The sequence below is a fragment of the Xanthomonas sp. BRIP62418 genome (assembly GCF_003993495.1).
Lineage (GTDB): Bacteria > Pseudomonadota > Gammaproteobacteria > Xanthomonadales > Xanthomonadaceae > Xanthomonas > Xanthomonas euroxanthea.
The window spans coordinates 1-56,636 of record NZ_QEZG01000027.1 but is presented as its reverse complement, the minus strand read 5'-3'; the positions used below and the strand labels follow the sequence as shown (position 1 = coordinate 56,636).

53 protein-coding genes and 1 other RNA gene (1 of these 54 running past the window's edge) are annotated in these 56,636 nt (G+C 66.1%); 21 read left to right on the top strand and 33 right to left on the bottom strand.

Annotated elements, in window-relative coordinates:
• Positions 1-690: the start of a TonB-dependent receptor gene (locus EO174_RS04565; RefSeq protein WP_126942724.1), read on the bottom strand. 1,932 nt of this gene lie to the left of the window's left edge; only the first 690 of its 2,622 coding nucleotides appear in the window; its start codon is at positions 688-690; its stop codon lies off the left edge, out of view.
• Between the two features lie 287 nt (positions 691-977).
• On the opposite strand from EO174_RS04565, the gene queD reads away from it, so the two are divergent.
• Together queD and EO174_RS04555 are read left to right on the top strand one after the other, a co-directional pair.
• Complete coding sequence (gene queD, locus EO174_RS04560) at positions 978-1,331, top strand: 6-carboxytetrahydropterin synthase QueD (protein ID WP_126942595.1); 354 nt, start codon at positions 978-980, stop codon at positions 1,329-1,331.
• A 193-nt stretch (positions 1,332-1,524) separates the two neighbouring features.
• Complete coding sequence (locus EO174_RS04555) at positions 1,525-1,860, top strand: phasin family protein (RefSeq protein ID WP_104583276.1); 336 nt, start codon at positions 1,525-1,527, stop codon at positions 1,858-1,860.
• Between the two features lie 312 nt (positions 1,861-2,172).
• Here the strand turns inward: EO174_RS04555 and bioD are convergent, their stop codons facing one another.
• The gene (gene bioD, locus EO174_RS04550) at positions 2,173-2,847 is read right to left on the bottom strand and encodes a dethiobiotin synthase (RefSeq protein ID WP_126942592.1); all 675 of its coding nucleotides are present in this window, start codon (positions 2,845-2,847) and stop codon (positions 2,173-2,175) included.
• 117 nt (positions 2,848-2,964) lie between these two features.
• On the opposite strand from bioD, the gene EO174_RS04545 reads away from it, so the two are divergent.
• Both EO174_RS04545 and EO174_RS04540 read left to right on the top strand, forming a co-directional pair.
• Positions 2,965-3,447 (top strand): GAF domain-containing protein, encoded by a 483-nt coding sequence (locus tag EO174_RS04545; RefSeq protein ID WP_126942589.1) that lies wholly within the window; start codon positions 2,965-2,967, stop codon positions 3,445-3,447.
• The gene (locus EO174_RS04540; protein ID WP_104583274.1) at positions 3,444-3,836 is read left to right on the top strand and encodes a TfoX/Sxy family protein; all 393 of its coding nucleotides are present in this window, start codon (positions 3,444-3,446) and stop codon (positions 3,834-3,836) included. Before EO174_RS04545 ends, EO174_RS04540 begins: the two co-directional genes overlap by 4 nt.
• A 118-nt stretch (positions 3,837-3,954) precedes the next feature.
• Here the strand turns inward: EO174_RS04540 and EO174_RS04535 are convergent, their stop codons facing one another.
• The 4 genes from EO174_RS04535 to dinB all read right to left on the bottom strand — a co-directional run bounded on the left by EO174_RS04535 (position 3,955) and on the right by dinB (position 9,518).
• Positions 3,955-4,863, bottom strand: coding sequence for an alpha/beta hydrolase-fold protein (locus EO174_RS04535; RefSeq protein WP_126942721.1), 909 nt, complete (start codon positions 4,861-4,863; stop codon positions 3,955-3,957).
• Between the two features lie 97 nt (positions 4,864-4,960).
• Positions 4,961-7,204, bottom strand: a complete 2,244-nt coding sequence (locus tag EO174_RS04530; RefSeq protein WP_126942586.1) for a TonB-dependent siderophore receptor — start codon at positions 7,202-7,204, stop codon at positions 4,961-4,963.
• Positions 7,205-7,575: 371 nt separating this feature from the next.
• Positions 7,576-8,256 (bottom strand): phosphoglycolate phosphatase, encoded by a 681-nt coding sequence (locus EO174_RS04525; RefSeq protein WP_126942583.1) that lies wholly within the window; start codon positions 8,254-8,256, stop codon positions 7,576-7,578.
• 182 nt (positions 8,257-8,438) lie between these two features.
• Positions 8,439-9,518, bottom strand: a complete 1,080-nt coding sequence (gene dinB, locus EO174_RS04520) for a DNA polymerase IV (protein ID WP_126942580.1) — start codon at positions 9,516-9,518, stop codon at positions 8,439-8,441.
• Positions 9,519-9,859: 341 nt separating this feature from the next.
• Here dinB and fabA point away from each other — a divergent pair, with 341 nt between their 5' ends.
• The gene (gene fabA / locus EO174_RS04510) at positions 9,860-10,375 is read left to right on the top strand and encodes a 3-hydroxyacyl-[acyl-carrier-protein] dehydratase FabA (protein ID WP_104649437.1); all 516 of its coding nucleotides are present in this window, start codon (positions 9,860-9,862) and stop codon (positions 10,373-10,375) included.
• The gene (gene fabB, locus EO174_RS04505; protein ID WP_104649373.1) at positions 10,375-11,583 is read left to right on the top strand and encodes a beta-ketoacyl-ACP synthase I; all 1,209 of its coding nucleotides are present in this window, start codon (positions 10,375-10,377) and stop codon (positions 11,581-11,583) included. Before fabA ends, fabB begins: the two co-directional genes overlap by 1 nt.
• Before the next feature lie 97 nt (positions 11,584-11,680).
• Here fabB and EO174_RS04500 read toward each other — a convergent pair whose 3' ends face one another.
• Together EO174_RS04500 and EO174_RS04495 are read right to left on the bottom strand one after the other, a co-directional pair.
• Positions 11,681-13,705, bottom strand: a complete 2,025-nt coding sequence (locus EO174_RS04500) for a M3 family metallopeptidase (protein ID WP_126942574.1) — start codon at positions 13,703-13,705, stop codon at positions 11,681-11,683.
• A 99-nt stretch (positions 13,706-13,804) separates the two neighbouring features.
• Positions 13,805-14,908: a PLP-dependent cysteine synthase family protein gene (locus EO174_RS04495; protein WP_115677881.1), complete on the bottom strand. Its 1,104-nt coding sequence runs from the start codon at positions 14,906-14,908 to the stop codon at positions 13,805-13,807.
• A 132-nt stretch (positions 14,909-15,040) separates the two neighbouring features.
• Between EO174_RS04495 and EO174_RS04490 the strand changes: the two genes are divergently transcribed.
• From EO174_RS04490 to gloA, 4 genes are all read left to right on the top strand, one after another.
• Positions 15,041-15,442, top strand: a complete 402-nt coding sequence (locus tag EO174_RS04490) for a CopL family metal-binding regulatory protein (protein ID WP_126942571.1) — start codon at positions 15,041-15,043, stop codon at positions 15,440-15,442.
• Between the two features lie 80 nt (positions 15,443-15,522).
• The gene (locus EO174_RS04485) at positions 15,523-17,331 is read left to right on the top strand and encodes a copper resistance system multicopper oxidase (protein ID WP_206515040.1); all 1,809 of its coding nucleotides are present in this window, start codon (positions 15,523-15,525) and stop codon (positions 17,329-17,331) included.
• A gap of 218 nt (positions 17,332-17,549) precedes the next feature.
• Entirely contained in the window at positions 17,550-18,644 is a 1,095-nt protein-coding gene (locus EO174_RS04480) for a copper resistance protein B (RefSeq protein WP_241239970.1), read from the top strand.
• Between the two features lie 218 nt (positions 18,645-18,862).
• Positions 18,863-19,387 (top strand): lactoylglutathione lyase, encoded by a 525-nt coding sequence (gene gloA / locus EO174_RS04475; RefSeq protein ID WP_104583264.1) that lies wholly within the window; start codon positions 18,863-18,865, stop codon positions 19,385-19,387.
• Between the two features lie 481 nt (positions 19,388-19,868).
• Here the strand turns inward: gloA and EO174_RS04465 are convergent, their stop codons facing one another.
• The gene (locus EO174_RS04465; RefSeq protein WP_126942559.1) at positions 19,869-20,342 is read right to left on the bottom strand and encodes a hypothetical protein; all 474 of its coding nucleotides are present in this window, start codon (positions 20,340-20,342) and stop codon (positions 19,869-19,871) included.
• Between the two features lie 345 nt (positions 20,343-20,687).
• On the bottom strand, positions 20,688-22,517 hold the full coding sequence (gene glmS, locus EO174_RS04460) for a glutamine--fructose-6-phosphate transaminase (isomerizing) (RefSeq protein ID WP_126942718.1): 1,830 nt from the start codon (positions 22,515-22,517) through the stop codon (positions 20,688-20,690).
• A 204-nt stretch (positions 22,518-22,721) separates the two neighbouring features.
• Here glmS and EO174_RS04455 point away from each other — a divergent pair, with 204 nt between their 5' ends.
• From EO174_RS04455 to EO174_RS04420, 8 genes are all read left to right on the top strand, one after another.
• Entirely contained in the window at positions 22,722-23,993 is a 1,272-nt protein-coding gene (locus EO174_RS04455) for an efflux RND transporter periplasmic adaptor subunit (RefSeq protein WP_126942556.1), read from the top strand.
• A gap of 106 nt (positions 23,994-24,099) precedes the next feature.
• The gene (locus EO174_RS04450; protein ID WP_104583259.1) at positions 24,100-24,819 is read left to right on the top strand and encodes an ABC transporter ATP-binding protein; all 720 of its coding nucleotides are present in this window, start codon (positions 24,100-24,102) and stop codon (positions 24,817-24,819) included.
• A 12-nt stretch (positions 24,820-24,831) separates the two neighbouring features.
• Positions 24,832-26,133, top strand: coding sequence for an ABC transporter permease (locus EO174_RS04445; protein WP_126942553.1), 1,302 nt, complete (start codon positions 24,832-24,834; stop codon positions 26,131-26,133).
• A 55-nt stretch (positions 26,134-26,188) separates the two neighbouring features.
• Positions 26,189-27,421 carry an FtsX-like permease family protein gene (locus tag EO174_RS04440; protein ID WP_119128298.1) on the top strand — a complete coding sequence of 411 codons (1,233 nt, stop codon included), beginning with the start codon at positions 26,189-26,191 and terminating at the stop codon, positions 27,419-27,421.
• A gap of 42 nt (positions 27,422-27,463) precedes the next feature.
• The gene (locus tag EO174_RS04435; protein ID WP_126942550.1) at positions 27,464-28,792 is read left to right on the top strand and encodes an ABC transporter permease; all 1,329 of its coding nucleotides are present in this window, start codon (positions 27,464-27,466) and stop codon (positions 28,790-28,792) included.
• Position 28,793: 1 nt separating this feature from the next.
• The gene (locus EO174_RS04430; RefSeq protein WP_126942548.1) at positions 28,794-30,029 is read left to right on the top strand and encodes an FtsX-like permease family protein; all 1,236 of its coding nucleotides are present in this window, start codon (positions 28,794-28,796) and stop codon (positions 30,027-30,029) included.
• A 108-nt stretch (positions 30,030-30,137) separates the two neighbouring features.
• A complete protein-coding gene (locus tag EO174_RS04425) occupies positions 30,138-31,481 on the top strand; it encodes a sigma-54 dependent transcriptional regulator (RefSeq protein WP_115677870.1) in 1,344 nt (447 codons plus the stop codon).
• A gap of 8 nt (positions 31,482-31,489) precedes the next feature.
• The gene (locus EO174_RS04420) at positions 31,490-32,845 is read left to right on the top strand and encodes a HAMP domain-containing sensor histidine kinase (protein WP_104649359.1); all 1,356 of its coding nucleotides are present in this window, start codon (positions 31,490-31,492) and stop codon (positions 32,843-32,845) included.
• Between the two features lie 23 nt (positions 32,846-32,868).
• Here EO174_RS04420 and EO174_RS04415 read toward each other — a convergent pair whose 3' ends face one another.
• Together EO174_RS04415 and glmU are read right to left on the bottom strand one after the other, a co-directional pair.
• Positions 32,869-33,840, bottom strand: coding sequence for a NosD domain-containing protein (locus EO174_RS04415; protein ID WP_126942545.1), 972 nt, complete (start codon positions 33,838-33,840; stop codon positions 32,869-32,871).
• Positions 33,841-33,952: 112 nt separating this feature from the next.
• A complete protein-coding gene (gene glmU, locus EO174_RS04410; RefSeq protein WP_126942542.1) occupies positions 33,953-35,317 on the bottom strand; it encodes a bifunctional UDP-N-acetylglucosamine diphosphorylase/glucosamine-1-phosphate N-acetyltransferase GlmU in 1,365 nt (454 codons plus the stop codon).
• A 145-nt stretch (positions 35,318-35,462) separates the two neighbouring features.
• Between glmU and EO174_RS04405 the strand changes: the two genes are divergently transcribed.
• Positions 35,463-35,846 carry a GtrA family protein gene (locus EO174_RS04405; protein ID WP_104583250.1) on the top strand — a complete coding sequence of 128 codons (384 nt, stop codon included), beginning with the start codon at positions 35,463-35,465 and terminating at the stop codon, positions 35,844-35,846.
• Positions 35,847-35,978: 132 nt separating this feature from the next.
• On the opposite strand, the gene EO174_RS04400 is transcribed toward EO174_RS04405, so the two are convergent.
• From EO174_RS04400 to EO174_RS04355, 10 genes are all read right to left on the bottom strand, one after another.
• A complete protein-coding gene (locus tag EO174_RS04400; RefSeq protein WP_115677867.1) occupies positions 35,979-36,548 on the bottom strand; it encodes a chorismate mutase in 570 nt (189 codons plus the stop codon).
• 217 nt (positions 36,549-36,765) lie between these two features.
• Positions 36,766-37,188: a F0F1 ATP synthase subunit epsilon gene (locus tag EO174_RS04395; RefSeq protein WP_104583248.1), complete on the bottom strand. Its 423-nt coding sequence runs from the start codon at positions 37,186-37,188 to the stop codon at positions 36,766-36,768.
• 143 nt (positions 37,189-37,331) lie between these two features.
• A complete protein-coding gene (atpD, locus tag EO174_RS04390) occupies positions 37,332-38,738 on the bottom strand; it encodes a F0F1 ATP synthase subunit beta (RefSeq protein ID WP_104649355.1) in 1,407 nt (468 codons plus the stop codon).
• 144 nt (positions 38,739-38,882) lie between these two features.
• Positions 38,883-39,746, bottom strand: a complete 864-nt coding sequence (gene atpG / locus EO174_RS04385) for a F0F1 ATP synthase subunit gamma (protein WP_065032896.1) — start codon at positions 39,744-39,746, stop codon at positions 38,883-38,885.
• A gap of 192 nt (positions 39,747-39,938) precedes the next feature.
• A complete protein-coding gene (atpA, locus tag EO174_RS04380) occupies positions 39,939-41,486 on the bottom strand; it encodes a F0F1 ATP synthase subunit alpha (RefSeq protein WP_126942539.1) in 1,548 nt (515 codons plus the stop codon).
• A 47-nt stretch (positions 41,487-41,533) separates the two neighbouring features.
• Positions 41,534-42,061 carry a F0F1 ATP synthase subunit delta gene (locus tag EO174_RS04375; RefSeq protein ID WP_126942536.1) on the bottom strand — a complete coding sequence of 176 codons (528 nt, stop codon included), beginning with the start codon at positions 42,059-42,061 and terminating at the stop codon, positions 41,534-41,536.
• A gap of 3 nt (positions 42,062-42,064) precedes the next feature.
• Positions 42,065-42,535, bottom strand: coding sequence for a F0F1 ATP synthase subunit B (locus EO174_RS04370; protein ID WP_016901014.1), 471 nt, complete (start codon positions 42,533-42,535; stop codon positions 42,065-42,067).
• A 113-nt stretch (positions 42,536-42,648) separates the two neighbouring features.
• A complete protein-coding gene (atpE, locus tag EO174_RS04365) occupies positions 42,649-42,951 on the bottom strand; it encodes a F0F1 ATP synthase subunit C (protein WP_002814105.1) in 303 nt (100 codons plus the stop codon).
• A gap of 72 nt (positions 42,952-43,023) precedes the next feature.
• A complete protein-coding gene (gene atpB, locus EO174_RS04360) occupies positions 43,024-43,824 on the bottom strand; it encodes a F0F1 ATP synthase subunit A (RefSeq protein WP_039421795.1) in 801 nt (266 codons plus the stop codon).
• A gap of 25 nt (positions 43,825-43,849) precedes the next feature.
• The gene (locus EO174_RS04355) at positions 43,850-44,215 is read right to left on the bottom strand and encodes a hypothetical protein (RefSeq protein WP_016901016.1); all 366 of its coding nucleotides are present in this window, start codon (positions 44,213-44,215) and stop codon (positions 43,850-43,852) included.
• A 530-nt stretch (positions 44,216-44,745) separates the two neighbouring features.
• On the opposite strand from EO174_RS04355, the gene EO174_RS04350 reads away from it, so the two are divergent.
• Entirely contained in the window at positions 44,746-45,558 is an 813-nt protein-coding gene (locus EO174_RS04350; RefSeq protein WP_164740084.1) for a hypothetical protein, read from the top strand.
• A 138-nt stretch (positions 45,559-45,696) separates the two neighbouring features.
• Here EO174_RS04350 and EO174_RS04345 read toward each other — a convergent pair whose 3' ends face one another.
• The 6 genes from EO174_RS04345 to EO174_RS04320 all read right to left on the bottom strand — a co-directional run bounded on the left by EO174_RS04345 (position 45,697) and on the right by EO174_RS04320 (position 51,999).
• Positions 45,697-45,984, bottom strand: a complete 288-nt coding sequence (locus EO174_RS04345; RefSeq protein ID WP_126942533.1) for a hypothetical protein — start codon at positions 45,982-45,984, stop codon at positions 45,697-45,699.
• Between the two features lie 62 nt (positions 45,985-46,046).
• Positions 46,047-47,882 (bottom strand): dihydrolipoyl dehydrogenase, encoded by a 1,836-nt coding sequence (lpdA, locus tag EO174_RS04340; protein ID WP_126942530.1) that lies wholly within the window; start codon positions 47,880-47,882, stop codon positions 46,047-46,049.
• Positions 47,883-47,898: 16 nt separating this feature from the next.
• Positions 47,899-48,546, bottom strand: a complete 648-nt coding sequence (locus tag EO174_RS04335; RefSeq protein ID WP_126942527.1) for a hypothetical protein — start codon at positions 48,544-48,546, stop codon at positions 47,899-47,901.
• Positions 48,543-50,315, bottom strand: coding sequence for a dihydrolipoyllysine-residue acetyltransferase (locus tag EO174_RS04330; RefSeq protein WP_126942524.1), 1,773 nt, complete (start codon positions 50,313-50,315; stop codon positions 48,543-48,545). Before EO174_RS04330 ends, EO174_RS04335 begins: the two co-directional genes overlap by 4 nt.
• 128 nt (positions 50,316-50,443) lie before the next feature.
• Positions 50,444-51,247: a DUF2884 family protein gene (locus EO174_RS04325; RefSeq protein WP_126942521.1), complete on the bottom strand. Its 804-nt coding sequence runs from the start codon at positions 51,245-51,247 to the stop codon at positions 50,444-50,446.
• 233 nt (positions 51,248-51,480) lie between these two features.
• Complete coding sequence (locus EO174_RS04320) at positions 51,481-51,999, bottom strand: DNA-deoxyinosine glycosylase (RefSeq protein WP_126942518.1); 519 nt, start codon at positions 51,997-51,999, stop codon at positions 51,481-51,483.
• 184 nt (positions 52,000-52,183) lie between these two features.
• Between EO174_RS04320 and EO174_RS04315 the strand changes: the two genes are divergently transcribed.
• On the top strand, positions 52,184-52,855 hold the full coding sequence (locus EO174_RS04315) for an OmpW family outer membrane protein (protein WP_016901022.1): 672 nt from the start codon (positions 52,184-52,186) through the stop codon (positions 52,853-52,855).
• Between the two features lie 261 nt (positions 52,856-53,116).
• On the opposite strand, the gene EO174_RS04310 is transcribed toward EO174_RS04315, so the two are convergent.
• From EO174_RS04310 to EO174_RS04290, 5 genes are all read right to left on the bottom strand, one after another.
• On the bottom strand, positions 53,117-53,674 hold the full coding sequence (locus EO174_RS04310; protein WP_104583237.1) for a DUF1453 family protein: 558 nt from the start codon (positions 53,672-53,674) through the stop codon (positions 53,117-53,119).
• A gap of 25 nt (positions 53,675-53,699) precedes the next feature.
• Positions 53,700-53,776, bottom strand: a non-coding RNA gene (locus EO174_RS04305) — sX9 sRNA.
• 62 nt (positions 53,777-53,838) lie between these two features.
• Positions 53,839-54,642, bottom strand: coding sequence for a MetQ/NlpA family ABC transporter substrate-binding protein (locus EO174_RS04300; protein WP_024940265.1), 804 nt, complete (start codon positions 54,640-54,642; stop codon positions 53,839-53,841).
• A gap of 136 nt (positions 54,643-54,778) precedes the next feature.
• Complete coding sequence (locus EO174_RS04295) at positions 54,779-55,474, bottom strand: methionine ABC transporter permease (protein ID WP_104583236.1); 696 nt, start codon at positions 55,472-55,474, stop codon at positions 54,779-54,781.
• Entirely contained in the window at positions 55,471-56,478 is a 1,008-nt protein-coding gene (locus EO174_RS04290) for a methionine ABC transporter ATP-binding protein (RefSeq protein ID WP_104583235.1), read from the bottom strand. Before EO174_RS04290 ends, EO174_RS04295 begins: the two co-directional genes overlap by 4 nt.
• Positions 56,479-56,636: the final 158 nt, after the last annotated feature.

Sequence of the window (56,636 nt, the reverse complement as noted above, 5' to 3'; positions counted from 1 at the left end):
GGTCAGCGCGCGCTGGTCCTGATCCAGCCGGTCGCGGTTGTAGCCGTCGAAACTGAAAAGGATGTTGTAGCCGTCGCGGTCAAGATCGCCGATGCCGCCGATGAACTTGGCACGCTGGGTGTCCATGCCGCCCTGATCGGAGGCACCGCCACTCAAGCCCAGCTCGGCACCCTGGAAATCCTGCCGGGTGATGATGTTGACCACGCCGGCCACCGCATCGGAGCCGTATACGGCGGAGGCGCCGTCCTTGAGCACCTCGATGCGTTCCACCGCCACCAGCGGCAGCGCATTGAGGTTGACGAAGGTGTCGCCCAGGCCATTGGCAGGAAAGCCGTAGTTGGCCAGGCGGCGTCCGTTGAGCAGCACCAGCGTGTTCTTCTGCGACAGCCCGCGCAGGCCGATGCCCGCCGAGCCGGAGGCCCACCCGTTGTTGGTGGTTTCGTTGGTGGCGTTGCCGGTGTTGGCCGAGATCGCGCGCAGCGCGTCGGCGACGGTGACCTTGCCGGACTGCTCCAGCTGCTGGCGGTCGATCACCTGCACCGGGTTCGGGCCTTCGCTATCGGTGCGCTTGATGTTGGAGCCGGTGACGCTGACGGTGGCCAGGGTCTTGCCCGCGCCAGGTGTCGCGTCATCGGCATGGGCGAGGGGAATCAGCGCGGACAGAACGGCAGCGGACAGCAGATAAGGCATCGGGCGCTTCACGCACGGCCTCCATGAATGGGGGTGTTGCAGTGGGCCACGCGCAATCGATTAACAAAAATTACAGATCTGCATAGAGATATGACGCGCGGTGACACACGCCGGCGGTCCGAAACGGTAGGCGCGCCGGACCGCATGTGAGCGCATGGATCGGGCGTGGCGCTCAGGCGTGACGCGGCCAACGCCTGCTCTGGTTCACGCAAGGTCGATGCACCGTGGCGCTGTGTCGCCGCGACCGGAGCAGCCCGGCAGGCACCAGCGCACTTACAATGGCGCGCATGGATATCTTCAAAGTCTTCACGCTCGAGGCCGCGCATCGGCTTCCCAATGTGCCGCCCGGCCACAAGTGCGCCCGTTTGCACGGGCATTCGTTCCGGGTCGAGCTGCATGTCAGCGGCGAACCCGGTGCCGAGACCGGCTGGATCATGGATTTCGGCGACATCAAGGCCGCCTTCCAACCGATCTACGACCGCCTGGACCACAATTACCTCAACGACATCGAGGGGCTGGAAAACCCGACCAGCGAGCGGCTGGCGATCTGGATCTGGAACCAGCTCAAGCCGGCGCTGCCGCAGTTGAGCGAGATCGTGGTGCACGAAACCTGCACCTCCGGCTGCCGCTATCGCGGCTGATCACGTAGCGCAGTCTGTGACCCAAGGCCGCCTCCCCAGGCGGCCTTGCCATTTCTGCGGCACGGATAATTGATTGATTCCCCGCCATTTTCCAGGCGGTTTCGGAAATTTTCAGCAAACGTGTTGCATCGCAGCAATATCCGCGTATGCTGCAACGCAACAAACGGTCACGGCTTTCCCCGAGGGGTTCGCAATGTCGGCGCAGTTCGAAAACAGCTTCACCAGTCAGTTCGCCTCTGTCGCAGCACGTGCCAACCAGTTGGCATTGGACACGCTGGAGCAGAACGTCAACGCAACCACCACGTTTTTCGGTGAGTTTGCGCAGGCACGCGACCTGGGTGCCTACCAGACGCTCTGGCCAAAAGGCCTGCAGCTGGCCCGCGACAACCTGGAACGCCTGGCTTCGGCCAATCAGGAAGTGGTCGGGATGGGATTGAAGATGTCCAGCGAGCTTGGACAGTTTGCAAAGCAGCAGTTCGACACCGGCAGCGAACAGGCCGGCGCAACAGGCAAGAACCGGCGCAGGTAACGGCCGCCAACATTCAGCGTCTTTGCATGGGTCCCTCCCCCCATGCAATCCGGCCCGACAGATCCCTCCCTCTGTCGGGCTTTTTTATTGTTTTCTGTGCGGGCGTCTTCGATCCAGCACCGGCATGCGGGCTGCTGCAGTGAGCGTACGGAGCCGGGGGCACGGGAACGACGGCGCACCGCCCATTTGCCGGAAGTGCAGGCGCGGCGAGGTGAAGCACGGCCCTGATCTCTACGGCGACGCGCGCGGGCCGCAGCCCGGGCAGATGAAGAACCTGTCCGCAGCAGCAGAACACGCAATGAACCCCTCTAACTAGGCTGGCAGCTGCAGCCCTTGCGCCTGGCGGGCGGCGTCGGCACCGGGTGCCCAGCGGATCCGGCCCCAGCACGGCATCGCCAGGCGCTGGTGCAGCATGCCGATGTTCTCCTCGATGCGCTCCATCTGCGGGTCGATCTCGTTGGCGATCCAGCCGATGCAGTCCAGCCCGTCGGCGGCGATCGCCGCAGCGGTCAGGCGCGCGTGATTGATGCAGCCCAGCCGGATGCCGACCACCAGCACCACGGGCAGCGTGAGCGCGCACACCAGGTCGGCCTGGTCCAGGTCGGCGCTCAACGGCGCAGCCCAGCCGCCGACACCTTCCACCACCACCACCTCGGCCTGCGCGCGCAGTTGCGCGAAGGCCTGGGCGATCGGCTCCAGCGCCAGGGTCACACCGACATCGGCGGCAGCCAGTTCCGGTGCCAGCGGTGCCGGCAAGGCATAGGGATTGAGGGTGGCGTAGTCGGGTTGCGGGGCACTGGCGGCCTGCAGCGCCAGCGCGTCCTCGTTGCGCCAGCCCTGCGGCGTGTTCTCGCAACCGCTGGCCACCGGCTTCATGCCCACCGCCGTGCGGCCCTGCGCGCGCAGTGCGTGCAGCAGCGCGGTGCTGGCCATGGTCTTGCCGATGCCGGTGTCGGTGCCGGTGACATACAACGCCGGAAGCTGCATGCGTGTGTTCCTGCGGCCGCGCCGCGGTTGCCGTGGGGGCGCGCAGCATAGCGTGCGGATCCGAACGCGCGGCTGAGTCGCAATGCCGCTGCGGACGGCCGCTGCTAAACTTCGGCCATGTTCGCCACCTCTTCGCTGACCGGCAGCAAGCCGGAACAATACGCCCAGCTCACCGCCCAGGCCCAGGCACTGGTGCACGGCGAGCCGGATCGGATCGCCAATGCCGCCAACCTGGCTGCGCTGATCTTCAATTCGCTACCGTCGCTCAACTGGGCCGGCTTCTATTTCTACGACGGCCGCGAGCTGGTGGTGGGGCCGTTCCAGGGCTTGCCGGCCTGCGTGCGCATTCCGCTGGACAAGGGCGTGTGCGGCGCGGCCGCCAGCACCCGGCAGAGTCAGCGTATTGCCGACGTGGATGCCTTCCCCGGGCATATCGCCTGCGATTCGGCCTCGCGCTCGGAGCTGGTGATCCCGCTGGTCAAGGGCAATGCGCTGATCGGCGTGCTGGATCTGGACAGCCCGGAGCTGGATCGCTTCGACGCCGACGATCAGCGCGGCCTGGAAGCCATCGCGCAGGTCTTTGTCGGCGCGCTGACGTGACCACCGAACGGCTGCGCAACATCGGCCCGAAAAGTGCAGCGTGGCTGCGCCAGGTCGGCCTGCGCACGCAGCAGGATCTGCAGGCGGTAGGCGCGGTGGGCGCATTCGTCAAGGTGCGCCGCGCAGGCTTCAAGCCCAGCCTCAACCTGCTGTATTCGCTGGAAGGCGCGTTGACCGACTGCCATTGGCAGGACGTGCCGGAAGCGCGCCGGCATGCCTTGCTGGCCGAATACGAAGCGGCGAGCGCGCTGTTGCCGGTGCGCGGCCGCGCGGTCGCCGGACCGGTGGAAACCGTGCACTACGCACGTGCCGATAACGACGACACACATGGCGACCTGATCGAGGCTGCCGACGACGCTGCGGACCTGGGCCAGACGCACGACGACTGAGCGCCTGTGCCGGGTGGCCGCCGCCGCATGCGTGCGTCGCCAGCGCTGCGATCGGCGAGAGCGCACCTGTTGATGCCCAGCGCGGCGTCGCTTCGATCGCCTGCTTGATGGAGTGTCGTCAACGCGCCGCTGCATCGCGCAACGTCGGTGCCAGCGATGCACCCAGCGTCTGGCCATGGCTGAGGCCGGGCAGCGGTCGGTACTCGGCGGTGAGGCCCGGTAACGCCGACAGCAGCGCTACGAGGTGTTGTGCGGCACGTGGATCTGCACGCGGCCGCCCCGGACGATCCGGTCTTGCAGGGTTCGCCGGTGCTCCGCCCTCGCCTGCCAGCAGCGTCAGACGGCGCCTGGCTTGCTGTGTGTCTGCCGAAGCGTCCCGGGCTTGCTCGACCACTCGCTGCGCCTGCTGCACGACAAACCCATCGCCCCACCACAGCGACGGATCGACCGCGACGTAGTGCTGGAACAGCTGCGGCTGCGTCAGCACTACCTGCAGCACGAACAGCCCGCCATACGAATGGCCCCAGAGCGTCTGCCGCTGACGATCCACCGCCACGCGCGCTTCCACCTGCGGGCGAATACGTGTTGCGATCAGCTGCGTGAATGCCGCCGCACCGCCGGTCCTGCGCTGCGGATTCAGCGGATCGGTTTCCACCCGCCCGTCGCCGTAGCGCGCAGGCGTGTAGTCCAGGCTGCGCCCCAGCGCATCGATGCGCAACGCGCTGTCGTCGGCGATGAACACCAGCACCGGCGCATCGCCGTGGGTGGACAGGCTGTCGAGCAGGCGCTCATCCAGTTCCATCAATGCCGCATTGCCATCCAGCAGATACACCACCGGATATCCCGCCGCCGGCGGCGCCGCTTTGGGGGTGGCAATGCGCACGCGGTAATGGCGTTGGCCATCGGCCGAATCCAGGAGCAATGCGCTGAAGACATACGAGGCACTGGGGCGATCGGCGACAGTGCTGCCGATCGTGCGGCTCAGGTCCGGCTGTGAGAAAGCCGGCACCGTGCCGACGATCCACATCAGCACGCCGGCACAGGCAAGCCACCAGGAATCATGTCGCGTCACTGCATGCTCTCCTCGTCGTGTGCCCACGTTCGCGCGCGCTGCCGCATTGCTGTCAGAAACCGAAACTCAGGCTCGCCCAATATGCGCGCCCCGGTTCGTTGTAGGTGGCCGCCCCCGCCGCGCCGCCGGTGTTGTTGGTGCCTTCGCGGAACAGACGGGTGTCGAACAGGTTGTCCACACCGACGCCCACGCTGACCTTGCGGGTGATCCGGTAACGCGCGCTGACGCCCCACAGGTCGTAGGGGTCGCGCGAGTCGGGGGCGATGGCACCGCCGCTGGTGCTCGATTGCGTGGCCGACTCCTGCTTGCCGTAGAAGGTGCCGGTGAGTAGCAACGACAAGGCCTGGGTCGGTTGCCAATCCAGCGTGGTGTTGACCGTGTATTCCGGGATCACCGACAGCGGCTGATCGGTCGCGGTGTTCTTGTTCTCGATCATGTAGGTGACATTGGTGTTCCACTTCAGCTCGCGGCCCTGCTCTCCCAGCAGCGGCAACGTGAGATTGCCTTCCACCCCCTGCACGATCGCTTCCGATGCGTTGGTCCACTGGAACACCTGCCCGCGCCGGTCGACCGTAACCCCGACAGGCACCATCCCGGCGACGATCTTGTCGTCGTAGGCATTGTGGAAGTACGTCAGCGAGGCATGGTGACCGGTCTGCGGCGCCCACTCGACGCCGATTTCCTTGTTGATGCTGGTCTCCGGATCGAGATCGTCGTTGCCCTGGATATAGCAGCCCGAGCCGAGATTGGGGAACAGCACCGGGCAGCCATTGCCGCGCGTGTAATACAGATAATTGGCGTTGGACTGGTACAGGTTGGGCGCCTTGAAGGCGCGCGCGATGCCGCCCTTGAGCAACCAGTCTTCGCTGAGCTTGTACTGCACGTTGAGGCTGGGGCTGAGGTTGTTGCCGAACTGGCTGTGGTGATCCAGCCGCACACCCGGCGTCAGCGTCAGCCGCTCGCTCACGTAGATGTTGTCTTCCAGATATACCGCGCTGAGCGTGGCCTCGCTGCGCGGGCTGCGCGTCCCGTTGGGAAGGCCGGGGAAACCACCACCGGCACTCACCGTCTGCGACATCGAATACGCATCGCTGAGGCGGCTCTGGCGGCGCTCGAAGCCCAGCGTCAGCACCTGCTCGGCCCAGGCCTGCAGCGGCATGTTGAACTCGCCGTCGATGTTGAGATTGTCGAGGGTGGCGGTGGAGTTGAGCAGGCTGGCGGCAATGGAGCCTTCCGGCCCGCCGGCCAGGCCTTCGTTGAGGCGGGTATTGTCGGTGCCTTCATAGGCGGCCGTGAGGCGCGAGGTGCCGAGCGCCCAGGTGCCGCGATGGGTCAGCGAGGCGGTGCGGCGGATCATGGTGTTGGTTTCGCTGCCGAACAAGGCGCCCAGGTCGGCACCGGCTAGGCCATCGGCGCTGACCGCACGATCGCCGGCATACAGATTGCCCTGGCGACTGACGCCGGCATCGAGTTCGATCACCTGGCCTTCGACCGGATCCCAGCGCAGCAGGCCGTTGATGTCCTTGTTGCGCACGCCCTCGCGCCCGGCCGGCGGCACCGCAGCGGCGCTGCTGGCAAAGCGGCGATTGAGCTCCAGCGAATCCGGATCGGTCTTGTTGAGGTTTCCATACAGGCGGAAGGAGAACGTATCGCTCAGCGGTCCGCTGAGCTGGAAGCCGGCACGCTGGCCGCCGCCTTCGGCACTGTGCTGCGGCACCAGGCCGAACATGCTCATCGAGCCGGTCAGATCGCCGGTGGGCTTCTTGGTGATGATGTTGACCACGCCGCCGGAGGCACCGGAGCCATAACGTGCCGCCGCCGGGCCGCGCAGCACTTCGATACGCTCCACCGCTTCGGCCGGTACCCAGTTGGTGTCGCCGCGCGTATTGCGCTCGCCGCTGCGGCCCATGCGCACCGCATCGCGCGACCCCACCGGTTTGCCATCGACCAGAATCAGCGTGTTTTCCGGGCCCATGCCGCGCAGGTCGATCTGGCGATTGTTGCCGTACTGGCCGGAGGCACTGTTGCCGGTGAGGTTGACGCCCGGCATGGTGCGCAGCAACTGCGACAGATCGTTGACCGGCGGACGCCGTTCGATGTCCTCGGCGGTGATGACCGATGACCCCAGGGCCTGGCGGGCGATCTGCGCGGCGGTGACGTGCACGGTGTCCAGCGACTGCGGCTCGGCCGCGGCGTCTTCGGCCGATGCGCTGCAGATGCCGCTGCCACAGCCAAGCGCAATGGCCAGCACCAGCTGACGGTGGGACAACACGGGACGACGTGCAGACGCAGACATCCATGACCGGCGTGATGCGGACATTCTCAAACCTCTCGACAGGCGATGGACCTCTGGCGACGGCTTGAGGTGATACGTGGGGGGAAGCTGCGTGCAGCAGGCGCATGATGTGCTTGCCAGGCGCTGACGCAGTCAAAATTGTCCGGACATTCTACACGGATGCGATTCATTCTCAAATGGAACGAACGCGCTATCGGAGCGGCATGCGGCACTGGCGGAACCAGAGCAGCGCTTTGTCGCAAGGCGTTGCGCACCATTGCAGACAGGTGCGCATGCCAGCTGGCTTACGCTGCCGGTTTCATGCCTGCGACGTTGATCCAGGGCGGCAAGCCGTGCCTGGCATTGCTGCTGCAAGCCATGCTGGACGCTGCCTACACCCGGTGCCGATCCCCTTGCGCGTTCTGCTTCAAGGCAAGCAGCTCGCGCATGTCATCCATGATCGCCACCGCCCCGGCGCTGTGCACATCGAAGCCGCGCAGATAGCCGTAACGCACCATCGCCAGCGGCATCCCCGCAGCGTTTGCCGCCGCCGCATCGGTGGCCGAATCGCCGACCATCAGGCACTGCTGCGGGGTGAGCCGGAACTGGCTGGCCAGGTGCAGCAGCGGCGCCGCATCGGGTTTGCGCTGCGGCAGCGAATCGCCACCGAGCACGCTGCTGAAATGCGCAGCGATGCCAAGATGCTCCAGCAGCGGCGCGATGAAGCGCGCGGGCTTGTTGGTGCACAACGCCAGCGTGGCACCGGCCTGGCGCAGGCCAACCAATGCCTCGGCAACACCGGGATACAGCTGCGGGTTGTGCAGCAGGCTGGCCTGGTAGTGACGCATCATCACCGGCATCTCGGTATCGGCATCGTGCGTGCCGCCGGCTTCGCGCAAGGCGGTGGCGAGCAGCACGTGCACTCCTTCACCGATCCAGCTGCGGATCGTCGCCTCGCTGAACTGCTGCAGCCCGAGTTCCTGCAAGGTGGCATTGAGCGCTTCGGCGATATTGGGTGCGCTGTCCACCAGCGTGCCATCCAGGTCGAAGATCACCAGCGGATACGGAAACATGCGCACAGTCTCGTTGGGGGAGCGGCCTGCAGTGTACGAGCGACGGGATTCAGGGCGCGTCACCGTGGCGCGCCTCAGATGTTCGATGCAGGCGCCGATGCAGGTGCGCATGCGCGCGTGGCTGCCGTTATCGCTGCACGCTGCACGCCACGCCCGCAGCAACGTGGGTACGGCACGCGCACTCACTGTGCCTGCGGCATCTCGCCGAACAACTCGCCTTGTACCGCGCCCGCTTCCGCGTCGCTGAAACCGCTCAAGCCCACACCGACCAGGCGATAGCGCGTGTCGTCGGGCAACTCCACGCGCCGGGTCAGCGCCAGCGCGATCTCCGCCAATGCCTCCAGCGAGGCCGGTGGCTGATCCGGCGTGTAGGAACGGGTCAGGATGCGAAAGTTGGAGGTCTTCAACTTGAGCACCACGGTGCGCCCGATACGCTCGGTGCGCCGCGTGGCCAGCCAGGTCTTCTCGGCCAGGCGCAGGATGTGCGGATCCAGTGCCTCCAGCGCGATGTCCTCGCTGAAGGTATCCTCCGAGGACACCGACTGCACCTCCTGATCCGGCTCGACCGGGCGCTCGTCGATGCCGCGCGCGCGCCGGTACAGGCTCTGCCCGAAGCTGCCGAAATGGGCCTGCAGTTCTTCCAGGGGACGCAGCCGCAGATCGGCCACGGTGACGATCCCCAACGCCGCCAGCTTGCCATCCATCACCTTGCCCACGCCGGGAATGCGGTTGACCGGCAGCAGCAGCAGGAACGCATCCACGCGACTGGGCGCGATGACGAACTGCCCATCGGGCTTGCGCCAGTCCGAGGCGATCTTGGCCAGGAACTTGTTCGGTGCGATGCCGGCCGATGCAGTGAGCCGGGTTTCCTCGCGGATCTGGGTGCGGATCAGCTGCGCGATTTCGGTGGCCAGCTGCATGCCGGTCTTGGCCTGCGTGACGTCCAGATAGGCCTCGTCCAGGGACAGCGGCTCGACCAGATCGGTATGGCGATGAAAGATCTCGCGCACCTGCCGCGACACCGCCTTGTAGCGCGCGAAATCCGGCGGCACGAACACCGCATCCGGACACAGGCGTTCGGCACGCAGCGCCGGCATGGCCGAACGAATGCCATAGGTGCGCGCTTCGTACGAGGCCGCGCACACCACCGAGCGCGCACCGCGCCAGGCCACCACCACCGGCTTGCCGCGCAGCGATGGGTCGTCACGTTGCTCCACGGACGCGTAGAACGCATCCATGTCCACGTGCACGATCTTGCGCATCAAGCTGGCATCTCTCCGAAAGCGTACCGGCAATGATAAATCAGCCGCGTCTCACGCCTTGCGCCGGGTCAGGGCGTCAGCCCGGGCGCGAACGGACGCAAGCGTCGGCCGGACGCGTCGCTGCGTCTTTTTCCCAGCGTCCTGCCCCGAGTACGCACGCCTGACCGCGCTTGGCCGAAGGCCGTCGCCTGCGCTCGCTATTGTCGGCACAACGCGCTTGCCGCACTGCGCGCGCGGCTGAAAACAGCACGCATGCGTACGGATAAAACGTTTGATTGAACCGCGCGCCCTCATGCACCCTTGCCCGCCTCGCCTTTCGCTTCTTGCAGGAAACGTTCGTCATGACTCGTCAAAGTGCGTACTCGCGCGACCAGCTGCTGGCCAGCGCGCGCGGGGAATTGTTCGGGCCCGACAGTGCCCGCCTGCCCAACGATCCAATGCTGATGTTCGACCGCATCACCGAGATCAGCGACAGCGGCGGCGCGCACGGCAAGGGCGTGATCCGCGCCGAACTCGACGTGCGCCCGGACCTGTGGTTCTTCGGCTGCCATTTCATAGACGACCCGGTGATGCCCGGCTGCCTGGGCCTGGACGCGATGTGGCAGCTGACCGGCTTCTTCCTCACCTGGATCGGCGCCGCAGGCCGCGGCCGCGCGCTGGGCTGCGGCGAGGTCAAGTTCACCGGCCAGGTGTTGCCTAGCGCCAAACTGGTCAGTTACGAAATCGATGTCAGCCGCGTGATCAACCGCAAGCTGGTGATGGCGCAGAGCGATGCACGCATGTTGGTGGACGGGCGCGAAATCTACACGGCCAACGACTTGCGCGTGGGCATGTTCACCTCAACGGAGAATTTCTGATGCGTCGTGTCGTCGTCACCGGAATGGGCATCACGTCCTGTCTGGGCAATGATCTGGACACCGTCTCCAGCGCCTTGCGCGAGAGCCGCTCGGGCATCACCGCATTGCCCGATCATGCCGAGGCCGGCCTGCGCAGCCAGGTGGGCGGCGCGGTGGCGCTGGATCTGGACAGCCTGATCGACCGCAAGCTCAAACGCTTCATGGGCGATGCCTCGGCCTACGCCTATCTGGCCATGCGCGATGCGATCGCCGATGCCGGACTGGATGCCGAGCAGGTCAGCGATCTGCGCACCGGCCTGATTGCCGGCTCCGGTGGCGGGTCCAGCCAGTGGCAGGTGGAAACCGCCGATCTGCTGCGCAACCGCGGCGTGCGCAAGGTCGGCCCTTACATGGTGCCGCGCACGATGTGCTCGTCGGTCTCCGCCTCGTTGGCAACCGCGTTCAAGATCCGCGGCCTGAGCTATTCGCTGTCGGCGGCCTGCGCGACCTCGGCGCATTGCATTGGTGCGGCCGCCGATCTGATCCGGCATGGCGCGCAGGATGTGATGTTCGCCGGCGGCGGCGAAGAGCTGCACTGGACCATGAGCGTGATGTTCGATGCGATGGGCGCGTTGTCCACCGGCTTCAACGACCGCCCGGCGGTGGCCTCGCGCCCCTACGATGCGCAGCGCGATGGCTTCGTCATCGGCAGCGGCGGTGGCATGCTGGTGCTGGAGGACTACGACCACGCCATCGCGCGCGGCGCGCACATCCATGCCGAATTGCTCGGTTATGGCGTGACCTCCGATGGCGCCGACATGGTCGCGCCCAGCGGCGAAGGTGCGGTGCGCTGCATGCACATGGCCATGCACGGCCTGACGCAGCCGATCGACTACCTCAACACCCATGGCACCTCCACGCCACTGGGCGATGTCACCGAACTGGGCGCGGTGCGCGAGGTGTTCGGCGACAACGTGCCGCCGCTGTCCTCGACCAAGGCGCTGTCCGGCCATTCGCTGGGCGCCGCCAGCGTGCACGAGGCGATCTACAGCCTGCTGATGCTGCGTGACGGCTTCATGGCCGGCTCGGCGCATATCGATGAACTCGACCCGCGCGCCGAAGGCTTCCCGATCCTGCGGCAGACCCGGGACGCCACGTTGAACACGGTGATGTCCAACAGCTTCGGCTTCGGCGGCACCAACGCGGCGCTGGTGTTCGGCAGGGTGTGAGGCGCGGCGCAAGGCGCCGCGCGGAACCGGGATTTGGGGGGCGGTGTGCCGAGCGCGCGCGCTTGGCACTCCCCGCTCCCGATCCCCCAATCCCGGCTCAGCCGGCCATGCCGTTATGCCGCAACAGCGCATCGATGCTCGGCGCGCGCCCACGGAAGGCGCGGAAGTTGTCGGCCGCGCTGCGGCTGCCGCCACGCGACAACACTTCATGGCGAAAACGCGCGCCGGTGTCGGCCACCTGCTCGGGCGCTTCCTCGAAGGCGGCGTAGGCATCGGCGCTGAGCACTTCGGCCCACTTGTAGCTGTAGTAACCGGCCGCGTATCCGCCAGCGAAGATGTGGCTGAACTGGTGCGGGAAGCGATTCCATGCCGGCGGGCGGTTGACCGCCACCTCGTCGCGCACGCGCTCGATCAGCTGCAGCACGTTGTCCTGGGTCGGGTCGAAGCTGCTGTGCAGCTGCATGTCGAACAACGCAAATTCCAACTGGCGCACGGTGAACATGCCGCTCTGGAAATTACGCGCAGCCAGCAGCCGATCGAACAGGTTGCGCGGCAGCGGCTCGCCGGTCTGCACGTGCGCGGTCATCGCCTGGACGCGCTCCCATTCCCAGCAGAAGTTCTCCATGAACTGGCTGGGCAGTTCCACCGCATCCCATTCCACGCCGTTGATGCCGGCCACGCCCAGTTCGCCGATGCGCGTGAGCAACTGATGCAGGCCGTGGCCCATTTCATGGAAGAGCGTGGTGACTTCGCCATGCCGGAACGTGGCCGGGGCATCGCCACTGCCGCGGCCGAAGTTGCACACCAGATACACCAGCGGCGTCTGCACGCCATTGGCGGTGTCGCGGCGGTTGCGGCAATCGTCCATCCACGCGCCGCCCCGCTTGCCTTCGCGCGCGTACAGGTCCAGATAGAACTGGCCGACCAGCGCGCCCTGCGCATCTTCCAGGCGATAGAAGCGCACGTCCTCATGCCAGACCGGCGCACGATCGAGCTTGACGGTCAGGCCATACAGGCTGTGGATCACATCGAACAGGCCGGCCAGCACCTTCGGCTCGGTGAAGTACTGCTTCACCTCCTGCTCGGAGAAGCTGTAGCGCGCCTGCTTGAGTTTTTCGCTGGCGTAGGCCAGATCCCAGGCCTGCAGTTCGTCCAGGCCCAGCGCATCGCGTGCGAAGGCTTCGAGTTCGGCGCGATCGCGTTGCGCATACGGCTTGGCGCGCACCGCCAGATCGCGCAGGAAGCCCATCACTTCGTCCGGGCTTTGCGCCATCTTGGTGGCGACCGAATACTCCGCGTAACTGGCAAACCCGAGCAGCTGCGCCAGCTCGGCGCGCAGGGCCAGAATACGATCGATAGTGGCGCTGTTGTCCAGCGCCGCATCGCCGAACTCGGAGGCGCGCTCGGCGTTGGCGCGATACAGCCGCGCGCGCAGTTCGCGATTGTCCGCATCGGTCTGCACCGGCAGGTAGCACGGCATCTGCAAGGTGAGCTTCCAGCCCGGCACGCCGTCCTTTTCGGCAGCGGCGCGTGCCGCGGCGACCACTTCGGCCGGCAGGCCGGACAGCTCGCTTTCGTATTCGCTCACGTACGACCATGCATCGGTGGCATCGAGCACGTTCTGCGAAAACTTGGCGGCCAGCGCGGACAGTTCTTCCTGGACCTGCGCAAACCGGGCCTTGGACGCGTCATCCAGCTCGGCACCGCCGAGGCGGAAATCGCGCAGCGCGTTTTCCAGCACCTTGCGCCGCGCGGCGTCGTAGTGCGCCGCCTCCGGCGCGTCGGCCAGCGCCTTGTACTGCGCGTACAGCGCCAGGTTCTGCGCCAGCGCACTGCCGAAGCGGCTGAGCTTGGGCAGGTTGCTGTTGTAGGCCTCGCGCAGCTCCGGCGTGTTGACCACCGCCTGCAGATGGCCGACCTGGCCCCAGGCGCGCCACAGCCGCTCGGTGGCATCGTCCAGCGGCACCACGAAGCTGTCCCAGCTGACCGGGCTGACCTGCTCGGCCGCTTTCACTGCGGCCTCGGCGTCGGCCAGCAGTTGATCGATCGCCGGGCCCACGTGCTCGGGGCGGATCGCATCGAAGGACGGCAGTCCGGACAGGTCGAGCAGCGGGTTGGTCATGGGGCGCTCCGGCAGTGGACTGGATCAGGAATCAGGATGAGGCGCTGGCAGAGGTTGCGATACGCAACGGTTTTGCCAGCGGCGTGCAGGATATGGCGGTCATTCCAGCGCTGCACAAGGCAGCGCCGGCAAGTCGCCGCCATTGACGGCGATGGCAATGGCCGCATCGCTGTCGGTGACGTCGATGTCGCGCGCCGCGTACCAGGCCGGGTCGTAGTAGCTGTGCGCGTAGCGCTCGCCGGCATCGCACAGGATGGTGACGATGGAGCCGCTGCGGCCGGCCTGGCGCATGCGCTGGGCGGCCTGCAGCACGCCGACGAAGTTGGTGCCGGTGGAACCACCGACGCGGCGGCCGAGCGTGGCGCTGACATGGCGCATCGCCGCCAGGCTCAGGGCGTCGGGCACCTTGATCATCATGTCCACGCAGCTGGCGATGAAGCTGGACTCCACCCGCGGGCGGCCGATGCCTTCGATGCGCGAGCCGCCGGTGATGGCCAGCTCCTTGGGGCACTGCCCGTCCACCGCGCGGCAATAACCGTCGAAGAACACCGACACTTCCGGGTCGGCGCACAGGATGCGGGTGGCATGGCGCCGATAGCGCACATAGCGGCCCAGCGTGGCGCTGGTGCCGCCGGTGCCGGGGCTGCAGACGATCCAGTCGGGAATCGGATGCGGCTCCTCGGCCAGCTGCTTGAAGATCGATTCGGCGATGTTGTTGTTGGCGCGCCAGTCGGTGGCGCGCTCGGCGTAGGTGAACTGGTCCATGAAATGGCCGCCGGTCTCGCGTGCGAGCTGGTGCGAGGCACTGTCCAGATCGCAGGCACGCTCGACCAGGTGGCAGCGGCCGCCCTGGAACTGAATCGCGGCGATCTTTTCCGGCGAGGTCGACGCCGGCATCACCGCGATGAAGGGCACACCCAGCAGCCGCGCGAAATAGGCCTCGGAAATGGCGGTCGAGCCACTGGACGCCTCGATCACCGGCCGCCCCGCACGCAGCCAGCCGTTGGTCAGCGCATACAAAAACAGCGAGCGCGCCAGCCGGTGCTTGAGGCTGCCGGTCGGGTGGCTGGACTCGTCCTTGAAATACAGGTCGATGCCCGGAAAGCCCGGCAGGTCCATCGGAATCAGGTGGGTGTCGGCCGAACGGTTGAAATCGGCCTCGATCTTCTGGATGGCGGCGGCCACCCACTGGCGCTGCGACATGGCAGGACTGTGCGGCGAAGGAAGCGCCAATTCTACCGATGCCTGGCGCGTGGCCACGGCGGGCGGGTCATCGGGCGGACAGCTGGGCGCCGGTGCTATGCTGGCCGCACCTGTCCGCCGCCCTGACTGCCCGTGCTGCGTTGCCTGCTCCGCCTGCTGCTGTGCCTGTGCCTGGTTGCCAATACGGCCACCGGCGCCTGGGCGTCGGTGGGCATGGCGCTGCCGGCCATGGCCTCGGCCGGGACGGCGTCGGCCTCAGCGATGGCGCACGCGGCGATGCCGGCCGCGTTGCCGTGCCATGAGGACACGCAGCCACCCGCTGCGGCGCATACCCCGGACCAGGCCAGGCACGCGCACGCGGCCGATTGCTGCAAGCTGGGCAGCTGCGATTGCCTGCAGCACTGCAGCCTCGCCCTGCTGACCCTGCCTGCGGTGCCCACCGGCCTGCCTGGCCGCCCCACCCTGCCTGCCACCCTGGCCGAAGGACGCGGCAGCCCGGTGCCCGAGCAACCGGTTCGACCTCCCATCGCCTGAGCGCTGACGGCCTTGGCCGTCCTCGGTCCCGCGCGCGTGTTGCGCGGGTTTCCCAGCGATGCATGCGCCCGCCTTCAGTGGTGGGCCGCAGTGGAGATGTCATGTCGTTCGATCCAACTTCTTTCGATCCACCCTCCAATGGGGGCCTGAGCCGACGCCGCTTCGTGCAAGGCCTTGCCCTGGGCGGCGTTGCCGCCACCGGCGGGCTGTGGCGCAGCGCTGCACGTGCCGCCCCCCCGGCGACGCCCGAGTTGCGTGGCAGCAGCCAATCGCTGCAGATCGGCCGCATGCCGGTCAACCTCACCGGGCGCAAGCGCAGCGCCATCACCGTCAACCAGAGCCTGCCGGCGCCCACGCTGCGCTGGCGCGAGGGCGACACGGTCAGCGTGCGCGTGCGCAATGCGCTGGCCGACCAACCCGCCTCGGTGCACTGGCACGGCCTGTTGCTGCCGGCCAACATGGATGGCGTGCCGGGGATGAGTTTCGACGGCATCGCGCCGGGCCAGGAGTATCACTACCGCTTCGCGCTGCGCCAGTCCGGCACTTACTGGTATCACAGCCATTCGATGTTCCAGGAGCAGGCTGGCTTGTATGGCGCCATCGTCATCGACCCGCTGGCGCCGCCGCCGTATCGGCACGACCGCGAGCATGTGGTGCTGCTCTCGGACTGGACCGACCTGGACCCGGCCGCGCTGTTCCGGCGGCTCAAGCAGATGCCCAGCCACGACAACTACGCGCAGCGCACGGTGGGCGATTTCCTGCGCGATGCGCGCGACGACGGCTTGCGCGCGACACTGGCCGATCGCGGCATGTGGGGGCGCATGCGCATGACCCCGACCGACCTGTCCGACGTCAACGCCAACACCTATACCTACCTGCTCAATGGCGTCTCCCCGGCCGGCAACTGGACCGGGGTGTTCAGACCCGGCGAGAAGGTGCTGCTGCGTTTCATCAACGGCTCGTCGATGACCTACTTCGACATCCGCATCCCCGGCCTGCGCATGACCGTGGTGGCCGCCGACGGCCAGTACGTGCATCCGGTCAGCGTGGACGAGCTGCGCATCGCCGCGGCCGAAACCTTCGACGTGCTGGTCGAACCCATCGGCCAGGATGCGTTTACGTTGTTCGCGCAGGACATGGGCCGCACCGGCTTCGCCTGCGGCACGCTGGCGGTGCGGCATGGGTTGCAGGCGCCGATACCAGCGCTGGACCCGCGCGCGATCTTGACCATGCAGGACATGGGGCACGGCGATGGCATGCACCATGCGGTACCGCCGATGCACGGCGCCGCCGGGATGCAGGCCGCGCATGCGGGGCATTCCATGCACACGCATGACGCTGCCCCGGCGGATGCGCACGACAAGACGCCACGCCACCCTGCCAGCGAAGATGGCAATCCCTTGATCGACATGCGCAGCAATGCCACCTTACCGCGCCTGGACGACCCTGGCGTTGGCCTGCGCGACAACGGCCGCCGGGTGCTGTGCTACGCCGACCTGCACAGCCTGTTCGAGGATCCGGACGGACGCGAGCCCGGGCGCGAGATCGAACTGCATCTGACCGGGCATATGGAGAAATTCGCCTGGTCGTTCGACGGCATCGCCTTCGCCTCGGCAGAGCCCTTGCGCCTGCAGTACGGCGAGCGGCTGCGCATCGTGCTGGTCAACGACACCATGATGCAGCACCCCATCCACCTGCACGGCATGTGGAGCGATCTGGAAGACGCCGACGGCAACTTCCAGGCGCGCAAGCACACCATCGACATGCCGCCCGGCACGCGCCGCAGCTATCGCGTCCGCGCCGATGCGCTGGGCCGCTGGGCCTACCATTGCCATCTGCTGTACCACATGGAAGCGGGCATGATGCGCGAAGTGCGGGTGGAGGCATGAGCGCACTGCATACGCAACACGTGGCGCTGCTCGCACTACTGCTGAGCGCATCGGCTGCTGCACAGGAGCATCAGCATGCGGCGATGGCGTCATCCGCGCATGCCGATGACGCGCATGCAATGCAGATGGCTGAGCAGGCAACGGCGTCCCAGCCGCAGACGTCCATCGCGACAGAGACATCGCCGTCATCCGCGCAGGTGAGCGCAGATGCAATGCAGATGGATCATGCGCATCTGCACCACGCGCAGCACTCCAGCACCACATCGGCATCGGCATCGACAAACGCTGCTGACGGCACGCCTGCGCAACGCGCGGTACACGCCGACGTTTCGGCAGTGCCGACATCGACGCACCACGCCGGCATGCAGCACGCCGATGTCCAGCACGCCACACGCCAGCCCTCTGCCAATCCGCAACTGGACCCCACCCTGCGATCACAGGTAGACAGCGACCACGACGCGATGGAGCACGCGTCCATGGAGCATGCGTCGATGCAACATGGACAGGCGCAGCACGGGGCGATGGATCACGCCGCGATGGAACACGCGCCGCATCCCGAAGCAACGACGCAAACACCGGCATCACCCACCGCCAGCGCAGTGCCACGCATGCCGATCCCCGAGCCCACGGCCGAGGAAATCGCTGCGGCATTCGCACCCCTGCAGCACCATGCGATGCACGCGCCAGGCATCAATCACTACGTACTGCTCGATCGGCTGGAAGCCTTCGACACCACGCGCGGCAGTGGCCAGGACTGGGAAGCACGCGCCTGGATCGGTGGCGATATCGACCGGCTCTGGTTGCGCAGCGAAGGTGAGCGGCAGGACGGGCGCACGCAGGCCGCATCGGTGGAGGCGTTCTATGGCCACGCCATCTCGCCATGGTGGGATCTGCTGGTCGGTGCACGCCAGGACATCGGGGCGGGCGAGCATCGCAGCTGGGCCGCCTTCGGCGTGCAGGGACTGGCACCCTACAAGTTCGAGACCGAAGCCACGCTCTACGTCGGCAGTGGCAGCCGCGCAGCCTTGCGGCTGGAGGGCGAGTACGAGGTGCTGCTCACCAACCGGCTGATCCTGCAACCGCGCGTGGAAGCCAGCATCGCCCTCACCGATGATGACCGGCGCGGCGTCGACAGCGGCCTGGAGCAGGTCGAGGTCGGCCTGCGGCTGCGCTACGAAATCACCCGCCGCTTCGCGCCCTATATCGGCTGGGTGCACAGCCGCAGTTTCGGCGACACCGCCCGCCGCGCTGCGATCGACGATGAGCCTGCACGCGACAGCCGGTTCGTCGCCGGCGTGCGCATCTGGTTCTGAGACAGCCGGTGTGCGCATGGGCCTGGCCATCGGGATTCCAATGCAGGCCCATGCCACGCGCTTGACCAGCGCAAGTCGTGCTGTCGCGCGCGATCGATCAGAGCGCGAGTGCCAGATCACCGACGCGCACCCTGCAGACATACCGACAACCCCTGCCCCGCTACCATCGGCACCCAGCGCAGCCCGACCTGCCACCACATTCCACCGAGGAGACCACAATGCCTTTGACCGACCTGCAACACGTCCCCGGCGCCAGCGCCGCACCTGCCGACACCGCCGGTTTCGTGTTCAACCACACCATGCTGCGCATCAAGGATGCGCAGCGTTCGCTGGATTTCTACACGCGCGTGCTGGGCTTCCGCCTGCTGGATGCGCGCCATTTTGCCGATGCGCAGTTCAGCCTGTACTTCCTGGCCCTGCTGCCCGACGGCACCGCGATCCCCGACGACGATGCCGCGCGTCGGCTGTGGATGGCCGGCATCCCCGGCGTGCTCGAGCTCACCCACAACCACGGCACCGAAACCCAGGACGGCCCGGTCTACCACGACGGCAACAGCGACCCACGCGGCTTCGGCCACATCTGCATCTCGGTACCGGACATCCACGCCGCCTGCGCGCGTTTCGACAGCCTCAACGTGCCGTACCAGAAACGCCTGGAAGACGGCCGCATGAAGCACCTGGCCTTCATCAAGGACCCGGACGGCTACTGGGTGGAGATCATCTCCAATACGCCGCTGGCGTAACGCATAACGCCGCATGGCAAGGTGCCCGGAGTTCCCGGGCACCGACTATTTCAAGCATTACGCTACCGGCACTTGCCACCAAACGCCGCGCGCGAACAGGCTGCGCCAGCGGAGACCACCGCTCCCGCGTGTGTCCGCGCGCCATGCACCCAGATGCGGGTGCCATCGTGCGCCACGACGCCGGGCGGGACGTCGCCAGCCATTGCGGCACCGCTCAGCACCGAGGTCGCCACCGCAATAAACGCTTTCATGGATTCCTTCCCCTGGAAACAGCGTCGCATTGCGTGTCCCCCACGCAATGCGACATGGCACTGTCAGATCGCGCGGACAGCGATCAACCGCACAGTGCTTTGGTCCATCAGACAACGGTCCGCAGTCGGCTAGAACGCTCAGTTGCGGGCTGAGTGTGAGCGCATCGTGCGCACTTGGCAGTCGGGGCGGTCCCCACATCTGTCGGGACCGCCCCGGAAGTGACGCTTAGCTACGCATGCAGCAGTCCGCCGTGACTGCGCTGCCACTGGCGCGGCGGGCGCAATGCGGCAAGTGTGCTGACCAGTTCGCGGTAGGTCCCGGCCAACTGTGCAAACAGGCCTGCATCGCTGTAGCGCGTGTCGGCCACTTCGAAATATGCGCCGCGGCCCAGTTCGATGAAGTAGTCGACGCTGAGCCGGCGGCGCTGCGCGATCCCGGGAAACAGGCCTGCAATCAGCAGGCATTGATCTCCGATGTCGCGCAATGCATCCGCCCGCAGACTGCCGATCTGGTCCTGCGCGTGCAGCCAGGCCAGCGCCTGGGTGCGCGAGACCAGCTGCGCATCGCGCTGCAGGCGCAGCAGCACGAACACCAGATAGTGCTCGCGCGATTCGTCCAGCGGGTGTGCGATCCGCTGCCCGGCCTCACGTACCAACGCCTGCCACAACTCCGCCGGCGCGCCCTGTTTGAAAGACTCGTGCATACGTCCTCCTGCGTGATGGGACCCTCGCAACAAGCGTATGCATAACCTGGGCCATCGCGTTGGCAGCCGGACCGGTCGTCTGCCAATCTTCCATCACTGCCGCATCGATCGCGTCCTGCGCCCGCTGGCGCGACGCGGTGGCCCATCCACCTGTAGGTCATGGCGACGCATGCCGCCGCACCGTCACCCGATGCCAGGGCGCAACCGAGGGGAGGCTGGCCAGATGCGGCGGGCAGTCGTCTGCAGGTGCGGTGGAGAACCGCCATGCACGTGGGTGGATGCCGTAGCTGGCAGCGACTGCGCTCGCGTTGCACCGAGCGCAGCTCTTCGATCAGCTGCGCCTACCTACTCCACCGTCACCGACTTGGCCAGGTTACGCGGCTTGTCCACATCGGTGCCGCGCGCCAGTGCGGTGTGATACGCCAGCAGCTGCACCGGAATGGTGTGGATCACCGGCGACAGCACGCCAGCATGGCGCGGGGTACGGATCACGTGCACGCCTTCGGATTCGCTGAAGTGGCTGTCCTGGTCGGCGAACACGAACAGCTCGCCGCCGCGTGCACGCACCTCCTGCATGTTGGACTTGACCTTCTCCAGCAGGCGGTCATTGGGCGCGATCACCACCACCGGCATCGCCGCGTCCACCAGCGCCAGCGGGCCGTGCTTCAACTCGCCGGCCGGATACGCTTCGGCGTGGATATAGGAGATTTCCTTGAGCTTGAGCGCGCCTTCCAGCGCGATCGGGTAATGCAGGCCGCGGCCGAGAAACAGTGCGTTTTCCTTGACCGAGAAACGCTCGGCCCAGGCCATGATCTGCGGCTCCAGATTCAGCGCGTGCTGCACGCTGCCGGGCAGAAAGCGCAGCTGCTCCAGATAGTCCGCCTCTTCGGCTTCGCCGATGCGTCCGTGCAATTTTCCCAGCACCATGGTCAGCTGGAACAGCACCGCCAGCTGGGTGGTGAATGCCTTGGTCGAGGCGACGCCGATCTCGGCACCGGCACGCGTGTAGCAGACCAGTTCGCTGGCGCGCGGGATGGCGCTTTCGGGCACGTTGCAGATCGACAGCGTGTGCAGATGTCCCAGCGACTTGGCGTATTTCAGCGCTTCCATCGTGTCCAGCGTTTCGCCGGATTGGGAGATGGTGACGATCAGATGTTTCGGGTTGGCGTAGGCGGCGCGATAGCGGTACTCGCTGGCGATCTCCACGCTGCACGGCAGCCCGGCGATCGCCTCGATCCAGTAGCGCGCGGTCATGCCGGCGTAATAGCTGGTGCCGCAGGCCAGGATCTGCACGCCTTCGATGTCGCGCAACACCGCTTCGGCAGTCGGGCCGAACAGGGACGCAGGGAAGCCCTTGGCATCGATCGCCGCTTCGATGGTATCGGCCAGCGCACGCGGCTGCTCGTGGATTTCCTTCTGCATGAAATGGCGGAACGGGCCCAGTTCCAGCGATGCCAGCGACACATCCGACAGATGCAGCGGGCGCTCGACCGGCGCGTCGTTGCCATCGAAAATGCGCACGCCATCGCGGCGCAACTCGGCGGTGTCGCCCTCTTCCAGGAAGATCACCTGGCGGGTGGCCTGCACGATGGCCGAGACATCGGAGGCGACGAAGTTCTCGCCCTCGCCCACGCCGATCAGCAACGGGCAGCCCATGCGCGCGCAGACGAAGCGCTCCGGCTCGGCCTGGCTCATCACCGCCAGCGCATAGGCACCGGTGAGTTCCTTGACGGTGCGTTGCAGCGCGGTCAACAGGTCGCCTGCACTGCCTAGATGGTGATGGATCAGATGCGCGATGACCTCGGTATCGGTCTGCGACTCGAAGGTGTAGCCGAGCGCGCGCAGCTTCTCGCGCTGCTGCTCGTGGTTTTCGATGATGCCGTTGTGCACCAGCGCCACGCCGTCACTGATGTGCGGGTGCGCATTGGCCTCGGTGACGCCGCCATGTGTGGCCCAGCGGGTGTGGCCGATGCCCAGCGTCGCGCCGAACTGCTCGGCCTGCGCCGCCTGCGCCATCTCCGCCACACGCCCGGTGCGACGCACGCGGCGCACCTGGTCGCCATCGAGCACGGCGATGCCGGAGGAATCGTAGCCGCGGTACTCCAGACGCTTGAGTCCCTCGATCAGGACCGGGACCACGTCGCGCCCGGCGATCGCTCCGACAATGCCGCACATAGGACAACCCTTGAGGACGAAGCCGCGCATTTTAGCGTGTCCGCTCTTGTCCGCTGCATGACCATGCCCGGACAACCTGTCCGCAGCGGTGTCCGCGGACACTGCGGACACCGCTCGCCAGCCCATAAAGATGATTGCTTTCAATCACTTGAAGGTTGGCACACGTCCTGCTTTATCGCAGTGACGCCACCGAGCCAGCCGACCATGATTCGCGATACCTCCGCCCAGGACCAGGTTCTCCGTACACCCGCCCAGAGCGCGCCCTGGCGCCGCTGGCTATGGCCCGGCATCGCGGTGGTCGCGGTACTGGCCGGCATCGGCTGGGCGGTCACCGCGTGGAGCGCCGGCAGCCGTTCGTTCGATGCCAGCCGGGTGCGGATTGCCACCGTCAGCCAGGGTGACCTGGTGCGCGACATCGCCGCCGATGGCCGCGTCATCGCCGCCAACAGCCCCGTGCTGTACGCCATCTCGGCCGGCACGGTGACGCTGAGCGTGGTGGCAGGCGACGTGGTCAAGCAGGGCCAGGAGCTGGCGCGCATCGACAGCCCGGAACTGCGCAGCAAGCTGGCCCAGGAGCAGGCCACGCTGGCAGGCCTGGAAGCCGAATCCAGCCGCGCCGGGCTGGACGCCACGCTGGCCCGCGCCAACGCCAGCAAGCTCACCGACCAGGCCAAGATCGACAAGCAGGCTGCCGCGCGCGACCTGGAGCGCTACCAGCGCGGCTACGATGGCGGCGCGGTGCCGCAGGTGGAACTGGCCAAGGCGCAAGACACCTTGAAGAAGACCGACATCGACCTGCAGCACGCCGAGCGGGATGCGTCGCTGAAGAGCCAGGGGGCAGACCTGGATTCGCGCAACAAGCGCCTGCTCGCCGACCGCCAGCGCGCGGTGGTGGCCGAAGTGCAGCGCCAGGTCGATGCGCTCACGCTGCTGTCGCCGTTCGATGGCCAGGTCGGCCAGGTGCAGGCGGTGCAGCACACCCAGGTCGCGGCAAACGCGCCGATCCTGGGCGTGGTGGATCTGTCCAAGTTCGAAGTCGAGATCAAGGTGCCGGAAAGTTTTGCGCGCGACCTGGCCATCGGCATGCCGGCGCAGCTCACCAGCGGCAGCGGCGAACCGTTCCCGGGCGCCATCTCGGCGGTGTCGCCGGAAGTGGTCAACGGCGAAGTCACCGCACGCATCCGCTTTGCCGACAAGCAGCCGCCCGGCCTGCGCCAGAGCCAGCGCATGAGCGCACGGGTGGTGATGGACACGCGCCGCAACGTGCTCAAGGTCGAGCGCGGCCCGTTCGTCGAACAATCCGGCGGCAGCTACGCCTATGTGATGGATGGCAACACCGCGGTGCGCCGACCGGTGCGCATGGGGGTCAGCAGCCTGGGCGAGGTGCAGGTGCTGTCCGGGCTGCAGGTCGGCGACCGCGTGGTGGTCTCCGGTGCAGACAACTTTGGCGATGCGCCACGCGTCACCGTCCACTAGAAAGCGGCCACTACGCAGCCTTACACACGCCTGACGACCGCGCGCCACGTTGCGGTCGCCACTCTAAAGCTCTTTCGCACCTACCTCTCTTGCAAAGGACTCGGCAATGCTCAAGATGCAATCGGTCTCCAAGGTCTTCCGCACCGAACAGGTGGAAACGCATGCACTGCGTTCGCTGGACCTGCATGTGCGCGAAGGCGAATTCGTCGCGGTCACCGGCCCCTCCGGCTCGGGCAAGACCACCTTCCTCAACCTGGCCGGGCTGCTGGAGACCTTCACCAGCGGGCAGTACCTGCTCGACGGCGAGGACGTCAGCCATCTGTCCGACGATGCGCGTTCGCGCCTGCGCAACCGCAAGATCGGTTTCATCTTCCAGGGCTTCAACCTGATTCCCGACCTCAACCTGTTCGACAACGTCGATGTGCCGCTGCGTTATCGCGGCATGGCTGCGGCCGAGCGCAAGCAGCGCATCGAAGAGGCCTTGACCAAGGTCGGCCTGGGCTCGCGCCTGAAGCACTACCCCACCGAACTGTCGGGCGGCCAGCAGCAACGTGCCGCCATCGCCCGCGCATTGGCCGGCAGCCCGCGCCTGCTGCTGGCCGACGAGCCCACCGGCAACCTCGACTCGCAGATGGCACGCGGGGTGATGGAACTGCTGGAAGAGATCAACAGCCAGGGCACCACCATCGTGATGGTCACCCACGACCCGGAACTGGCCGCACGCGCGCAGCGCAACGTGCACATCGTCGACGGCCAGGCCACCGATCTGGAACGCAACCCCGCCCTGATGCGCGCGCGCCACAGCGCCCCCACCCTGGCCGAATAAGAGGCACATCCCATGTTCGGCTACTACTTCAATCTGGCGTTACGCAGCTTCCGCCGCAACAAGATACTGACCGCACTGATGGTGCTTGCGATCGCGCTGGGCATCGGCGCCAGCATGACCACCTTGACGGTGTTCTATGTGCTGTCGGGCGATCCGATTCCGCAAAAGAGCGATCGGTTGTTCAGCGCATTGGTGGACCCATACCCCAAGGCAGGCTACCAGCCGGGAGAAGAGCCTGGCGACCAGGTCACTCGCTTTGATGCCGAAACGCTGCTGCGCGAAAAACGTGCAAAACGGCAAGCGCTGATGACCGGTGGAAGAGTGGCGATCGAGCCCGACAAGAACGGTATGACTGCCTTCAAATCGGAAGTGCGCTTTACGTCGGCAGATTTCTTCCCGATGTTCGAAACACCTTTCCTGTATGGCCAAGGCTGGTCGGCCGGTAGCGACGCGGGCCACGAACGCGTTGCGGTGATCACCAAGGAACTCAACGACAAACTGTTCGACGGCAGCAATAGTGTCGGCCGCGACCTGCGCATGGACAAGAACACCTTTCGTATCGTTGGTGTTCTCAATGACTGGAAAGTCAACCCACGTTTCTATGATGTCACCAACAGCTACGGCTCGAGCGAGCAAGTGTATCTGCCATTCTCCGTCGCAATGGATCTGAAGATGGACCATTACGGCGGTATGAATTGCTATGGTAAAAACGACAACAGCGATCAGACAGCGCTCAACGCGTCCTGCACATGGATGCAGTACTGGGTGGAGCTTGACAGCCCAGCGCAGGCCGGCGACTACAAAGCCTACCTGGATAACTACTCCGATCAGCAGCGCGCTGCGGGGCGCTTTGAACGTCCGAACAATACCCGCCTGCGCAACGTGATGGAGTGGCTGGACTACAAGGAAGTGGTCCCGAGCGACGTCCGGCTGCAGCTATGGCTGGCGATGGGCTTCCTGCTGGTGTGCCTGCTCAATACCGTGGGGTTGCTACTCGCCAAGTTCCTGCGCCGCAGTGGAGAGATCGGCGTGCGTCGTGCCCTGGGTGCCTCACGCGGTGCCATCTTTGCGCAATGCCTGGTCGAAGCCGGAACCATCGGACTTGCGGGCGGCATGGCAGGGCTTGGGCTGGCATGGTTTGGGTTGTGGGTCGTGCGCCAACAACCTGTCGACTACGCCAAGCTTGCGCACCTGGATCCGAAGATGTTGTTGCTCACCTTCGCATTGGCGCTCGTTGCCAGCCTGTTGGCCGGCTTGCTGCCCTCCTGGCGTGCCATCCAGGTTGCGCCCGCGCTACAGCTCAAAGCGTCCTGACCACCAGGCCCGCCGCCCGGCGGCGGGCACGGCCTCTTATCCGAAGGTACTGCCCATGGACATCCGCCCCATCATTTCCACCCTGCGCCGTCACAAGACCGCAGCAGCATTGATCGTGCTCGAGATCGCACTCGCCTGCGCCATCATCTGCAATGCCATGTTCTTGATCGGCAACCGCATCGAGACGCTGCAGCAACCCAGCGGCATCGCCGAATCGGAACTGGTCAGCATCCAATTGGGGGGCATCGGCACCCAGGTCAATGCAGAAGCGCGCACACGCGAAGACCTGGCTGCACTGCGCAGCCTGCCAGGTGTCCGCAGCGCGATCGTCATCAACCAGATTCCCTTTGTTCATTACTCATGGAACAGCAGCATCTCTCTGACGCGTGAACAAGAGCGCCAGACACTTAGCGCTGCCCAATACATGGCCAGCGAAGGCACCCTCGGCACGCTTGGCCTGCAACTGGTGGCGGGGCGTGATTTCACCGCAAGCGAATTCATCGATATGGCACAGGCCAATAACGACAGGTCCATCGACCAAAAAGGCCTGTCAGTGATCATCACCCAGCGCATGGCCGACAAGCTATTCCCCTCGCAAAATGCATTGGGAAAGACAGTCTATGCAGGCGATACCGCACTCCACATCATCGGCATCGTGCAGACACTGGCGCGCCCCACCAACAACAGCGCCGGCGGTGTTGATCAAAGCAATTACTCGATGTTGCTGCCACTGCGCATCGACTACACCGCAGGCCAGTACATTATTCGTGTCACCGACCCAACGCGGCGGGCAGAAGTGCTGCAATCTGCCGTCGCTGCGCTGATGAAATTAGACAATAGCCGGCTGGTCCTGAAACAAGAGACGTACAGCGACATTCGGACGGAATATTTCGAGAATGATCGCGCAATGGTGTGGCTACTTGGCGCGGTCTGCATCGCGCTACTGATCGTCACCGCACTGGGCATCGTCGGCCTGGCCAGCTTCTGGGTGCAGCAACGCACCAAGCAAATCGGGATTCGGCGTGCCCTGGGTGCCACACGCGGTCAGATCCTGCGCTATTTCCAGATCGAAAACTTCCTGCTGGCCTCGGTCGGCATCGTGCTCGGCATGTTGCTGGCGTACTCCATCAACATCTGGCTGATGGACCGCTACGAGTTGCCACGCCTGCCGGTGCTGTATCTGCCGATCGGCGCGCTATTGCTCTGGGCGCTGGGCCAGATCGCCGTGTTCTGGCCCGCCCGGCGCGCCGCGCTGGTGCCGCCGGCAGTGGCAACGCGCAGCGCGTGAGGTGACACAGATGCCGATCGAACCCCGCAAAGACGTCCGGTGATGTTGCATTACTGCCTGCAACTGGCCTGGCGCAGCCTGTTGCGCACCCCGATCGCCAGCACCCTGGTGGTACTGGCAATCGGTCTGGGCATCGGTGCGAGCATGACTATGCTGACGGTCCTGCATGTCATGTCGCGCGATCCGTTGCCAGGCAGAAGTCAGCTGCTCTACACCCCACATCTGGATCCGCTGCCCCTGGACCTTCCACGCACGCGGGAATGGGGCGACCCGTCGGACAATCTGACCTGGCCAGATGCGATGGCCCTGCTACATGCAGGGCCGGCCGTCCATCAAGCGGCAATGGCGAGCGGGCAAGCGCTGATCTGGCCGGTGCCGGCCGCCACAGCCCCACTCGACCTCAACGGCCGCTATGCCACTGCAGGGTTCTTTGCGCTGTTCGGCATCTCGCTGCAACGTGGGCGCGGCTGGAGCGGGCAGGACGACCAGAACCACGCGCGCGTGATCGTGTTGAGCCAGCAGCTTGCAAACACCCTGTTCGGTTCACGCAATCCAATCGGCCAGACCGTCGCCGTCGGCGAGCAGCGCATCGGTCTTCGCGTTATTGGCGTCGTTGGCAAATGGAATCCGCAACCGCTCTTTTATGCAGACCCAAGCCGCAAGGGCGCCTTTGGCGACCAGGACGATTTCTTTCTGCCGCTCTCGACCGCGATGGAGCTTGAGCTGGACGCCGGCACCAGCATCAGCAGTTGGGAGACGCGCAGCGACAGCGGCGTCAGACAACTCCACACCCCATCCACCAGCTGGCTGCAGTTCTGGGTGCAACTGGATACCCCGCAACAGGTGGCCGCATACGAGCGTTTTCTCTACGACTATGCTGCGACCCAACACGCCAGCGGGCGCTTTCAGCGGCCACCGCAGACGGCCCGACTGTATTCGCTGATGGACTGGCTGGATCACCTGCAGATGGTGCCCAACGACCTGCGCCTGCAGACGCTGCTGGCCTTGGGGTTTCTGTGGATCTGCCTGATCAACGTGATTGCGCTGTTGCTGGCGAAATTCCTGCGCCGCCGTGGCGAGATTGGCGTGCGGCGCGCACTTGGCGCGCGCCGCGGCCACGTGATGCTGCAGTTCGGCACCGAAGCGGCGCTGATCGGCGTCGTGGGCGGCCTGCTGGGAACCGCGATCGCCGAAGTGGGGCTCTGGAGCGTGCGCCAGCGCCCCGACGACTATGCCGCGCTGGCGCACCTGGATGCACCCATGCTGCTGACCACCGTGGCGCTTGCCATCGTCGCCGCACTGCTTGCAGGACTGCTGCCGGCCTGGCGGGCCAGCCGCATCAACCCGGCCCTGCAGGTCAAGGACCTCTGAGATGCACCTGCCACTTCGCCCGATTCTTTCCAGCTTGGGACACCACCGCCTCACCGCCGGGCTGTTGGCCCTGCAGGTGGCGCTGACCTGTGCATTCGTCACCAATGCGGTATTCCTGATCGGCGACCGGATCGACAGACTGCGCACGGCGACCGGCTTGCCCGAAGACGAAGTATCGCTGGTCACCGTTCGCGGCCTGCACGCCAAGGCCGATGCGCCAGCGCAGTGGCAGGCGGACCTGATCGCGCTGCGCGGCATTCCCGGGGTCACGGCAGCCACCGCAATCGGAGCGACGCTGCCGTTGTCGGGTGGCGCCGACGACAGCGGCATCTGTGCCAATCAACGCGCACTGGAGCGCGCAATCGCACTGCGATCCAGCGGCGCTGCCGGCTGCGTCGACGCCAGCTACTACACCGGCTCGCCCGGCTTCGTGCAGGCCATGGGCGCACGCCTAATCGCCGGCCGCGATTTTCGACCGGACGAGTATTCCGGTGCCACGCCGGGCGCGATCATCGTCACCCGCTCGCTGGCGCAGCAACTCTGGCCAGATCAGCTGGCCGTTGGCAAAACGCTGTACGGATGGGACAGCCAAAGCACCGTCGTCGGCGTGGTGGAGGACCTGCTGCGGCCAAGGCTGCGCAAGCCCGAGCTCGATCATCTGGTGGCCTTGTCGCCGCAACTCCCCAGCGGCAATCAGACGCACTATCTATTGCGCAGCGCGCCGGAGGACCGCGGTCGCGTGCTGGCGCAGGTGGCCGGCGTGCTGGCCGGATCAGGCCCGTTGCGGCTGGTCCCGGGCGACAAGCAACGCAGTTTTGCGCAGATACGCGCACGCTATTTCCAACGCGATACGACGATGATCGGCCTGTTGCTCGCGGCGACCACGGGCCTGCTGTTTGTCACCGCCCTGGGCATCGGAGGACTGGCCAGTTTCTGGGTCGAGCAGCGGACGCGACAGATCGGCATCCGTCGCGCCATTGGTGCAACCCGTGGCGATATCCTGCGTTACTTCCAGGCGGAAAACCTGCTGATCGTCGGCAGCGGCAGCGCCCCGGGCATGCTGCTGGCAGTGCTGCTCAACCAATGGCTGATGCTCCGTTACGACGCGGTGCCCCTGCCGCCACTTTACTTACCCGCCGGTGCGGTGACCGTGCTGCTGCTCGGCCAGCTTGCGGTGCTGTGGCCTGCACGACGCGCTGCGGCAGTGGCCCCGGCGATTGCGACACGCAGTGCATGAGGCGCCCGGCCTGCCGGATGCCGGCACGACAATCCTGCCTGCTGCTGCGATGATGCGATCTGTCTACCTCGTCCGTCCGTTCGCCCTCGCACTCCAACAAGGTTCCCGATGCCGCAGATCCTGATCATCGACGACAACACCGCCGTGGCCACTGCGCTGGAGGTGCTGTTTTCGTTGCACGACATCGAGGCGCGGCACGCGCATTCGCCGCAGGCCGGGTTGGCGCTGCTGGACGAGCAGGTGTTCGACCTGGTGATCCAGGACATGAACTTCACTGCCGACACCACCTCCGGCGAGGAAGGCGAAGCGTTGTTCACCCAGATCCGTCAGCGCCACCCGGACCTGCCGGTGATCCTGCTCACCGCCTGGACCCACCTGGGCAGCGCGGTGGGCCTGGTCAAGGCCGGGGCAGCCGACTACATCGCCAAGCCCTGGGACGACACCAAGCTGCTGACCACGGTCAACAACCTGCTGGAGCTGTCCGAAGCGCGCCGCGAGCTGGAACGTCGGCGCGCGCGCGAGCGGCGCGGCCGTGAGCAACTGACCCAGCGTTACGATCTGCGCGGGGCGGTGTTCGCCGACCCGGCCAGCGAACGCGCAATCGCGCTCGCCTGCCAGGTCGCACGCTCGGACCTGCCGGTGCTGATCACCGGCCCCAACGGCAGCGGCAAGGAGAAGATCGCCGAGATCATCCAGGCCAACTCGCCTGCCAGGCACGGCCCCTTCATTGCGCTCAATTGCGGCGCGTTGCCTGGCGAACTGATCGAAGCGGAGCTGTTCGGCGCCGAAGCCGGCGCATACACCGGCGCCAACAAGGCGCGCGAGGGCAAGTTCGAAGCCGCCGATGGCGGCACGCTGTTTCTGGACGAAATCGGCAACCTGCCGCTGGCCGGGCAGATGAAGCTGCTGCGCGTGCTGGAGACCGGCCGTTACGAGCGCCTGGGCTCCAACCGCGAACGTCATGCCAAGGTGCGGGTGATCAGCGCCACCAACGCCGATCTGCCGGCGATGATCCGCGATGGCAGCTTCCGCGAAGATCTGTACTACCGCCTCAACACGGTGGAAATCGCGTTGCCGGCCCTGGCCGAACGCCCTGGCGATATCGGCCCGTTGGCCGAGCACTTCCTGGCCGGCGAAAAACCCTTGTCCACGCAGGCACGCGATGCCTTGCAACGGCACGCCTGGCCCGGCAACGTGCGCGAGCTGCGCAACGTGCTGCAACGTGCGTCCCTGCTCGCGCAAGGTGCGCGCATCGAAGCCGGCGATCTGAACCTGCCGCGCGCGGCCGCAGCGCGCCCGGCCGCGCCGACCGCCGGCGAGCCGGATCGCGCCCGGATCGAGCAGGCACTGGCGCGCGCGCAGGGCGTCATCGCCCAGGCCGCCGCCGAGCTGGGGCTGAGCCGGCAGGCGCTGTACCGGCGCATGGACCGCTACGGCATCAGCCAGGAGTAAGCCTGAGCATGTGGCAGCCACGTTCCTTCACCTTCTCGCTGTTCCTGCGCCTGCTGCCGGTGCTGGTGCTGGCCGCCGCCCTGCCCTGGTTCACCGCGTACTGGCTGGATCGCGGCTGGGAAGTGGCGGTGATCTCCGCCATCGTGCTGCTGGCGACGATGTGGTGGAGCCTGCAACGCGCCACTGCACCGATGCGCTCGCTGTTCCGCGCCCTGGCCGGCACCACCAGCAGCTACCGCGATGGCGAATACAACTTCGGCGTGTACTGGCGCGGCAGCGACGAACTGGCGCAACTGGTGCAGGCGCATGCGGAACTGGGCGAGGTGCTGCGCGCGCAGCGGCGCAATCTGGTGCAACGCGAACTGATGCTCGACACCATGTTGCAGAACACCCCGGTGGCGATGCTGCTGGTCGTGGCCGGGGGCGATGGCGTGCGCCGCATCGGTTTCTCCAACAATGCCGCACGCAAGCTGTTGCACGACGGCCGCAAGCTCGAAGGTCAGCACCTGGACGACGTGCTCGCGCGCATGCCCGGCGAACTGCGCGATGCGCTGGCACGCGGCGGCGATTGCCTGTTCGCGGTGCGCGAGGACGGCGATGACGAAGACGACGAGCAGATCTATCACCTGTCACGCCGCAGTTTCCATCTCAATGGACGCGGCCACGAGCTGTTGCTGATCCGCACCTTGACCACCGAATTGCGGCGCCAGGAAGTGCAGACCTGGAAGAAGGTCATCCGCGTGATCAGCCATGAATTGAATAACTCGCTCGCACCGATCGCCTCGCTGGCGCATTCCGGCGCCGAGTTGCTGCGCCGCGAACGCACCGACCGGCTTGGCACGGTGTTCGAAACCATCGAAGAACGCGCCCGTCATCTGGAAGGTTTCATCCGCGGCTACGCGCGGTTTGCCAAGCTGCCGCAGCCGCAGTTGCAGACCATCGAATGGGCGCCGTTCCTGGAGCGTTTGCGGCAGCAGATTCCGTTCCAGCTGCAAGGCGCACTGAGCGATGTCTCCAGCCGCATCGATGCCGCGCAGATCGAGCAGGCGCTGCTCAACCTGCTCAAGAACGCGCACGAGGCCTGCAGCGAAGCGCAGCCGCCCAACAGCGATGTCGCCGTCCGCGTCACGCGCGTGCCGCAATGGCTGCGGATCGAAGTGCTGGACCGCGGCAACGGCATGAACGAGGCCGTGCTGCATAACGCACTGATGCCGTTCTATTCGACCAAGCGCAACGGCACCGGGCTCGGGCTTGCGCTCACCCGCGAGATCGCCGAAGCGCACGGCGGGCGCATCTCGCTGCACAACCGCGAACACGGCGGCTTGTGCGTCACCTTGCTGCTGCCGGCTGCGGCGGCCGGCTAGTTCGCTGCAAGCGATCGCAGCGTTCAATCGCCGCGCAGCGTCCCGCGCTCCTGGATCCGCGGCTGTTTCAACGCACCGCAGGCATCGTCGGCACCGCTGGTGCGGGTGGCGGCGATGGCGCCGTAATAGCCGGCTCCCACGGTATTGTCGACGAACTGCCCGCCTTGCGACGGACATTCGCCATCGGGCTTGATCCAGTCCGAAAACGCCGCGTACTTGCCGGCCCGGACGAAACGGTTGGTCGCCACGTAGGTATTGTCGGAGGCATCGCGGGTACGCACGGCATCGCCGTTGACCTCGGTGAAGGTATTGCCTTCGATGCGGTTTCCGGAGGAGTGGCGCGCCAGGTAGATCGCGTGCACGAAACCCGAGGTCCGGGTGTCGTTTTCGATGGACACAAAGCGATTGCGTTCGATGCGGTTGTCGCGCGAGTTCTGCAGGCGGATCGCCGCGAACGAATAGGCGGCCTCGCTGCTGCTGCCATGGATGCCACCGATCCGCTCGAAGGTCATGTTGCGGATGACGTTGCCGCTGTTGCCGTCGGCGCTGCGCTTGCTGCTGCCCAGGTCCATCGCCATCCAGTAATTGCTGACCCTCAACCCGGCGAAGGTCAGCCGGGTGGCGGCATCACCGCCGCCCTTCAGCGTGAACCAGGTCGCACCGCCGCGTCCGTCGAACCACGGTGGCGCGGCCGCATCCGGCGCAGCGATGAAGCGAATGGGCGCCCCGTTGGTGAAGGTCCATTGCACCGACTGTTGCAGATACGTGCCTGCGGCAATCACCACGTCCACCGCACCGCCCGGCCGCTGCTCCAGCAGCCGTTGCTGGGCAGCCGCCAGGCTCCGCAACGCGGTCGCTGCGCTGGTGCCCGCCGCCGCATCGTTGCCGTCCGGCGCCAGATACAGCCGGTAGGTCTGCGCATGGGCTGACATGGGCAGCAGTGCCGCCAATGTCAGCAGTAATGTCACCCGCAGCGCGCAACGTGACGTTTGCATCGTGCACCTCGTGATCGGTCGTGGCGGGCGTTGCCTGTGCACGGCACCACTGCACAGCGGCGGCCCGCCCCTTGCAGCGACGTGCAGCCACGCCACACGCCTGGAAAACACGCTATTTCTTGGTCGGGCGTTCCCAACCTTCGATCACCGTCTGCCGTGGCCGCGCCACACTGAGCTGGTGGGGTGGTGCATCGCGCGTGATCACCGAGCCGGCGCCGATCGTGGCCATGGCGCCGATCTCGATCGGTGCCACCAACGCGCTGTTGGAGCCGACGAAGGCGCCATCGCCGATGGTGGTCTGCGACTTGTTCACCCCATCGTAATTGCAGGTGATGGTGCCGGCGCCGATGTTGACCTTGCTGCCGATCACCGCATCTCCCAGGTAGGTCAGATGGTTGGCCTTGCTGCCCACGCCCATCGTGACCTTCTTGGTCTCGACGAAGTTACCGATATGCACGCCATCGGCCAGCACGGTGCCAGGACGCAGCCGCGCGAACGGGCCGATCTGCACCGCCCCCTCGGTCACCACGCCTTCCAGGTCGCAGTGCGCGCGGACCTGCGTGCCGGCGCCCAGCGTCACATCGCGCAAGCGCACGAAGGGGCCGATCACTACGCCATCGCCCAGTGTCACATCGCCTTCCAGGACCACATCGATGTCCAGCTGCACGTCGCTGCCTACCGTCACCGAGCCGCGCTGCTCCACGCGCGCCGGGTCGGCCATACGCACGCCCTGCAGGCAGAGCGCACGCGCCGCACGCAGCTGCCAGGCGCGCTCCAGCTGCGCCAGCTGCCAGGGGTCGTTGGCGCCTTCCACGTCCTGCGCATCGGCCACGTGCACCATGTCGGCCGGAGTGAAATCGGCAGCGGCGCTGGCGAACACGTCGGTGAGATAGAACTCGCCCTGTGCATTCTCGTTGGACAGACCGCCCAGCCAGCGGCGCAGCGCCGTGGACTCGGCAGTGAGGATGCCGGTGTTGATGGTGCGGATGCGGCGCTGCTCGTCATTGGCGTCCTTCTGCTCGACGATCGCGGCGACCTTGCCTTCGGCATCGCGCAGGATGCGGCCGTACCCGGTGGGATTGGGCACATCGGCCACCAGCACCGCCATGCGCCCGGGTGCATGCAGCAACTGCAGCAGGTCCTGGCACTGGATCAGTGGCACATCGCCGTACAGCACCAGCACCGTCGCCGCATCCGGAATCGCATCCATCGCCTGTTGCACCGCATGCCCGGTGCCCAGTTGCTGACGTTGCTCGGCCCAGTGCAGGTCGTCCTGCGCGGCGAACGCCGCCTGCACCTGCTCGCCGCCATGCCCGTGCACCACATGGATCGCTGCCGGCTGCAGCTGCCGCGCGGTGGCGATCACATGTGCCAGCATCGGCTGGCCCGCCAGCGGCTGCAGCACCTTGGGCAGGGACGAGCGCATGCGCTTGCCCTCGCCCGCGGCCAGGATCACGACGTGCAAGGGCAGAGTCATCGAAGCGTTCCAGAACGTGGGAGCGCTAAATTCTAGTCGCTGTCCCGGCAATGCGTCGTGTCCCGCCTGCAGCACGCGCGACGATGACACTTTTCAAGCGCCGCTGCCGTTAGCATGAGCGCCCCTCCACGATGACCCGGCCTGCATGAGTCTGTTCCGCCAAGGCAGCCAATTCATGATCATTGGCGCCCTGCAACTGGCGGTGGATTGCGGCATCTTCATCGCCGCCACCGCGGCCGGCATGCCTGCCGTGCCGGCCAACCTGCTCGGGCGGATCAGCGGCGCGGTGCTGGGCTTCTGGCTCAACGGCCGCTACACCTTTGCCCAGGACGGCGGTGCACGCCTGGGCTGGCCGCGTTTCCGTCGCTTTGCGCTGATGTGGCTGGCACTGACCCTCATCAGCACCTGGCTGTTGTCGGCGACAGTGGACCTGGTCGGCCTGCGTCAGGCCTGGCTGGCCAAACCGCTGGTGGAAGGTGGCCTGGCGATCGTGTCGTTTTTCCTGGGCCGGCACGTGGTGTATCGCTAGCGAGCGCGCTGACGTCAGCGCAGTCGTCGACAACGGTGCCGGGTTGGACTGACAGAAAACGCGATCGGCGTTGCCGTCACCCGCACCGCCGAGGTCTGCGCCGTGCATGGCCCGCCTTGGACGCCACGCGAATCAGTGGCAGAAATCGCCCAGGCTGCGGACCAGCGCCGCGCGATGCAGCGCGTCCAGCTGCCATTGCGCCGCATACCGGGCGGCGGCATGCGCGGTATTGGCCGGGCATTGCGGCGCTGCACGCGCCGGCGCGACATCGGCCAGTGCGTCGAGCAGTTCGCCTTGCAGCTGATCCAGACGCGTGCGCAGGCCCGCCAGATCCGGCCGCGCCGTGTCCGGCGCGCGCCCACGTTCGCGCCAGTGGTTCAGCAGTGCGTACTGCACCGACTTGTTGGCCTCGATCTGCGCAGCGAAGAAGCGCGCCGCATCGTCGGCATCCAGCCCGTGCGCAGGCGCCTGCTCGCGCACGCTCTGCAGTACCGCCGCCTCGCGGGTCTGGTCCAGCACCGGCTTGCCGCTGTCCCATTTGCTCAGCGCCACCGCATCGCCGATGGCGTTGCGTTGCACGATGCGATCCAGCAACGGATCCAGCGGCGGCTGGCTGCGTACCGGCAGCGCACACCCCAGCAACGCCACGGCCAGCAGGCCGCTCAGCGCGTAGCCACGAAAGTCATCGATCGTCCGGGTCATCGGGTGTTCCTCGATATGCAGGTGAGATGCCGCGCCGCCGGCAGCACAGCACAAGCCACGCAGTGTGCCTGCAGTCCCCGAGCCTGCAAGCCACCCCCCGCATGCGCAGCGCCAGAAACGAAAACGCCGACACGAGGGTCGGCGTTTTCACTCCACACCTGGGTGTGGCGGTGCAGCAGGTATCGCGTAACGAGCACACGGGCGCGAGCCCGCGTGCTTAGTGCTTGAGGGTGCGACGCAGCCGTTCCAGTGCCTGCAGCTGCACGGTCGCTTCGGCCAGCCGACGCTGCGCATCGGCCACGTCCACGGTGTCGCCACGGTTGGCCAGCAGACGCTCGGCCTCTTCCTTGACCTTGCGCACGGCGGCTTCGTCGATGTCCTGGGCACGCACCGCGGTGTCGACCAGCACGGTCACCACCTGCGGCTGCACTTCCAGGATGCCGCCGGAAATGGCGAAGTCCAGGTGTTCGCCATTGGCGGTGGTGACCACCACCTTGCCCGGCTTCAGGCGCGTGATCAGCGGCGCGTGCTTGGGCGCGATGCCCAGCTCACCCAGCTCGCCGGTGGCCACGACCAGCGTCGCCTCACCGTGGAAGATTTCCTTCTCGGCGCTGACGATGTCGCAACGGATAGTGCTCATGGTGCCTCACGTTGTGAGGCGGGAATTGGGGATTGGGGATTCGGGATTGGCAACCGCAGCTTTCACTGTGGCCACTCACCTCGTCTCCGCACCCCGCTCACCGCCGTACCAAATCCCGAATCCCGAATGCCAAATCCCGGCTGTTACGCCTTGGCGCTCATCTTGTTGGCTTTCTCGACGGCTTCTTCGATGCTGCCGACCATGTAGAACGCCTGCTCCGGCAGGTGGTCGTACTCGCCGTCGCAGATCGCCTTGAAGCCGCGGATGGTGTCCTTCAGCGAGACGTACTTGCCCGGCGAGCCGGTGAACACTTCGGCCACGTGGAAGGGCTGGCTGAAGAAGCGCTCGATCTTGCGTGCGCGCGACACCGACTGCTTGTCTTCTTCGCTCAGCTCGTCCATGCCCAGGATCGCGATGATGTCCTTCAGTTCCTTGTACTTCTGCAAGGTCTGCTGGACGCGCTGGGCGGTGTCGTAATGCTCGTGGCCGATCACCAGCGGGTCCATCTGGCGGCTGGTGGAATCCAGCGGATCCACCGCCGGGTAGATACCCAGCGAGGCAATGTTACGGCTCAGCGTGACGGTGGAATCCAGGTGGGCGAAGGTGGTCGCCGGCGACGGGTCGGTCAGGTCGTCCGCGGGCACGTACACGGCCTGGATCGAGGTGATCGAACCGCTCTTGGTCGAGGTGATGCGTTCCTGCAACACGCCCATTTCCTCGGCCAGGGTCGGCTGGTAACCCACTGCCGACGGCATGCGGCCGAGCAGCGCGGACACTTCGGTACCGGCCAGGGTGTAGCGGTAGATGTTGTCGACGAACAGCAGCACGTCCTTGCCCTTGCCGCTGGCGTCCTTCTCGTCGCGGAAGTACTCGGCCATGGTCAGGCCGGTCAGCGCAACGCGCAGACGGTTGCCCGGCGGCTCGTTCATCTGGCCGTACACCATCGCGACCTTGTCCAGCACGTTGGAGTCTTTCATCTCGTGGTAGAAGTCGTTGCCCTCGCGGGTACGCTCGCCCACGCCGGCGAACACGGACAGACCCGAGTGCGCCTTGGCGATGTTGTTGATCAGTTCCATCATGTTGACGGTCTTGCCGACGCCGGCGCCGCCGAACAGGCCGACCTTGCCGCCCTTGGCGAACGGGCACATCAGGTCGATGACCTTGATGCCGGTTTCCAGCAGCTCGGTGCTGGAGGACTGGTCTTCGTACGACGGCGCAGCGCGATGGATTTCCCAATGGTCCGATGCCTGCACCTCGCCAGCTTCGTCGATCGGACGACCCAGCACGTCCATGATGCGGCCCAGCGTCCCGGCACCGACCGGCACCGAAATCGCGCGCTCGGTGTTGGTGGCCAGCAGGTTGCGCTTCAGGCCGTCGGTGGAGCCGAGCGCAATGGTGCGCACGACGCCGTCGCCGAGCTGCTGCTGCACTTCCAGGGTGATTTCGGTGCCATCGACCTTCAACGCGTGATAGACCTTCGGCACTTCATTGCGCTGGAATTCGACGTCGACGACCGCGCCGATGATCTGAACGATCTTGCCCTGACTCATTTTGCTGCTCCGGTTAGCTATGCTTTGTCCGAGTGGCAGATGCCATCTCGTTGAATTTTGTGATTTGGGATTCGTGATTGGGGATTCGCAAAGGCGCAGTCCGCTGCGCTCCTACCAATCCCGAATCCCCAATCCCGGCTGCTCTTACACAGCGGCCGCGCCGCTGACGATTTCCGAAATTTCCTGGGTGATCGCCGCCTGGCGCGCCTTGTTGTAGACCAGTTGCAAGGTGCCGATCATCTTGTTGGCGTTGTCGCTGGCGGCCTTCATCGCCACCATGCGCGCGGCATGTTCGGAGGCCACGTTTTCCAGCACGGCCTGGTACACCAGCGACTCGATGTAACGCGTCATCACGTGCTCCAGCACGGTCGCGGCATCGGGTTCGTACAGGTAATCCCAATCGTGGTGGGCCACCTTGTGCTCGGCGGCCGGCAGCGGCAGCAGCTGATCGAAGCTGGCCTTCTGCGTCATCGTGTTCACGAAGCGGTTGTAGACCAGATACACGCGGTCCACCTTGCCCTCGACGAAGGCATCCAGCATCACCTTGATCACACCGATCAACTGCTCGATCTGCGGGCTGTCACCCAGATGGGTGACGCTGCCGACCATGTTGACCTTGATGCGACGGAAGAACGCCGAGGCCTTCTGTCCGATGGTCACCACGTCGATCTCGGCACCTTTGTCCTGCCACGGGCGCACTTCGCCCAGCATCTTGCGGAACAGGTTGTTGTTCAGACCGCCGGCCAGGCCGCGGTCCGAAGAGATCACGATGTAGCCGACCCGCTTGACCTGCTCACGCTCGACCAGGAACGGATGCTGGTAGTCGGTGCTGGCCTGCGCCAGATGCCCGATCACCTGCTTCATCGCCTGCGCGTACGGACGCGAGGTCTTCATGCGGTCCTGCGCCTTGCGGATCTTGGAGGCCGAGACCATTTCGAGCGCGCGCGTCACCTTGCGGGTGTTCTGCACGCTCTTGATCTTGGTTTTGATTTCGCGTCCGCCTGCCATACTCGCTCGCTTCGCTCGCTTAGTGGGATTCGGGAATCGGGAGTCGGGATTGGCTAAAGCCCCCCGCCTCACCGCTTCCGAGAACCCCGGATGCCTAACTTCTGGGATTTAAGAGCGAGGATTCGGAATTAGCCAATCCCCGAATCACTGCTCTTACGAATCCCGAATGCCCAATCCCGAATCCCGACGCCCTTACCAGGTGCCCGTGATCTTGAACTCTTCGATGCCCTTCTTGAAGGCAGCTTCGATGTCGTTGTCCCAGCCGCCGGTGGCGTTGATCTTGGAGATCAGCTCGCCCTGGGTGTTGGCGAAGTGCGCGTGCAGGCCTTCTTCGAACGCCAGCAGCTTGTTGACCGGCACTTCATCGAGGTAACCCTCGTTGACGGCGTAGATCGACAGCGCCTGGTTGGCGATGGACATCGGCGCGTACTGCTTCTGCTTCATCAGCTCGGTAACGCGCTGACCGCGCTCGAGCTGCTTGCGGGTGGCTTCGTCCAGGTCCGAGGCGAACTGCGCGAACGCCGCCAGCTCGCGGTACTGCGCCAGCGAGATACGGATGCCGCCGGACAGCTTCTTGATGATCTTGGTCTGGGCCGCACCACCGACGCGCGACACCGAGATACCGGCGTTCACGGCCGGGCGGATGCCGGCGTTGAACAGGTCGGTTTCCAGGAAGATCTGGCCGTCGGTGATCGAGATCACGTTGGTCGGCACGAATGCGGACACGTCGCCGGCCTGCGTTTCGATGATCGGCAGCGCGGTCAGCGAACCGGTCTTGCCGGTCACCGCACCGTTGGTGAACTTCTCCACGTATTCCTCGGACACGCGCGCAGCGCGCTCGAGCAGGCGGGAGTGCAGGTAGAACACGTCGCCCGGATAGGCTTCGCGACCAGGCGGGCGCTTGAGCAGCAGCGAGATCTGGCGGTAGGCCACGGCCTGCTTGGACAGGTCGTCGTACACGATCAGCGCGTCTTCACCGCGGTCCATGAAGTATTCGCCCATGGTGCAGCCGGCATACGGGCTGATGTACTGCATCGCGGCCGACTCGGACGCGGTCGCAGCCACCACCACGGTGTGCGCCAGCGCGCCGTTCTCTTCGAGCTTGCGCACGATGTTGGCAACGGTCGAGGCCTTCTGGCCGATCGCCACGTACACGCACTTGATGCCGGTGCCCTTCTGGTTGATCACCGCATCGATCGCCAGCGCGGTCTTGCCGGTCTGACGGTCGCCGATGACCAGCTCGCGCTGGCCGCGGCCGATCGGGATCATCGCATCGACCGACTTGTAACCGGTCTGCACCGGCTGGTCGACCGACTTGCGCCAGATCACGCCCGGCGCCACACGCTCCACCGGTGCGGTCTGGGTGGCGCCCAGCGGGCCCTTGCCGTCGATCGGCTCGCCCAGCGCGTTGACCACGCGACCGAGCAGCTCCGGACCGACCGGCACTTCCAGGATGCGGCCGGTGGTCTTGGCCACGTCGCCTTCGCGCAGGTTTTCGTAATCGCCCAGCACCACGGCGCCGACCGAATCGCGCTCCAGGTTCAGCGCGAGCGCGAAGGTGTTGTTCGGCAGTTCGATCATTTCGCCCTGCATCACGTCGGCCAGGCCGAAGATGCGCACGATGCCGTCGGACACGCTGGTCACGGAGCCTTCGTTGCGCGACTCTGCGGACAGCTTGACCGCCTCGATGCGGGTCTTGATCAGGTCGCTGATTTCGGAGGGGTTGAGCGTGGTTGCCATCGTTCAGTCCTAGGTGCCGGCCGCGAGGGCCATGCGTTTATGTGAATTCAGTGGGCGAGCGAGCTTTGCAGACGCGCAAGCTTGCCCTTCAGCGAGCCGTCGATGACCACGTCGCCGGTGTCGATCACCGCGCCGCCGATCAACGAGGCGTCCACCGCGGTGGTGATGTCCACCTCGCGGCCGAAACGCTTCTTGAGCGCAGCAGCGATCGTGTCCAGTTCCGCCTGGCTCATTGCAGCCGCCGAGGTCACCGTCGCCTTGACGACGTGTTCGGCGTCGGCCCGCAGCTGTTCGTACAGTCCTGCCACTTCCGGCAGCAGCGACAGCCGCTGCGCGTCGGCCAGCAGGCCGAGGAAACGCAGATAGTCTTCGCTCGCCTGCGGCGGTGCCAGCAACGTCACTGCCTGATCCTGGTGCAGGGCCGGGTTGAGCAGCAGCGCGGCCACGCGCGGGTCGCCGGCCACCTGCGCCGAAAACGCCAGCGCATCGGACCAGGGCGCGAAGTTGCCGCCCTCACGCGCGATCGCAAACGCGGCGCGGCCGTACGGACGGGCAAGTGTGAGGGCCTGACTCATCGATTAAATCTCCGCCGCCAGCTCGTCGAGCAGCGCCTTGTGGGCGTTGGCATCGATTTCGCGCTTGAGCAGCTTCTCGGCACCGCTGACGGCCAGCACGGACACCTGCTTGCGCAGTTCCTCGCGGGCACGCGTGGCGGACGCGTCGATCTCGGTCTGTGCCAGATCCTTCTGGCGGTTGGCTTCGGCAATTGCCTCGTGCTTGGCCGCTTCGATGATCTGGTTGGCGCGCGCATGGGCCTGATCGATGATCTCGTTGGCCTTGGTGCGTGCGTCCTTCAGTGCTTCGTTGACCTTTTCCTGCGCCTGCGCCAGATCCTTCTGACTGCGATCGGCCGCAGCCAGACCTTCAGCGATCTTTTGCTGACGCTCTTCGATCGCCTGCAGCAGCGGCGGCCAGATCTTGGTCGCGACGATCCAGATCAGACCGGCGAAGGCCAGCGCCTGGGCAAAGATGGTAAGGGTGATATCCATGGGTCGCTCAATCGCTGTTTAGGGGTGAAAGCGCCACCGCGGGGCGACGCTTTCCGACCTTCATCCGCGGGGGCAACCGCACGCGGTTGCCTCCACATCCTGCTACCGCTGGATCAGCCGGCAGCCTGCGACAGACGTTCGATGAACACCTGGGCCAGCGGGTTGGCGAAGGCGAACAGCAGGCCGACAGCGACGCTGATGATGAACGCGGCGTCGATCAGGCCGGCGGTGATGAACATGCGGACCTGCAGCACCGGGATCAGTTCCGGCTGGCGCGCGGCAGATTCCAGGAACTTGCCAGCCATGATGGCCAGACCGAGGCCGGCACCCAGCGCGGCCAGGCCGATCATGATGCCGACGGCAAGGACGGTGGAGCTCTGGACTTGAGCGAGGTTGGTCAGGACGGCGAGGTACATGGTGATCTCCGAACGAAAGTTTCTAAGGGTGATGGATGAATCGGGATGAAGCAGATGAAGGGTGCAGCAAACTCAGTGACTGTCTTCGGCAAGGCTCAGATACACGATCGACAGCATCATGAAAATGAAGGCCTGCAGCGGAATCACCAACAGGTGGAACAGCATCCAGCCGAGGCCGAATACGCCGCCAGCGACCATGCCGGCGATGCCCGCACCGCCCAGCACCCAGATCAGCAGGAAGACGATCTCGCCGCCGAACATGTTGCCGAACAGTCGCATCGCCAGCGAAATCGGCTTGCTCAGCCACTCGACGATGTTCAAGAGCAGGTTGAACGGCATCATCCACTTGCCGAACGGCGCCGTGAGGAATTCCTTGGTCATGCCGCCCACGCCCTTGGAGCGCAGCGAGAACACGATCATCAGGAAGAACACGCTGATCGACATGCCCAGGGTGGCATTGACGTCGGCGGTCGGCACCGGCTTCCAGGCGTGGATACCGGCCCAGCCCAGCGGGATGGCGATGAAATCGGCCGGGATCATCTTGATGAGGTTCATCAACAGGATCCAGAAGAAGATGGTGATCGCGATCGGCGTCACCAGCTTGCTGCTGCCGTGATAGGTGTCCTTGGCCTGGCGGTCGACGAACTCCAGGCAGATCTCGACGAACGCCTGCCACTTGCCCGGCACGCCGGCGGTGGCATTGCGGGTCGCCGTCCAGAACGCCAGGACCATGACCAGGCCCATCAACACCGCCATGACCAGGGTGTCGACGTGGATGGTCCAAAACGTGCCGCCACCCTCGCGAACCGGATAGATCAGGTTCTGCAAGTGATGCTGGATATAGGAGGTAGGTGTTGCTGCCTCGCCCGCCATGTGTCCGGAGCCCTTTAAGTTCGAATCAACGCCTGGCCAGAGCCAGAACCTGAAAAATCAGCCCGATGGCGATACCCGCCAGCAAGGCCAGAGGAGGCAGCCGCCACAGGCCGAAGCCGAGCGCCAGCGCCACGAAAACCAACACCCACTTCAACACCATCGCCAGAATCAGCCGGACCATGGCAATGCCGGCTGCCTGAATACCGCCACCTAGCGCGGTACGTGCTGCCACCCAACCGCCCAGCACCGTCGCAAACCCGGTCAATGCCAGACCGGCAGAGTAACGGGGACCGACCAACAGCAACCCCAGACTGGTTATAGCTACGGCGGCAAGCGGATATACCGCAGCGCGCAGCATCAACCGCCGACCCGCGTCAACGGAGTTCAGCACTACGGTTACCTTACGTGTGAATGAGTGGGAAGCGCAGATGCGCCTCGTCGAGCCGCGAAAGTATAGCAATGGGACAAATTGCGAGACAACCGGCAGAGGTCATCCGTTGCTGCGGCGCACCAGACAGGGGGCGCCACAGCGGGTGGGAACTTTGCCACAAACTGGCGGTCATAACCGCCGAGGCCTGCACATCCTCGTCGAAAGGTTCCGCCGCAGGTCGCGTATGGGAGCCCCGGGCCACCGGGGCTCCTGCTTTTTTTACGCATTTTGTCGCACCCTGCAACCTTCCCATCGGCGGTCCAATCGGGGCAGTCGCCGCGCGGCGCCGGTGGTATCGCGTCACCGTTGGCGCCCCACTGCGCAGCGCACGACCAATGTCGGAGCGCCTGCAGCAGCGGACCGTTTTGTCCGATTGCTATCTTGCCCTTCACGCGTATGCGACAGCTCCTTCACTTATGGAAGACGCCGTCTTATCGAAGATGCGCGGCACAGGCCCAACCGCCTGATCATTCCAAGAATCGGAGCTCCCCATGAAACACCTCCTCGCACTGGCCATCCCGTGCGTATTGGCTGCCGCCTATGCCGCGCCGGCGCACGCCGAAGATACCGATGACCGCTTCCAGATCCGTCTGGGCGCGATGAACATCGACAACGACAACACCTTGCGTGGCAACACCGTGGTGGCCGGCAACGAAATCGCGCTGGACCAGGATTTCGATTTCGGTGGCAAGGAGTGGGAGCCGCGCATTGATGGTGTGTTCCGCATGAGCACCCGTCAGCGCTTGATCTTCGACTACTTCAAGTACGACAAGGATCGCCGCGAGACCCTGGGTGAAGGCGTCAGCGCCGGTGGCTTCACCGTGCCGAGCGGCAGCTTCATCAAGGGCGAGCTCAAGTATCAGGTGGCGAGCCTGGTGTATGACTACTCCGTGGTCGACACCCCGGAATTCAGCCTGGGCCTGCAGATCGGTGCCGAATACGCCAAGGTCGAGGCGAATGCCTATGCCGACCTGGGCGACGTGTTCACCGGCGACGTGCTGGACGAAAGCGAAGACGGCGTGGCGCCGGTGGTCGGTATCCGCTTCACCGCACGTCCGAGCGAGCATTGGCTGTTCAACGTGCAGGGCCAGTACCTCAACACCAGCTGGGGCGACTTCGGCGACTATTCGGGCGACCTGAGCCGTGCCAACGCGATGGCCGAATACCGCTTCACCAAGAACTTCGGCATCTTCGCCGGCTACGACTGGTTCAAGCTCGACGTCGACCAGCGCGGTAGCGACGGCCTGATCGGCCTGAAGCAGGAGTTCAAGGGCCCGGTGGCCGGCGTGACGTTCGCGTTCTGATTGTTTCGGGCCCCGGAACCCGGGACCCGAAAAAGCAGCTTCATGCAGAACCCCGCAGCGATGCGGGGTTCTGTCGTTTAAGGGATGCGTGGCAAGTAACCGACGCGGCCGCAACCCATGGCAGCAGCGGACACATGCTCAGGGCGGCTTGGTCGCACCCGCTACCAACAGATGCTGGTGCGTGGTGCAGTAGCACTCGTCATGCCAGCCGTAGTGCGGATCGGTGCAGATCGCATGCTGCACCGTTGCCGGCAGCGACGCCACGTCGCTGCGCAAGTCGCGTTTCAGCGAGACGAACACCGAGCCCGGATGTGGCCAGTCGGTCCGCCGCGGCGGCTCGGCGATCCGGTTGCCGCTGGCCAGTTCGCGCTGCAGCAGCGCCTGCAGTTCAGGACACAGATTGCCCTGCCCCATCACGACCTCCATGCGTCGACTCACCACCGCGGCGACCGCACCACACGCGGCGGCAAGGCCGTGCGGAACGGCGCCTACTTCTTCTTCGGGATGTACAGGTCGGTGATGGTGCCGTCGTAGACCTCGGCGGCCATGCCGACCGACTCGCTCAGGGTCGGGTGCGCATGGATGGTGTGGCCAATGTCTTCGGCCTCGGCGCCCATCTCGATCGCCAACCCGATCTCGGCCAGCAGGTCGCCGGCATGCACGCCGACGATGGCACCACCGATGATGCGATGGGTGTCTTCGTCGAAGATCAGCTTGGTGAAGCCCTCGGTGCGGCCGATGCCGATCGCACGGCCGCTGGCCGCCCATGGGAACTTGGCCACGCCGACCTTCAGGCCCTTGGCCTTGGCCTCGGTCTCGGTGACGCCGACCCAGGCGATTTCCGGGTTGGTGTAGGCCACCGACGGGATCACCCGCGCCACCCACTCCTTCTTCTCGCCGGCAGCCACTTCGGCGGCCAGCTTGCCCTCGTGGGTGGCCTTGTGCGCCAGCATCGGGTTACCAACGATGTCGCCGATGGCGAAGATGTGCGGCACGTTGGTGCGCATCTGCCGATCGACCGGAATGAAGCCGCGATCGGTGACGGTAACGCCGGCCTTTTCCGCGCCGATCTTCTTGCCGTTGGGCGAGCGGCCCACGGCCACCAGCACGCGGTCGAACGCAGTGGCCTGCAGGCCGGGTTTGTCGCCTTCGCTGGCCGCTTCGAACGACACCGTGATGCCGCTGGCGTCGGCCTTGACGTCGGTGGCCTTGGTCTTGAGATGGACCTCCACGCCCTGCTTCTTCAGCCGATCGGCCAGCGGCTTGACCAGGTCCTTGTCGGCGCCCGGCATCAGCTGGTCCATGAACTCGACCACGGTGACCTTGCTGCCGAGCGCGCTGTACACCGTGGCCATTTCCAGGCCGATGATGCCGCCGCCGACCACCAGCAGGGTGTTGGGGATGTCGTGCAGTTCCAGCGCGTCGGTGGAATCCATCACGCGCTTGTCGTCCCACGGGAAGTTGGGCAGCTTCACCGCTTGCGAGCCGGCGGCGATGATGCAGTGCTCGAAGCGCAGCAGCTGGGTCTTGCCGTCGTCGCCGACGATCTCCAGCTCGTTGGGCGACACGAACGACGCCACGCCGGTGACGGTACGCACCTTGCGCTGCTTGGCCATGCTGGCCAGGCCGCCGGTGAGCTTGCCGACCACCTTTTCCTTGTACTCGCGCAGCTTGTCCAGGGTGATCTGGGGCTGGCCGAAGTCCACGCCGAAGTCGCCGGCATGCGCCACTTCGTCGATCACCGCGGCGGCATGCAGCAGCGCCTTGGACGGGATGCAGCCGACGTTGAGGCAGACCCCACCCAGGCTGGCGTAGCGCTCGATCAGCACCGTGTCCAGGCCCAGGTCGGCGGCACGGAACGCGGCGGTGTAGCCGCCGGGGCCGGCGCCGAGCACCACCATCTTGCATTCGATATCGGCGGGCTTGCCGCTGGCCAGTGCCGGCTTGGACGGCGCCGGTTCGGCCGGAGCGCGATGCGACGGCGTCACCGGCGGCTTGCTGCCGGGCGCGGCAGCTGCGGGGGCCGCAGCAGGCGCAGCGGCCTTGGTCTCGGCCTTCGGCGCGGCGGGTGCGGCAGCGGCCTCGCCTTCGGTTTCCAGCAGCAAGACCACTGCGCCTTCGGACAGGGTGTCGCCAATCTTGACCTTGAGCTCCTTGACCACGCCGGCGGCCGAGGACGGCACTTCCAGCGTGGCCTTGTCCGACTCCAGCGTCACCAGGCCCTGGTCCTTGACCACGCTGTCGCCGACGGCGACCAGCACTTCGATGACGGGGACATCGCTGTAATCGCCGATGTCGGGAACCTTGATTTCAATGACCGCCATTTGCTTCTCCTGTGGCTCAACCGGCCGTGCCGGCAAGCGTCTGCTGGAGTTCATCCAGCGACGATTCGATTTGGGTCCAGCGCTTGTCGCGCTTGTTTTGCTTGCTTTCGCTGGCTTCGATCAGCAACGCGGCCTGCTGCAGCAGCAGCTCGCCGGCACCGCAGCTGGGGCGGGTGCCGCTGTAACGCACGCCATCGAGCTGGAACGACAGCACCTCGCCCTCGCTTACCGGCGCGCTGCGGCCGACTGGCGCCAGTTGCGTCAGTGCGCCGCTCCAGTGGCTGACCAGGCGTTCTGCCAATGCCGCCGGGATCGGGATCTCCACCGTTTCCGGGGTCTGCTCGGTGCGGAACTGCACGCTGCCGCGGTCGCTCTGGCTGACCCAGCTGTAGACGCGCTCATCGGCGCGGCTATGCCGCAGGGTCCAGTCGGCACCATCCTTGCCCGGCACCAGCGACACCCCGCTTTCCACGCCGCGGGTAGGCAGCGTCAGCAACGCCAGGCTCGGCCTGGTACCGGCGTCGAGCAGCGTGGTCACCGCGGTGCCGTAGTTGCCCACCGCCGGCGGCCAGCCGCGCCCGAGCGTGCTCTCGCACTGGCGTGCCGCCGCCGATGTCCACGGCAGCACGCCCAGCAGGGCAAGCGTCAGCAGCGCTGCTCTCACAGCAGGACGCGGCGCATGTCGGCCAGCACCTGGCTGAGGTAGGTGGTGAAGCGTGCGGCCAGCGCGCCGTCGATGACGCGATGGTCGTAGCTCAGCGACAACGGCAGCATCAGCTTGGGTGCGAACTCCTTGCCGTTCCACACCGGCTGCATCGCCGACTTGGACACGCCCAGGATCGCCACTTCCGGCGCATTGATGATCGGCGTGAATGCGGTACCACCGATGCCGCCGAGCGAGCTGATCGAGAAGCAGCCGCCGCTCATGTCGGCCGGGCCGAGCTTGCCGTCGCGCGCCTTCTTGGCCAGCTCGCCGCTTTCCTGCGCGATCTGCAGCACGCCCTTCTTGTCGACGTCGCGGATCACCGGCACGACCAGGCCGTTCGGCGTATCGGCGGCGAAGCCGATGTTGATGTACTTCTTCAACGTCAGGTTTTCGCCGGCCGCATCCAGCGAGGCATTGAACTCGGGGAACTTCTTCAACGCCGCGGCACTGGCCTTGACCAGGAAGGCGAGCATGGTCAGCTTGATGCCGGCCTTCTCGTTTTCCTTGTTCAGCGCCACGCGCAGCGCTTCCAGGTCGGTGATGTCGGCCGATTCGAACTGGGTGACGTGCGGAATCATCGCCCAGTTACGCGCCAGGTTGGCACCGGAAATCTTCTTGATGCGCGACAGCGGCTGGGTCTCGGTCTCGCCGAACTTGCTGAAGTCCACCTTCGGCCAGGCCAGCAGGTTCAGACCATTGCCGCCACCGGCCGGCGCAGCACCGGCTGCGGCAGGCGCGCCGCCGCTGAGTGCGGCCTTGACGAAGCGCTGCACGTCCTCACGGGTGATGCGGCCGCCCTTTTCGCTGCCCTTGAGCTGGTTCAGGTCCACGCCGAGCTCGCGGGCGAACACGCGCACCACCGGGCTGGCGTAGGCCACCTTGGACGGCAGCACGCTGTCGGCGTCGAAGGTCACCGGCGGGCTGGACGGGCTGCCGGCGGACGGCTGGCCGCCCTGCGCAGGCTGCGCGGCCCCACTGGACCGTGCGCCCTGCACCTGTGCGATCTCGCGCTGGGCCAGCTTGTCCGGCACCGCGGACACCGCGACCGGCTCGACCTTGCCGGCGGTTTCGGCGGTGTCGGTGCTGGGCTTGGCCGGAGATTGCGCCGCACCGGCGCCGCCATCGCTGGCAGCGATGATCGCCACCACGTTGCCCTGCGAGAGCGTGTCGCCGACCTTGACCTTGAGTTCCTTGACCACGCCGGCGGCCGAGGACGGCACTTCCATCGTGGCCTTGTCCGATTCCAGCGTGACCAGGCTCTGGTCCTTGGCGACGGTATCGCCGACGGCGACCAGCACCTCGATCACCGGGATGTCGGTGTAGTCGCCGATATCGGGCACGCGGGCCTCGACCAGGCCGCCGTCCGAAGACGCGGCGGGCGCGGCCGGCTCGGCCTTGGCGGCAGGCGCCGGCGCGGCAGCGGCCTTGGCCGGGGCGGCGGGAGCGGCGACCGGTGCAGGTGCCGCGGCGGTCTCGGTGCCTGCATCGGCCACTTCGATCAGCGCGACCAGCGCGCCCTGCGACAGCGAATCGCCGACCTTGACCTTGATCTCCTTGACCACGCCGGCCACCGACGAAGGCACTTCCATCGTGGCCTTGTCCGATTCCAGCGTGACCAGGCTCTGGTCCTTGCTGACCGTATCGCCGACCGACACCAGCACCTCGATTACCGGGACATCGCTGTAGTCACCGATATCGGGGACAAGTGCTTCCTTGATTTCGGCCATACGGGGAACTCCGGCAACAGAATGGGGAAACCCCTATTGTGGCCGGCTGCGGCCCGCAGCGCCAACCATTGCCGTGGAAAAAGTCGCGCATCGGGCGGGACGCAGCGTTCGCAGGCGCAGGCGCCGGATCATTTCGACGCGTGGCGATCGACCCGCAACAGTTGCAATGGCTCGCCCGAGGGCAAACGATACGCCAGCGCATTGTCCAGGCCGTCGAGCGCTTCGACCCGTGCGCACAGCTGTTGCGCGCGTGGCCGCAGTGCACGCGCCTGCGGCTCGATCAGGCGCTCGATGCGCGTTTCCACCCCCTCCAGCGACCGCAGCTGCAGATCGTTTCCGGTCAGTGCCGACTGCACCGCGCCGGCGACGACATCGCCGATCAGCTGCGGCAGCAGCTCGGCCACCATCGCGCCGATGTCGTCATCGATATCGATAGAGGTCAGCTGGCTTTTCCCGAAGCTCTGCTTCAGGCGCGTGTCGATCTTTTCGCGCACGGCCGCCAGTTGCACGCGCGTGGCCTCGGGGCTGCGGCTGAAGCCGGCCGCCACCTCGCCCAGCGCGGTGACGGCGATATCGGCCGCTTCGCGCCCGACCTCCTGGGCCAGCGGCACTACCTCGCGGGTCTGCCGCTCGAACTGGATCAACCGGGCGCGATCGTCTGCACTCAATGCGACCCAGTGGTCGTCGACGAACAACGCGCCCTGACGCAGCACCAGCCGCTGCGGCGCGCCCGAGGTATCCGACGTGCCCGACATGTCCGACGTGTCCGAGGTACCCGGGGTGCGGATCAGGATCACGCTGCGCGGGTTGAGCGTGAGGTCGTAGTCGCTGCTGACGTTGCAGTGCAGATCGTCGGCGCTGGCGGCTTGTCCGGCGACCAGCAGGCCCAGCAGCAGGCCCGCTGCCCTCGGTCGTGCGTGCTTGATTGCCATCTGGTCGTTTCCGTTATGCGTTGGGGGCAGCATGCCTGCGCAGGAGGCGCACTTGCCCGTGCCGGAGGCTGGCATGACTTCCGGCCGGTGGCTGCGCCGTCGCCAGCACGGCCGGCACTGCGGTGCTCACACGTGCTGGCTGGACCGGCCGCATGCAGGCAGCTGGCGCCAACGGCGCCCTTCGCCCCACGGATGCCTCGATCGTGGAGTGGGTGGGTGGCGATCCAACCTCGCTAATCCAGCGCGTCGCGCAGCGGCTGCCAGGCGTCGCACAGCCGTGGCAGCGACCATGCCGCATTGGCCGGGCTGGTGGATGGCAACGCCCACATCGGCACTGCATGCAGCGCACCCGGCAGCAGCGGCCACACATGCCGGCGCCATGCCTGCGCGGCGGCCGCGCCATTGCAGGCCACTGCGCGCAGCTGCGGCAGCGTGGCCAGCCGCGCCGCCAGCGGGTTGACCACGATGCTGCTGGCAACGATGGCCGTGTCCAGGCTGCCGCGCCGCGCGCATTGGCCGATCACATCCCACAGGCCGATCCCGCAGCCGGCCAGCGCCTGCAGCCGGGCCGGATACGCCAACCCGGCATCGATGCCCAGCAATGCCTGCATCAGCGGCCAGAAACGGTTGCGCGGATGGGCGTAGTACATCGATGCCTGCAACGAGGCGTTGCCGGGCATCGAGCCGAGCACCAGGACACGGCAATCGTTAGGAATGTGCGCTGGAAGGCCCTGCAGGATGTCGGTTTTCATCACAACGGTCGCATCTGCGTGAATGCCTTTTTCAGCTTGCCCATTGCAGCCACGGCCTTCTCCGGAAACTTGCTGAACAAACGAAATTTTAGCGAGCCACGGGTGGGCGTGGATTCAGATTTTCAGGAATAGCTTTGGCGCGGCCCACTCCACGGGCCCAACAAGAATACTGAGGAGACCCCCAATGCGTGCCATTTCCATCCTGAGCCTGGCTGCCGTATCCGCACTTGCGTTTGCCCCGTCTGCATTTGCACAAGACACCACCTACACCGGCGATACCTCCTCGGCTTCCACCAGCGCCGACAGCGCCTCCGGAAAGCATTGGGCAGTGGTCGGCGGTGTTGCGCTGATCAAGCCAAAGAACGATCCGGCCCCGGGCCTCGACGTCGATGGCGGCCCGGCGCCGACGCTGAGCGCCAGCTACTACATCAACGACAACTGGGCCGTTGAACTGTGGGGCGCCGCCGACAAGTTCAACCACCGTGTCAACGCCGATGGCGTGGGCAAGATCGGCACCGTCGAGCAGCAGCCGATCGCCATCAGCGGCCAGTACCACTTCGGCCAGGCCGATAACGTGTTCCGTCCGTTCGTGGGCGTGGGCTACTACGAGTCGAACTTCAGCAACGAGAAGATCGACGCGGCGTCGGCCACCGGCCAGCACGTGGGCCTGGATACCGCCAAGGGTGTCATCGGCACCGTCGGCGTGGACATGAACATCAACTCCACCTGGTTCGCACGTGCCGACGCCCGCTACATGCGTTCGCGTCCGGAACTGCGCGTGGGCGGCCAGGGCACCGGCAGCGAGCTGGAACTGGATCCGTGGACCGTCGGCTTCGGCGTCGGCGCGCGCTTCTAAGCACGCGCAGGCAAGCGACGTTTCAGTCGAACAAAAACGGGCCGCAAGGCCCGTTTTTTTATGCGTGAGGAAAGCGCGGTGCTGCATCGATTGCGAAGCGCTGAATCTCGCACGCGATCTGCGTGGGAACGCTGCGTGCGAGGGATAGCCCGCCCGCGTCCGTGCCCTTCCATACCAGTGCGATTGCGATTGCCGGTGCGGGTGATACCGGTGGTGCCAGTGCCAGTGAAGCACCGCCATTCGCTACGTACGCGCGCCAGCTCACCGCCAGTAGACGCTGCCGCGCAGGCGCGCACTGCGCCAGCGCCACCACAGCAAGGTGGCATAGGCCAGCGCGTAGCCGAGCAAGACGCCGGCCGCGCCCAACAGGCTGGCGTGGCTGAGCCACCCTTCCGTGGGCCAGGCCGCTCCCTGCCAGGTGCTGCGCCACCCCTGCACCATGCCCGCGATCACGCGCACCACCACCAGCGCGGTCAGGGCCAGCACCAGCCACAGGTTGGGCCGGTAGAACAGGCCCTGCTGGGTGCGCTCGAAGCGGGTCAGGCGCAACGCCAGCAGCCCTAGAGCCAACCCGCAGGCCCAGCCAAAGGCGGCGTGGCTGATCGCGCCCGGCCAGAACGCGGCGGCGATCAGTACGAAGATCACGAACAACACGGTGGACAGGCCGGCCGAGACCAGATTGATCATCAACAGCCAGCCACGCGCCTGCCGCCGCGCGGTACCGACACGGAAGCGCTGCACCAGCGACAACGGCAGCAGCACCGCGAGTACCGCCAGGGCGATGATCACGGCCAGCGGAATGGCGAGGAGAAGTGGCATCGGATGCTCGGTGGCGGCAAGGAGTGACCAGCACGACGTAGCGCGCGGCCGTCAGGTGGACGTGGACGGCGCGCTCGGAACCGACGTGTCCGCGTGGTGCATGCCGACGCCGAGCAGCGACCGCGCCCGCCTGGCGGTGAGCGCAGTCGGTTTATTAGCCGCTCTCAGAACGCCGGCAACACCGCGCCTTTGTACTTCTGCTCGATGAACGCCTTTACTTCCGGGCTGGTCAAGGCCTTGGCCAGCTTCTGCACGCGCGGATCGTCCTTGTTGTCCGGGCGCGAGACCAGGAAGTTCACGTACGGCGAGTCCTTGCTTTCGATCGCCAGCGCGTCGCGGGTCGGGTTGAGGCCGGCGTCGAGCGCGTAGTTGGTGTTGATCAGCGCCAGATCGACCTGGTCGAGCACGCGCGGCAGCATCGCCGAGTCGAGTTCGCGGAACTTCAGCTGCTTGGGGTTCTCGACGATGTCGCGCTGGCTGGACAGGGCGTTGCTCGGATCCTTGAGTTTGATCACGCCCGCCTTGTCCAGCAGGATCAGCGCGCGGCTGTTGTTGCTCGGGTCGTTGGGAATCACCACGTCGGCACCGTTGGGCAGTTCGGCCAATGCCTTGAACCGGCGCGAATACGCGCCGAACGGTTCGATATGCACGCCGACCACGGTCACCAGCTGGCTCTTGCGGTCGCGGTTGTAGGCATCCAGATACGGCTCGGTCTGGAAATAATTGACGTCGATCTGCTTCTGCACGACCTGGTCGTTGGGCTGCACGTAGTCGTTGAACACGCGCACGTCCAGCTTGACGCCCTGCTTGGCCAGCAGCGGTTCGACCACCTCCAGGATCTCGGCGTGTGGCACCGCGGTGGCGGCCACCGTCAGCGTGTCGCCGCCGCTACTGCCGCCGCTACCGCCACAGGAAGCCAGGGCCAGCGTGGCCGCAGCCAGGAGGGAACGAAACGCGAATGTGCTCATGTAGGGGTCCGTGGGAGGAGGAATGCGGCACTGCCGCAAGAGGTAAACCTAGCAGACCGCGGGTGCAGCGGCGATTCGCAAGCGCGTGTGGCCTGCGTGGCCCTCCGCGCCACGCGGCACCCGGTCGCGGCAGACCTCAGCGCCGGCTGTAGCGCGCCACCAGCCAGTCGCCCAGCATCTGCAGCAGCTGCACCAGCACCAGCAGGGCGATCACGGTGATCAGCGCGACATCCGAATGCGAGCGCAGATAACCCTCGCGGTACGCGACATCGCCCAGCCCGCCGGAGCCGATCGCACCGCCCATCGCGGTGAAACCGATCAGCGCGATGGTGGTCACGGTGGCACCGGCGATCAGGCCCGGGCGGGCTTCGGGCAGCAGCACGCGCAGCACCAGCTGGCGGGTGGTGGCGCCCATCGCCTGGCTGGCCTCGATGATCCCGCGGTCCACTTCGCGCAAGGCGGTTTCCACCAGCCGCGCATAGAACGGCGCGGCACCGACCACCAGCGGCAGGATTGCGCCGCGCACACCCAGCGAGGTGCCCATCAGCGTCAGCGTGAGCGGAATCATCGCGATCATCAGGATGATGAAGGGCACCGAGCGCAGCAGGTTGATCACTGCCGCGAGCACGCCGTACAGCACCGGTCGGCGGCGCAGCTGCGGGGCGCCGCACAGGAACAGCGCCACCCCCAGCGGCAGGCCGATCAACAGCGTCAGCGGCAGCGCGCCGGCGAGCATCAGCAGGGTGTCCAGGGTGGCCTGGCCGATGTCGCCCCACTTGCCGGCGTCGAGATTGCGGAAAAACCCGCTGGTGGTCGCGATCGACAGGGTCATGCGCGCAAATCCTCCACATGCACGCCGGCGGCGACGAAGCCGGCGCGTGCCGCGTTATGGTCGCCACCGGTCAGGGCGACGATGAGCTGCCCATACGGGGTGTCCTTGATGCGGTCCACGCGCCCGGACAGGATGTTGTAGTCCACCCCGGTCTCACGGGCGATGCGGCCGAGCACCGGTTCATAGGTGCCGTTGCCCAGGAAGGTCAGCCGCACGATGCTTCCGCCCACCGCAGCGAAGTCGCGATGCAGCTCGGCCTCGTCCACGTGTTCGGCCTCGGACACGAAGCGCCGGGTGGTGGGGTGCTGCGGATGCAGGAACACCTCGGTCACCGGGCCGGTTTCCACCAGCTTGCCGGCATCGAGCACCGCGACGCGGTCGCAGACCCGGCGGATCACGTCCATCTCGTGGGTGATCAGCACGATGGTCAGGCCCAGCTCGCGGTTGATCTGTGCCAGCAGCTGCAGCACCGAGGCGGTGGTCTGCGGGTCCAGCGCGCTGGTGGCTTCGTCGCACAGCAGGATCTGCGGCCGGGTGGCCAGCGCGCGCGCAATGCCCACGCGCTGCTTCTGCCCGCCAGATAACTGCGCCGGATACTTGCCGGCGTGCTGCTCCAGCCCGACCCGCGCCAGCAGCTCGGCCACGCGCGCATCGACCTCGGCGCGCGGGGTACCGGCCAGTTCCAGCGGAAACGCCACATTGCCGGCCACGGTGCGCGAGGACAGCAGGTTGAAGTGCTGGAAGATCATCCCGACACGCCGGCGCAGCGCGCGCAGGCCCTGGCTGTCCAGCGCGGTGACGTCCTCCTCGCCGATCAGCAGCCGCCCGCCGCTGGGTTCTTCCAGCCGGTTGATCAGCCGGATCAGCGTCGATTTGCCGGCACCGGAGTGGCCGATGATGCCGAACACCTCGCCGGGGCCGATCCGCAGGTCGAGGGGATGCAGCGCCACGACCTGGCGACCGTCAACGGAATAAGACTTGTGCAGGCGCTGAAACTGGATCACCGCGCGTGGCCGATTGGGGGGCCGTGAAGCCTACCAGTCAATGTTTGCGGACGATATTCCATTAGGTTCTAACCATGGGGATTCGGGATTGGGGATTCGTTAGAGCAACGGCAAGGCGCCCTGACTTTTGCGAATCCCCAATCCCCAATCCCCAATCC

What these genes read in the sequence shown, in the direction of transcription:
- atpD (WP_104649355.1), bottom strand. Translation starts at nt 38,738, where the DNA reads ATGAGTCAGGGCAAGATCGTTCAGATCATCGGCGCGGTCGTCGACGTC.
- EO174_RS04535 (WP_126942721.1), bottom strand. Translation starts at nt 4,863, where the DNA reads ATGTGGATCGTCGGCACGGTGCCGGCTTTCTCACAGCCGGACCTGAGC.
- EO174_RS04400 (WP_115677867.1), bottom strand. Translation starts at nt 36,548, where the DNA reads ATGACCCGGACGATCGATGACTTTCGTGGCTACGCGCTGAGCGGCCTG.
- EO174_RS04545 (WP_126942589.1), top strand. Translation starts at nt 2,965, where the DNA reads ATGTTCGCCACCTCTTCGCTGACCGGCAGCAAGCCGGAACAATACGCC.
- EO174_RS04345 (WP_126942533.1), bottom strand. Translation starts at nt 45,984, where the DNA reads ATGGAGGTCGTGATGGGGCAGGGCAATCTGTGTCCTGAACTGCAGGCG.
- EO174_RS04425 (WP_115677870.1), top strand. Translation starts at nt 30,138, where the DNA reads ATGCCGCAGATCCTGATCATCGACGACAACACCGCCGTGGCCACTGCG.
- lpdA (WP_126942530.1), bottom strand. Translation starts at nt 47,882, where the DNA reads ATGGCGGTCATTGAAATCAAGGTTCCCGACATCGGCGATTACAGCGAT.
- EO174_RS04300 (WP_024940265.1), bottom strand. Translation starts at nt 54,642, where the DNA reads ATGAGCACATTCGCGTTTCGTTCCCTCCTGGCTGCGGCCACGCTGGCC.
- EO174_RS04375 (WP_126942536.1), bottom strand. Translation starts at nt 42,061, where the DNA reads ATGAGTCAGGCCCTCACACTTGCCCGTCCGTACGGCCGCGCCGCGTTT.
- EO174_RS04450 (WP_104583259.1), top strand. Translation starts at nt 24,100, where the DNA reads ATGCTCAAGATGCAATCGGTCTCCAAGGTCTTCCGCACCGAACAGGTG.
- EO174_RS04330 (WP_126942524.1), bottom strand. Translation starts at nt 50,315, where the DNA reads ATGGCCGAAATCAAGGAAGCACTTGTCCCCGATATCGGTGACTACAGC.
- EO174_RS04495 (WP_115677881.1), bottom strand. Translation starts at nt 14,908, where the DNA reads ATGTCGCAGCGCCAGTGGGTGGCCGCCGCCATCCAGAAGATCGAGGCC.
- EO174_RS04500 (WP_126942574.1), bottom strand. Translation starts at nt 13,705, where the DNA reads ATGACCAACCCGCTGCTCGACCTGTCCGGACTGCCGTCCTTCGATGCG.
- EO174_RS04370 (WP_016901014.1), bottom strand. Translation starts at nt 42,535, where the DNA reads ATGGATATCACCCTTACCATCTTTGCCCAGGCGCTGGCCTTCGCCGGT.
- EO174_RS04405 (WP_104583250.1), top strand. Translation starts at nt 35,463, where the DNA reads ATGAGTCTGTTCCGCCAAGGCAGCCAATTCATGATCATTGGCGCCCTG.
- atpA (WP_126942539.1), bottom strand. Translation starts at nt 41,486, where the DNA reads ATGGCAACCACGCTCAACCCCTCCGAAATCAGCGACCTGATCAAGACC.
- EO174_RS04480 (WP_241239970.1), top strand. Translation starts at nt 17,550, where the DNA reads ATGGATCATGCGCATCTGCACCACGCGCAGCACTCCAGCACCACATCG.
- atpB (WP_039421795.1), bottom strand. Translation starts at nt 43,824, where the DNA reads ATGGCGGGCGAGGCAGCAACACCTACCTCCTATATCCAGCATCACTTG.
- EO174_RS04395 (WP_104583248.1), bottom strand. Translation starts at nt 37,188, where the DNA reads ATGAGCACTATCCGTTGCGACATCGTCAGCGCCGAGAAGGAAATCTTC.
- fabB (WP_104649373.1), top strand. Translation starts at nt 10,375, where the DNA reads ATGCGTCGTGTCGTCGTCACCGGAATGGGCATCACGTCCTGTCTGGGC.
- EO174_RS04415 (WP_126942545.1), bottom strand. Translation starts at nt 33,840, where the DNA reads ATGCAAACGTCACGTTGCGCGCTGCGGGTGACATTACTGCTGACATTG.
- atpG (WP_065032896.1), bottom strand. Translation starts at nt 39,746, where the DNA reads ATGGCAGGCGGACGCGAAATCAAAACCAAGATCAAGAGCGTGCAGAAC.
- EO174_RS04320 (WP_126942518.1), bottom strand. Translation starts at nt 51,999, where the DNA reads ATGAAAACCGACATCCTGCAGGGCCTTCCAGCGCACATTCCTAACGAT.
- fabA (WP_104649437.1), top strand. Translation starts at nt 9,860, where the DNA reads ATGACTCGTCAAAGTGCGTACTCGCGCGACCAGCTGCTGGCCAGCGCG.
- glmU (WP_126942542.1), bottom strand. Translation starts at nt 35,317, where the DNA reads ATGACTCTGCCCTTGCACGTCGTGATCCTGGCCGCGGGCGAGGGCAAG.
- bioD (WP_126942592.1), bottom strand. Translation starts at nt 2,847, where the DNA reads ATGCAGCTTCCGGCGTTGTATGTCACCGGCACCGACACCGGCATCGGC.
- atpE (WP_002814105.1), bottom strand. Translation starts at nt 42,951, where the DNA reads ATGTACCTCGCCGTCCTGACCAACCTCGCTCAAGTCCAGAGCTCCACC.
- EO174_RS04465 (WP_126942559.1), bottom strand. Translation starts at nt 20,342, where the DNA reads ATGCACGAGTCTTTCAAACAGGGCGCGCCGGCGGAGTTGTGGCAGGCG.
- EO174_RS04310 (WP_104583237.1), bottom strand. Translation starts at nt 53,674, where the DNA reads ATGCCACTTCTCCTCGCCATTCCGCTGGCCGTGATCATCGCCCTGGCG.
- EO174_RS04555 (WP_104583276.1), top strand. Translation starts at nt 1,525, where the DNA reads ATGTCGGCGCAGTTCGAAAACAGCTTCACCAGTCAGTTCGCCTCTGTC.
- EO174_RS04325 (WP_126942521.1), bottom strand. Translation starts at nt 51,247, where the DNA reads ATGGCAATCAAGCACGCACGACCGAGGGCAGCGGGCCTGCTGCTGGGC.
- EO174_RS04420 (WP_104649359.1), top strand. Translation starts at nt 31,490, where the DNA reads ATGTGGCAGCCACGTTCCTTCACCTTCTCGCTGTTCCTGCGCCTGCTG.
- EO174_RS04295 (WP_104583236.1), bottom strand. Translation starts at nt 55,474, where the DNA reads ATGACCCTGTCGATCGCGACCACCAGCGGGTTTTTCCGCAATCTCGAC.
- EO174_RS04315 (WP_016901022.1), top strand. Translation starts at nt 52,184, where the DNA reads ATGCGTGCCATTTCCATCCTGAGCCTGGCTGCCGTATCCGCACTTGCG.
- EO174_RS04455 (WP_126942556.1), top strand. Translation starts at nt 22,722, where the DNA reads ATGATTCGCGATACCTCCGCCCAGGACCAGGTTCTCCGTACACCCGCC.
- EO174_RS04435 (WP_126942550.1), top strand. Translation starts at nt 27,464, where the DNA reads ATGTTGCATTACTGCCTGCAACTGGCCTGGCGCAGCCTGTTGCGCACC.
- EO174_RS04430 (WP_126942548.1), top strand. Translation starts at nt 28,794, where the DNA reads ATGCACCTGCCACTTCGCCCGATTCTTTCCAGCTTGGGACACCACCGC.
- EO174_RS04445 (WP_126942553.1), top strand. Translation starts at nt 24,832, where the DNA reads ATGTTCGGCTACTACTTCAATCTGGCGTTACGCAGCTTCCGCCGCAAC.
- EO174_RS04525 (WP_126942583.1), bottom strand. Translation starts at nt 8,256, where the DNA reads ATGTTTCCGTATCCGCTGGTGATCTTCGACCTGGATGGCACGCTGGTG.
- queD (WP_126942595.1), top strand. Translation starts at nt 978, where the DNA reads ATGGATATCTTCAAAGTCTTCACGCTCGAGGCCGCGCATCGGCTTCCC.
- EO174_RS04440 (WP_119128298.1), top strand. Translation starts at nt 26,189, where the DNA reads ATGGACATCCGCCCCATCATTTCCACCCTGCGCCGTCACAAGACCGCA.
- gloA (WP_104583264.1), top strand. Translation starts at nt 18,863, where the DNA reads ATGCCTTTGACCGACCTGCAACACGTCCCCGGCGCCAGCGCCGCACCT.
- EO174_RS04530 (WP_126942586.1), bottom strand. Translation starts at nt 7,204, where the DNA reads ATGTCTGCGTCTGCACGTCGTCCCGTGTTGTCCCACCGTCAGCTGGTG.
- dinB (WP_126942580.1), bottom strand. Translation starts at nt 9,518, where the DNA reads ATGCGCAAGATCGTGCACGTGGACATGGATGCGTTCTACGCGTCCGTG.
- glmS (WP_126942718.1), bottom strand. Translation starts at nt 22,517, where the DNA reads ATGTGCGGCATTGTCGGAGCGATCGCCGGGCGCGACGTGGTCCCGGTC.
- EO174_RS04350 (WP_164740084.1), top strand. Translation starts at nt 44,746, where the DNA reads ATGAAACACCTCCTCGCACTGGCCATCCCGTGCGTATTGGCTGCCGCC.